General features: G+C 72.8%; 46 protein-coding genes. 14 read left to right on the top strand and 32 right to left on the bottom strand.

Annotated features, from left to right (window positions below; genetic code table 11):
* Window positions 1–117: 117 nt before the first annotated feature.
* The 7 genes from sbnA to AAW13_RS26365 form a co-directional block, all read right to left on the bottom strand.
* Entirely contained in the window at window positions 118–1,176 is a 1,059-nt protein-coding gene (gene sbnA, locus AAW13_RS26395) for a 2,3-diaminopropionate biosynthesis protein SbnA (protein WP_079178980.1), read from the bottom strand.
* Window positions 1,177–1,212: 36 nt separating this feature from the next.
* Entirely contained in the window at window positions 1,213–2,283 is a 1,071-nt protein-coding gene (gene sbnB, locus AAW13_RS26390) for a 2,3-diaminopropionate biosynthesis protein SbnB (RefSeq protein WP_046733565.1), read from the bottom strand.
* On the bottom strand, window positions 2,280–3,287 hold the full coding sequence (locus AAW13_RS26385; protein ID WP_046733564.1) for a TauD/TfdA family dioxygenase: 1,008 nt from the start codon (window positions 3,285–3,287) through the stop codon (window positions 2,280–2,282). The genes sbnB and AAW13_RS26385 overlap by 4 nt, the downstream gene beginning before the upstream one ends.
* A gap of 60 nt (window positions 3,288–3,347) precedes the next feature.
* Window positions 3,348–6,596, bottom strand: coding sequence for a non-ribosomal peptide synthetase (locus tag AAW13_RS26380; protein ID WP_046733563.1), 3,249 nt, complete (start codon window positions 6,594–6,596; stop codon window positions 3,348–3,350).
* Between the two features lie 13 nt (window positions 6,597–6,609).
* Window positions 6,610–9,189 carry a Pls/PosA family non-ribosomal peptide synthetase gene (locus AAW13_RS26375; RefSeq protein WP_046733562.1) on the bottom strand — a complete coding sequence of 860 codons (2,580 nt, stop codon included), beginning with the start codon at window positions 9,187–9,189 and terminating at the stop codon, window positions 6,610–6,612.
* A gap of 212 nt (window positions 9,190–9,401) precedes the next feature.
* Window positions 9,402–9,704, bottom strand: coding sequence for a hypothetical protein (locus tag AAW13_RS26370; protein WP_240528745.1), 303 nt, complete (start codon window positions 9,702–9,704; stop codon window positions 9,402–9,404).
* A 110-nt stretch (window positions 9,705–9,814) separates the two neighbouring features.
* Window positions 9,815–10,255 (bottom strand): ATP-binding protein, encoded by a 441-nt coding sequence (locus tag AAW13_RS26365; RefSeq protein WP_046733560.1) that lies wholly within the window; start codon window positions 10,253–10,255, stop codon window positions 9,815–9,817.
* A gap of 238 nt (window positions 10,256–10,493) precedes the next feature.
* Here AAW13_RS26365 and AAW13_RS26360 point away from each other — a divergent pair, with 238 nt between their 5' ends.
* The 3 genes from AAW13_RS26360 to AAW13_RS26350 are packed head-to-tail and all read left to right on the top strand — an operon-like array spanning window position 10,494 to window position 12,482.
* The gene (locus AAW13_RS26360; RefSeq protein ID WP_046733559.1) at window positions 10,494–11,369 is read left to right on the top strand and encodes a helix-turn-helix domain-containing protein; all 876 of its coding nucleotides are present in this window, start codon (window positions 10,494–10,496) and stop codon (window positions 11,367–11,369) included.
* On the top strand, window positions 11,366–11,626 hold the full coding sequence (locus tag AAW13_RS26355) for a DUF397 domain-containing protein (RefSeq protein WP_046733558.1): 261 nt from the start codon (window positions 11,366–11,368) through the stop codon (window positions 11,624–11,626). Before AAW13_RS26360 ends, AAW13_RS26355 begins: the two co-directional genes overlap by 4 nt.
* A gap of 49 nt (window positions 11,627–11,675) precedes the next feature.
* Window positions 11,676–12,482, top strand: a complete 807-nt coding sequence (locus AAW13_RS26350; protein WP_046733557.1) for an SAM-dependent methyltransferase — start codon at window positions 11,676–11,678, stop codon at window positions 12,480–12,482.
* Window positions 12,483–12,554: 72 nt separating this feature from the next.
* On the opposite strand, the gene AAW13_RS26345 is transcribed toward AAW13_RS26350, so the two are convergent.
* Both AAW13_RS26345 and AAW13_RS26340 read right to left on the bottom strand, forming a co-directional pair.
* On the bottom strand, window positions 12,555–13,403 hold the full coding sequence (locus tag AAW13_RS26345; RefSeq protein WP_046733556.1) for a chitosanase: 849 nt from the start codon (window positions 13,401–13,403) through the stop codon (window positions 12,555–12,557).
* 135 nt (window positions 13,404–13,538) lie between these two features.
* On the bottom strand, window positions 13,539–13,754 hold the full coding sequence (locus AAW13_RS26340) for a hypothetical protein (protein WP_046733555.1): 216 nt from the start codon (window positions 13,752–13,754) through the stop codon (window positions 13,539–13,541).
* 228 nt (window positions 13,755–13,982) lie between these two features.
* Here AAW13_RS26340 and AAW13_RS26335 point away from each other — a divergent pair, with 228 nt between their 5' ends.
* A complete protein-coding gene (locus AAW13_RS26335) occupies window positions 13,983–14,765 on the top strand; it encodes an Fpg/Nei family DNA glycosylase (RefSeq protein WP_046733575.1) in 783 nt (260 codons plus the stop codon).
* A 66-nt stretch (window positions 14,766–14,831) separates the two neighbouring features.
* Here AAW13_RS26335 and AAW13_RS26330 read toward each other — a convergent pair whose 3' ends face one another.
* A complete protein-coding gene (locus AAW13_RS26330; protein ID WP_046733554.1) occupies window positions 14,832–15,404 on the bottom strand; it encodes a dihydrofolate reductase family protein in 573 nt (190 codons plus the stop codon).
* 154 nt (window positions 15,405–15,558) lie between these two features.
* Here AAW13_RS26330 and AAW13_RS26325 point away from each other — a divergent pair, with 154 nt between their 5' ends.
* Both AAW13_RS26325 and AAW13_RS26320 read left to right on the top strand, forming a co-directional pair.
* On the top strand, window positions 15,559–15,843 hold the full coding sequence (locus AAW13_RS26325; RefSeq protein WP_046733553.1) for a hypothetical protein: 285 nt from the start codon (window positions 15,559–15,561) through the stop codon (window positions 15,841–15,843).
* A gap of 136 nt (window positions 15,844–15,979) precedes the next feature.
* Window positions 15,980–16,327 carry a tetratricopeptide repeat protein gene (locus AAW13_RS26320; RefSeq protein WP_046733552.1) on the top strand — a complete coding sequence of 116 codons (348 nt, stop codon included), beginning with the start codon at window positions 15,980–15,982 and terminating at the stop codon, window positions 16,325–16,327.
* 138 nt (window positions 16,328–16,465) lie between these two features.
* Here AAW13_RS26320 and AAW13_RS26315 read toward each other — a convergent pair whose 3' ends face one another.
* Window positions 16,466–16,882 carry a BlaI/MecI/CopY family transcriptional regulator gene (locus AAW13_RS26315; protein ID WP_046733551.1) on the bottom strand — a complete coding sequence of 139 codons (417 nt, stop codon included), beginning with the start codon at window positions 16,880–16,882 and terminating at the stop codon, window positions 16,466–16,468.
* Between the two features lie 38 nt (window positions 16,883–16,920).
* Complete coding sequence (locus AAW13_RS26310) at window positions 16,921–18,369, bottom strand: PepSY-associated TM helix domain-containing protein (protein ID WP_046733550.1); 1,449 nt, start codon at window positions 18,367–18,369, stop codon at window positions 16,921–16,923.
* A 124-nt stretch (window positions 18,370–18,493) separates the two neighbouring features.
* Between AAW13_RS26310 and AAW13_RS26305 the strand changes: the two genes are divergently transcribed.
* Window positions 18,494–19,138 (top strand): peptide deformylase, encoded by a 645-nt coding sequence (locus tag AAW13_RS26305; protein WP_046733549.1) that lies wholly within the window; start codon window positions 18,494–18,496, stop codon window positions 19,136–19,138.
* Between the two features lie 320 nt (window positions 19,139–19,458).
* Here the strand turns inward: AAW13_RS26305 and AAW13_RS26300 are convergent, their stop codons facing one another.
* Window positions 19,459–20,886 carry a dihydrolipoyl dehydrogenase family protein gene (locus AAW13_RS26300; RefSeq protein ID WP_046733574.1) on the bottom strand — a complete coding sequence of 476 codons (1,428 nt, stop codon included), beginning with the start codon at window positions 20,884–20,886 and terminating at the stop codon, window positions 19,459–19,461.
* A gap of 133 nt (window positions 20,887–21,019) precedes the next feature.
* Here AAW13_RS26300 and trxA point away from each other — a divergent pair, with 133 nt between their 5' ends.
* Window positions 21,020–21,400: a thioredoxin gene (gene trxA, locus AAW13_RS26295; protein ID WP_046733548.1), complete on the top strand. Its 381-nt coding sequence runs from the start codon at window positions 21,020–21,022 to the stop codon at window positions 21,398–21,400.
* A 99-nt stretch (window positions 21,401–21,499) separates the two neighbouring features.
* Here the strand turns inward: trxA and AAW13_RS26290 are convergent, their stop codons facing one another.
* Both AAW13_RS26290 and AAW13_RS26285 read right to left on the bottom strand, forming a co-directional pair.
* Window positions 21,500–22,936: an aldehyde dehydrogenase family protein gene (locus tag AAW13_RS26290; RefSeq protein WP_046733547.1), complete on the bottom strand. Its 1,437-nt coding sequence runs from the start codon at window positions 22,934–22,936 to the stop codon at window positions 21,500–21,502.
* Window positions 22,937–23,059: 123 nt separating this feature from the next.
* Window positions 23,060–24,106 carry a LacI family DNA-binding transcriptional regulator gene (locus tag AAW13_RS26285; RefSeq protein ID WP_107483411.1) on the bottom strand — a complete coding sequence of 349 codons (1,047 nt, stop codon included), beginning with the start codon at window positions 24,104–24,106 and terminating at the stop codon, window positions 23,060–23,062.
* Window positions 24,107–24,323: 217 nt separating this feature from the next.
* On the opposite strand from AAW13_RS26285, the gene AAW13_RS26280 reads away from it, so the two are divergent.
* Window positions 24,324–24,995, top strand: coding sequence for a TetR/AcrR family transcriptional regulator (locus AAW13_RS26280; protein WP_046733545.1), 672 nt, complete (start codon window positions 24,324–24,326; stop codon window positions 24,993–24,995).
* Between the two features lie 4 nt (window positions 24,996–24,999).
* Here the strand turns inward: AAW13_RS26280 and AAW13_RS26275 are convergent, their stop codons facing one another.
* Window positions 25,000–25,680, bottom strand: coding sequence for a TetR/AcrR family transcriptional regulator (locus AAW13_RS26275; protein WP_206306282.1), 681 nt, complete (start codon window positions 25,678–25,680; stop codon window positions 25,000–25,002).
* Between the two features lie 102 nt (window positions 25,681–25,782).
* Here AAW13_RS26275 and AAW13_RS26270 point away from each other — a divergent pair, with 102 nt between their 5' ends.
* Window positions 25,783–26,340 (top strand): NADPH-dependent FMN reductase, encoded by a 558-nt coding sequence (locus AAW13_RS26270; RefSeq protein ID WP_046733544.1) that lies wholly within the window; start codon window positions 25,783–25,785, stop codon window positions 26,338–26,340.
* Between the two features lie 178 nt (window positions 26,341–26,518).
* On the opposite strand, the gene AAW13_RS26265 is transcribed toward AAW13_RS26270, so the two are convergent.
* On the bottom strand, window positions 26,519–27,400 hold the full coding sequence (locus AAW13_RS26265; protein ID WP_046733543.1) for an LLM class F420-dependent oxidoreductase: 882 nt from the start codon (window positions 27,398–27,400) through the stop codon (window positions 26,519–26,521).
* Between the two features lie 211 nt (window positions 27,401–27,611).
* Between AAW13_RS26265 and AAW13_RS26260 the strand changes: the two genes are divergently transcribed.
* A complete protein-coding gene (locus tag AAW13_RS26260) occupies window positions 27,612–28,586 on the top strand; it encodes an alpha/beta hydrolase (RefSeq protein ID WP_046733542.1) in 975 nt (324 codons plus the stop codon).
* Between the two features lie 7 nt (window positions 28,587–28,593).
* On the opposite strand, the gene AAW13_RS26255 is transcribed toward AAW13_RS26260, so the two are convergent.
* The 3 genes from AAW13_RS26255 to AAW13_RS26245 form a co-directional block, all read right to left on the bottom strand.
* Window positions 28,594–30,642: a TerD family protein gene (locus tag AAW13_RS26255; protein WP_046733541.1), complete on the bottom strand. Its 2,049-nt coding sequence runs from the start codon at window positions 30,640–30,642 to the stop codon at window positions 28,594–28,596.
* 91 nt (window positions 30,643–30,733) lie between these two features.
* The gene (locus tag AAW13_RS26250; RefSeq protein ID WP_046733540.1) at window positions 30,734–31,198 is read right to left on the bottom strand and encodes a (2Fe-2S)-binding protein; all 465 of its coding nucleotides are present in this window, start codon (window positions 31,196–31,198) and stop codon (window positions 30,734–30,736) included.
* A gap of 95 nt (window positions 31,199–31,293) precedes the next feature.
* Window positions 31,294–33,357, bottom strand: a complete 2,064-nt coding sequence (locus AAW13_RS26245; RefSeq protein ID WP_046733572.1) for a xanthine dehydrogenase family protein molybdopterin-binding subunit — start codon at window positions 33,355–33,357, stop codon at window positions 31,294–31,296.
* 182 nt (window positions 33,358–33,539) lie between these two features.
* On the opposite strand from AAW13_RS26245, the gene AAW13_RS26240 reads away from it, so the two are divergent.
* Window positions 33,540–34,553, top strand: coding sequence for a helix-turn-helix domain-containing protein (locus AAW13_RS26240; RefSeq protein ID WP_046733539.1), 1,014 nt, complete (start codon window positions 33,540–33,542; stop codon window positions 34,551–34,553).
* Here AAW13_RS26240 and AAW13_RS26235 read toward each other — a convergent pair.
* A complete protein-coding gene (locus AAW13_RS26235) occupies window positions 34,547–38,671 on the bottom strand; it encodes a bifunctional nitrate reductase/sulfite reductase flavoprotein subunit alpha (RefSeq protein WP_046733538.1) in 4,125 nt (1,374 codons plus the stop codon). The genes AAW13_RS26240 and AAW13_RS26235 overlap by 7 nt on opposite strands.
* Before the next feature lie 215 nt (window positions 38,672–38,886).
* On the opposite strand from AAW13_RS26235, the gene AAW13_RS26230 reads away from it, so the two are divergent.
* Entirely contained in the window at window positions 38,887–40,725 is a 1,839-nt protein-coding gene (locus AAW13_RS26230) for a SpoIIE family protein phosphatase (protein ID WP_052768733.1), read from the top strand.
* Window positions 40,726–40,794: 69 nt separating this feature from the next.
* On the opposite strand, the gene AAW13_RS26225 is transcribed toward AAW13_RS26230, so the two are convergent.
* The 5 genes from AAW13_RS26225 to AAW13_RS26205 form a co-directional block, all read right to left on the bottom strand.
* Window positions 40,795–41,820 carry an alcohol dehydrogenase gene (locus AAW13_RS26225; protein WP_046733537.1) on the bottom strand — a complete coding sequence of 342 codons (1,026 nt, stop codon included), beginning with the start codon at window positions 41,818–41,820 and terminating at the stop codon, window positions 40,795–40,797.
* Between the two features lie 92 nt (window positions 41,821–41,912).
* A complete protein-coding gene (locus AAW13_RS26220) occupies window positions 41,913–43,028 on the bottom strand; it encodes a hypothetical protein (protein WP_052768732.1) in 1,116 nt (371 codons plus the stop codon).
* 137 nt (window positions 43,029–43,165) lie between these two features.
* Entirely contained in the window at window positions 43,166–44,584 is a 1,419-nt protein-coding gene (locus AAW13_RS26215; RefSeq protein WP_079178977.1) for a lamin tail domain-containing protein, read from the bottom strand.
* Between the two features lie 87 nt (window positions 44,585–44,671).
* Entirely contained in the window at window positions 44,672–44,875 is a 204-nt protein-coding gene (locus tag AAW13_RS26210) for a hypothetical protein (protein WP_046733536.1), read from the bottom strand.
* A 38-nt stretch (window positions 44,876–44,913) separates the two neighbouring features.
* The gene (locus AAW13_RS26205; RefSeq protein WP_240528744.1) at window positions 44,914–46,050 is read right to left on the bottom strand and encodes a DUF3500 domain-containing protein; all 1,137 of its coding nucleotides are present in this window, start codon (window positions 46,048–46,050) and stop codon (window positions 44,914–44,916) included.
* Window positions 46,051–46,380: 330 nt separating this feature from the next.
* Here AAW13_RS26205 and AAW13_RS26200 point away from each other — a divergent pair, with 330 nt between their 5' ends.
* Entirely contained in the window at window positions 46,381–47,604 is a 1,224-nt protein-coding gene (locus AAW13_RS26200; protein WP_107483410.1) for a glycoside hydrolase family protein, read from the top strand.
* 343 nt (window positions 47,605–47,947) lie between these two features.
* On the opposite strand, the gene AAW13_RS47830 is transcribed toward AAW13_RS26200, so the two are convergent.
* The 6 genes from AAW13_RS47830 to AAW13_RS26170 all read right to left on the bottom strand — a co-directional run.
* The gene (locus AAW13_RS47830; protein ID WP_046733535.1) at window positions 47,948–48,148 is read right to left on the bottom strand and encodes a hypothetical protein; all 201 of its coding nucleotides are present in this window, start codon (window positions 48,146–48,148) and stop codon (window positions 47,948–47,950) included.
* A 9-nt stretch (window positions 48,149–48,157) separates the two neighbouring features.
* Window positions 48,158–48,631 (bottom strand): extracellular solute-binding protein, encoded by a 474-nt coding sequence (locus AAW13_RS45065; RefSeq protein ID WP_046733534.1) that lies wholly within the window; start codon window positions 48,629–48,631, stop codon window positions 48,158–48,160.
* A gap of 34 nt (window positions 48,632–48,665) precedes the next feature.
* Entirely contained in the window at window positions 48,666–49,862 is a 1,197-nt protein-coding gene (locus tag AAW13_RS26185; RefSeq protein ID WP_079178976.1) for a substrate-binding domain-containing protein, read from the bottom strand.
* A complete protein-coding gene (locus tag AAW13_RS26180; RefSeq protein WP_046733533.1) occupies window positions 49,859–50,890 on the bottom strand; it encodes an ABC transporter permease in 1,032 nt (343 codons plus the stop codon). The genes AAW13_RS26185 and AAW13_RS26180 overlap by 4 nt, the downstream gene beginning before the upstream one ends.
* Window positions 50,887–52,428, bottom strand: coding sequence for a sugar ABC transporter ATP-binding protein (locus AAW13_RS26175; RefSeq protein WP_240528743.1), 1,542 nt, complete (start codon window positions 52,426–52,428; stop codon window positions 50,887–50,889). Before AAW13_RS26175 ends, AAW13_RS26180 begins: the two co-directional genes overlap by 4 nt.
* 48 nt (window positions 52,429–52,476) lie before the next feature.
* A partial coding sequence (locus AAW13_RS26170) for an ATP-binding SpoIIE family protein phosphatase (protein ID WP_240528742.1) occupies window positions 52,477–54,340 on the bottom strand: 1,864 nt, incomplete at its 5' end.

Raw genomic sequence — 54,340 nt, 5'->3', positions numbered from 1 at the left:
CACCGGCTGACGTGGGCCGGGCCGGGGCCGGGTACGCCGTAGCCCCTCGGGGCGGCCGCGGGGCCGGCTTCGAGGGGCTTCGGGCGGTGGTGCGTGCGCCGGGGCCTGCCGGCCGGGTCAGGGGCTGCGGCGGCGGGCCGGGGCACGTGAGGCGGATTTGGGCTCTCTGGGCAGGGGTTCGGTCTTCGTCCTGGTCTTGGCCTTGGGCTGCGCGGCGTCCCCGGTGTCGAGCACCTGGTCGCCGTACAGGTCCTGTAGCCAGTTGGTCTGGTAGATGGTGTCGAGGTAGCGCTCGCCGAGGTCGGGGGCGACGGCCACCGCGGTGAGGCCGGTGGTGTCGTGGCGGGACAGCCAGTCCGTCGCGCCGCTGACCACCGTTCCGGTGGAGCCGCCGAACAGGAAGCCGTGTCTGGCCATGCGGTGGCACATCCGGATGGTGTCCGGTTCCTCCACCCGGATCACCTCGTCCACGAAGGACTCGTCGAGCAGCGGTGGACGCATGCTCATGCCGAGACCCGGGATCATCCGGCGGCCCGGTTCGCCGCCGAACGCCACCGAGCCGGCGGCGTCCACGGCGACGATCCGCACCGGCCGGTGCCACTCGCGGAAGTAGCGGGCGCAGCCCATCAGGGTTCCGGTGGTGCCGGCCCCGATGAACAGGACGTCCAGTTCCGGGAAGCGGCGGGCGATCTCCGGCGCCGTGGTGCGGTAGTGCGCCGTCCAGTTCCCGGGGTTGGTGTACTGGCTGAGCCAGACGTACCTGTCGTCCGACGCGCACAGGTTGCGGACGTACTCGATGCGCGTGCCCAGGAAGCCGCCATTGGAGTCCTGGTCGGCCACGATGTGCACGTCACTGCCGAGTGCCTCCATGAGGAGCCTGGTCGACAGGTTGCAGCGGGAGTCCGTCACGCACAGGAACCGGTAGCCCTTGCTCGCGGCGATCATGCTGAGCGCGACGCCCAGATTGCCGGAGGAGGACTCGACCAGGACGGAGTCCGCTGTGAGCAGTCCGTCCCGTTCGGCGCTCTCCACCATCTCGTTCGCGGCCTTCAGCTTGATGGATCCGGCGAAGTTGAAGGCCTCGCACTTCAGATAGAGCGCGTGTCCACAGATGGACTCCAGGTCGACGAAGAGATCGCCCTCGTTGAAGGCGTGGGGAGCGGAGATGACAGGCACGGCGGGCCTCCTGGTGCCGGGCCGAGGACGACGGTCTCAGCCGTACCGGCGCAGTTCGTGGAAGAAGTCATCGATGAGACGCAGGTCTCCCGCGCGGGACACCTCGTCGTAGACGTACTTGCCGACGGCGAGGTCGAGGACGCCGAGGCCGAACGGCGAGAAGACCACCGGGCGGTCGGGCGGCGGCGCGGCCCGGCCGGACATGACGTCACCGAGGGTCCCGTTCAGGAAGTCCCGGTCACCGGTGAGCTGTTCGGCCAGGTGGGGTGACGTGTCGGCCTTCAGGCAGTGGTCGACGTCGTCGACGAAGTTGGCCGCGCCGAGCAGGACCTCGGGGGCGAGGTCGCGCAGGGACACGTGCAGGACCAGCGGGTTGTGCGTGAACCAGGCGGGGTCGGTGACATGGGGCCGGCCCGCGATGGTGGCGAAGACCACCAGGTCGCTGCCGCGGACCAGGTCCTCGGGGCTGTCGTGCACGGTGACCCGCGCGGTGCCGCCGCTCTGCCGCAGGTAGCCGCTGAACCCGGCGGCGCTGTCGGCGGCCAGGTCGTGCACGCCCACCTCGTCGAAGTCCCAGCCGGTGCCGGCCAGGAACGTGTGGATGTATCGGGCGATCAGGCCCGTGCCGAAGAAGCCGACCCGGGTGGGGCGGGAGCGGCCGCGGCTGAGCCAGTCGGCGGCCAGCGCCGCGGAGGCGGCCGTCCTGGTGGCGCTGATGATCGAGCTCTCCAGGCAGGCGAACGGGTAGCCGGTGTCGTGCTCGTTGAGGATGAGCACCGCGGAGGCCCGCGGCAGCCCGGCGCTCACGTTCGCAGGGAAGCTGGAGACCCACTTCAGCCCGTCCACCTGGACGTCCCCGCCCAGGGAGGCCGGCAGCGCGATGATCCGCGAGCTGGGCCGGTCGGGGAACCGCAGGAAGTACGACGGCGGGTTGACGGAGTCTCCCGCGTCGTGCAGCCGGTAGACGGCCTCGACCAGCTCCACGAGCTGTTTCTCGCGTCCGCTCAGCGCCCGCTGCACCTGCTCGCCGGTGATCACCGCGAAGGTGGGTGCGGGGGCCCGTCCGGGCTCGGCGGACCGGGTGGTGTTCGACAGGGTGTCGGTCATCGCTCGCTCGCCTCCACGGCCGGGCAGTCCTCGGCCGGCCGCACGGGTTCGGCCATGCCGACCAGGATCTGCCGGTCGCCGCCGAACGCCTCTCTGCTGTGCGCGGTGCGGATGTTGTCCACCAGCAGCAGGTCGCCGGCCTGCCAGGGGTCGCGCCGGGTGTGCGCCTCGTAGGTGGTGTTGATGATCTGGACGACGTCCTCGGTGATCGGGGAGCCGTCGCCGTGGCGGGTGTTGAACGGCAGGCCGTCCGGGCCGTAGACGTCCACCAGGTACTCCCGTACCTCGGGGGCGAGCGTCCACTCGTTGAGGAAGGCGATCTGGTTGAACCAGCAGCGGCGGCCGGTGACCGGGTGCCGGACCACGGCGTTGCGCCGCTGTTCGGTGCGCAGGGTGCCGTCGGGCAGCCAGGTGCAGTCGATGGCGTTCGCCCGGCAGTAGCGCTCGATGTCGGTGCGGTCGGCGGTGCCGAAGGACTCGGTGAGGCTCGCGCCGATCTCGTCGTTGTAGGTGCGGGTGAGCATCCAGCCCTCCCGCTCGAACCGTTCGGTGAGGCCGCTGGGCAGGGCCCGCAGCATCTCCTCGGCGTCGGCGACCGCTGTCGCGCCGCCCTGCTCGGGCGCGGTGAGACAGGCGAACATCAGCAGGCCGGGCACCTGGAACGGGTAGCTCAGCTCGTGGTGCATGCACATCGGCTGGTTGGCCGGCCAGGGCGTGGAGGAGTACAGCCCGGGGCCGTGGACCTCGCGGGGGGCGAAGGCCTCGCGCTCCGTCATGAGTTCGCCGGCCAGTCCCGCGAAGACCGCGCCGGTCCGGCCGGTGTCCCGCAGGCCGAGGCCGCGTACCAGCAGCGCTCCGTGCTCGGTGACCTGGGCGCGCAGCGCGTCCCGGTGCTCGGCCGCCCACCTGGCGGCGTCGTCCGGGGGTTGTTCCACGCGCAGCAGTGCCGGTCTGTCCGGCCGCGGCTCCACGTCGAGTGGTGATGCCAGGGAGGAGAACGGCATCTCGGGTTCCTTTCGGTCGACCGCCTCGGGGGTTGGCGGGTCAGGAAGAGCAGGAGCAGGTCAGGGGGAGGTGAGGGGGCGCACGGCGGTCAGGACCGCGAGGGCCGCCTCGACGGGCCGGGTGCGGGGGAAGTGGTGTCCGCCGTCGGCGAGTTCGTGGAGTTCGACCCGGTCGGCCAGGAGCAGCCAGTCCCGGTGGCGGCGGTCGTGGCCGGCGGTGTACGGGTCGTCGGCGGCGACGACCACCGTGACCGGCGCGGACAGCCTGACCGGCGGTGGCGCCTCCAGGACCGCGTGGAAGTAGCGGTGCGCGCCTGTGCAGTCGTGCCGGTAGGCGGCGGCGATGTGCTCGGCGTGCCGGGTGTTCAGCTCGGCGAGTTCGGCGTGGCCGCCGTCGGCGGCCAGCCGGGCCGCGATCTCGGCATCGTCGCGGGCCGCCAGTTCGGTGCCGGCGGTGTGCCGTTCGGCGGCCGTGCCGAGCAGGTGCGCGCCGAGGAAGACGTGGGTCACGTGGACGCCCCGCTGCTCGAGCCGCCTGGCCGTCTCGACGGCCGGCGCGGCCCCGGACGAGTGGCCCCACAGCATGACCCGGGTCAGGCCGCGCGCCACGATCTCCGCGACGACCCGTTCGGCCACCTCCTCGATCGGGGCGAAGGGCTCGGGCGGGGCGGCCAGGTTGTGGCCGGGCAGTTCCACGGCGAGCACCGCCAGGCCGCTGTCGGCCAGCGCGCTCGCCATCGGCTGGTAGTTGACCGCGTTGCCGCCCGCGTACGGGAAGCACACCAGGGTGTTCTCCGGCGTGCCGCGCCCGCCCGCCAGGGACAGCAGCAGGTCCGGGCGCGGCCGGGCCGCCGTGCCGGCGAGCAGCGCGGCCTGGTCGGCGAGGACGGGGTTCCGGGTGATGTCCTTCAGGGAGACCGCGCGGTCGAGCGCGAGGGAGAGTTTCACCGCGGTCAGGGAGGTGCCACCGGAGTCGAAGAAGTTGTCGGCACGGCCGATCCGTTCCACGGGCACCCCGAGCAGCTCGGCCCAGACGGCCGCCAACCGGCTTTCGGCGGGGCTCAGTTCACCGGCGGCGGGCACGGGCGAGGCGGTCGCGTCCGCCGCCAGTGCTGTCAGGGCCTTCCGGTCGATCTTGCCGTTGGCGGTCAGCGGCAGGCTCTCCCGCCAGTGGAAGGCCGAGGGCACCATGTAGCCGGGCAGCGTGGCGGCGAGTTCCTCGCGCAGCTGCTCCGGCGGCCGCTGTTCGCCGCTGTGGAAGGCGATCAGGTGTGTGCCGCCACCGCCGCGTTCGGCGACGACCACCGCGCCGTCCCGTACGCCGGCCACCCGCAGCAGGGCGTTCTCGATCTCGCCGATCTCGATCCGGAAGCCGCGGATCTTGACCTGGCTGTCCCGGCGGCCGAGGAACTCCAGCTTCCCGCCGGGGTGCCAGCGCCCCCAGTCGCCGCCCAGGTACAGCCGTTCACCGGGCCGGTGGGGGTCGGTCCGGTAGGCCTCGCGGGTGCGTTCCGGGTCGTTGACGTACCCCCGGCCCACGCAGACCCCGGAGAAGGCGATCAGTCCCGGGGCGCCCAGCGGCAGCAGCGCCAGCCGCTCGTCCACGACGTACACCCGGACGTTGCCGACGGGCCGGCCGAGCAGCACCCGCTCGGGCACCTCCCGCAGCAGTTCGTGGTTGGTGTCGTCCGAGGTCTCCGTCAGCCCGTAGGCGTTGAGCAGCGCGATGGACGGCTGCACGGCGAGCCAGCGCTGGACCAGCTCGCGTTTGAGCGCCTCGCCGGTCACCGACACGCACCGCAGGTCCGGCAGCGGGCGCGGGTGCCGTTCCAGGTAGGAGACCACGACCTCCAGGTACGACGGCACCAGCTGTGCCACGCCGACCCGGTCGCGCTCCAGGGTGTCGACGAACCGTGCCACGTCCGTGATCACGTCCTGCTCGACCAGCAGGGTCCGGCCGCCCACCAGCAACGGGGCGAGGAGCTGCCACAGGGAGATGTCGAAGCACTGCGGGGCGGTCTGCGCGACCACGCTGCCCGCGCCGATCGCCAGGTCGTCGATCTTGGCGTGGAGGTGGTTGAGCATGCCCGCGTGCTCGCACATCGCGCCCTTCGGCTCGCCGGTGGAGCCGGACGTGAAGTAGATGTAGGCGAGTTGCCCGGGGCCGACCCGGACGCCGGGGTCGTGGTCGGCGTGCGGTTCGGCGTACGCCGCCTCGACCGGCAGCTTCTCGGTTCCCGGCAGGCCGGCCAGGGCTTGGTCGAGGGTGTCGGTGTCGCCGGTTCCGGTCAGGACGAGCCGGCAGCCGGCCCGGGACAGGGTCGCGGTGATCCGGCCGGCCGGGAAGTGCGGCTCGATCGGCAGGTAGACACCGCCCGCCTTGAGCACCGCGAGCACGGCCGCGGGCCAGTCGAGGGTGCGCTCGGTGACGACGGCGACCACGTCCTCCGGGCCCAGGCCGCGCGCCAGCAGGGCCCGCGCCAGCCGGTTCGCCCGGCGGTTGAGTTCGTCGTACGTCCACTCCTGCCCGGCGTGCACGGCGGCCACCGCTCGCGGGTGCGCCCGTACCCGCTCCTCGAACAGCTCGTGCGCCCGGGCGTCGGGCAGTGGCCGGTGCGGGCCGGCCATGGTCTCCAGCTGCTCGTGCCGTTCCCCTGCGGACAGCAGACTCTGCCGGGTGTGGTCGGCGTCCGGGTCGGCGGTCATCAGGCGCAGGGCCGTCAGGTGGTAGCCGGCGATCCGGGCCGCGGCCGCGGCGTCCAGTACGTCCGTGCGGTGGCGCAGGCGCAGCGTGAGCCGGCCGTCCCGGTCGGACCAGCGCACGTGCAGCGCACCGTCGTCGGCGTGGGCCGCGCCGGCCTCCAGGGGACCGGACACGATCTCGTACGACGGCTCGGTGAGGCCCAGTTCCCGGCGCAGCTTCTCGACGGGGAAGTCCCGGTGCGCCAGCAGCTCCGTCTCGGCCGACCGGGCGGCCGTCAGCAGGGCGTGCCAGGAGCCCGCCGGTACGGACGTCCGGCAGGGCAGTGGTTCGGCGAGGGTGCCGCCGCCGTACCCGGTGACCACCTCCGGCTCGCCGGACAGCACGGCCAGCACCTTGAGCAGGGCGGCCGACACCAGTGTGTCGACGGGCAGTTCGCGGTGCCCGGCCAGGGCCCGCACCGCGGCGGTCACGTCGTCCGGCACCGGTGTCTCGTGCTCGGCCGTGCCCGGTGCCGGCTCGCCGGCCCAGCGGGGCACGGCGGTGACGCCGCCGGCCGTCAGGGTCCGGGTCCAGAACTCCCGGTCCGCCTCCACGCGCGTTCGCATCGAATGGCCTTCCTCAACTCACGGTCGCCGCAGGGGCGTCGACGGTCGGCTCCGCCCGGCCGGGGCCGGCGGCAGCTGTGTCGGTCTCGGGCATGTCCACCGCGGGGTTGCCGCCCCACCGGGCGTCCGGCGGGACTTCCTCGCCCTTCATCAGGAAGGCGTCGGGTGCCAGTACGGAGCGGTCGCCCATGGTCACGCCGTAGTGCACATGGGCGGCGACGCCCAGCGTGCAGCCGGCACCCAGCGTGGTGCCGTCGGACTTGAAGGTGCCGTCCTCCTGCGAGTGGCACTGGATCTTGCTGCCGACGTTCAGGGTGCAGTCGTCGCCGATGGTGGTGAGGGTCCGCTCGGTCAGATAGCAGCCGTCGTCGAACACCCGGCTGCCGATGCGCACGCCCAGCAGCCTCCAGACCAGGCTCTTGAACGGGGTTCCGTTGAAGACGTCGAGGAAGTGGTCGGGCACCTTCCACAGCCGCTCGTGCCACCAGAAGTACGGCTCGTAGATGGAGCACAGCCGGGGGCGCAGCGCGCGGAACGAGGTGAGGCAGCGCTCCACGAGGACGAAGTAGGCGGCGGAGAACGCGAGTGTGAAGGCCAGGTATCCGGCGATCACCACGTGTCCGACCACGCCGTACAGGTCCACTGAGGCCAGGCCGAAGAAGGTCAGCCAGAAGGTGTGCAGCCAGCGCACGAACAGCATGAGCGCCATGGACCGCAGGTTGTAGCGGTTCTTCGCGGCGAGCCGGCGGCGGAGGGTGTCGCCGGTCCTGAGGTGGTCGAAGCGGGTGTCCCGGTCCACCGAGCGGGGGATCTCGAAGCACGGTGAGCCGAGCAGCCCCACGCCTTCCCGGACCTCGCCGTCGAGGGGGATCATCACCTTGGTCGCGAGCAGGCAGTTCTCTCCCGTCCTGCCGCCCGCCGGGTAGGCGATGTTGTTGCCCAGGAAGTTGTGCGGGCCGATCGAGACCCTGGACACCCGGAAGGACGTACCGGAGTAGTCGGCGTTGAGGATCGAGAGGCCGTCGGCCACCATCGTGCCGCTGCCGACGGAGACCAGCAGCGGGGTCTCGTGCTGTACCTCGGTGCCGAAGTTCGACCCCGTCTGCTCGACCCTGGACAGGTCGTAGCCGAGGCCCCGCAGATAGAACACGATGTAGGAGCTGTCGCCGAACAGCCAGGCGAAGAACCTGACGTTCGTCATGCGGGCCGTCGCGCGGTGCAGCGCGTAGTGGAGTCCGTAGAGCGGATAGGTCCGGTCGGGTCTGACGACGAGGCCCAGCAGGCGCGGGAGGGTGCACAGGACCGCCAGGCCCAGGACGACGAACCCGGAGAACGCCACCAGGGACAGCAGCAGCGCGTCGGAGAGCAGTTCGGGCCAGGACAGCGCGGTCGTGGCCGGGTCCAGTCGCTTGCCGATCGCCGGTACCTGGGTGAACAGCATGTAGAGCCCGCCGACGGCCAGCGGTATGTACAGGAAGATCAGCTGCGTCAGGGTGCCGAGGCCGAACCAGGCCCGGCGGACGGTGCCGCAGGGGGCGGGCGGGACCCGGACGTAGTCGGTCCCGGTGGGTTCCGCCGGGGAGCCGTGCCAGTGCTCGCCGTCCGGGACGCTCTGGCCGCGGTGCAGGGCGGACGAGTGGCCCAGCTGGGCTCCGTCGCCCATGGCGGTGTCGATGTCGAGGACGGTCTTCTCGCCGACGAAGACGTCCGCGCCGAGGGTGATCCGGCCGGTCTGGATCTGTCCCGCGTGGGCCCGGTAGCAGAGGAGGAAGGAGTCCTTGCGGATCACCGTGCCCGCGCCGATCGTCAGCAGGTCGGTGCAGACCGGGACGGAGTGGGAGAGGATCGTGACGCCCTTGCCGATCCGGGCGCCGAGGGCCCGCAGGTACAGCACGTACAGCGGGGTTCCGGTGAGGAAGACCATGGGGTTCGCGTGGAGCAGTACCTTGACGAGCCAGAAGCGCAGGTAGGTCAGGCTCCAGACGGGGAACTCGGTGGCTCGCCAGCGGCCGACGAGCAGCCATTTGGCGGCGACCGGGAACGCGCACATCGCCACGAACGCGAGGCCGCCGAAGAGCAGGGACCGCAGGTAGACGTCGGCCAGGCCCTTGCCGGCGGCTATCCACTCGTAGCCGGTGGCGGTGACGAACCCGGAGACGAGGGAGTAGCCGAGGAAGAGCAGCAGCTGGAGCGTGCCGCACAGCACGTGGTTGCCCGGCCCGCGGCGCGGCCCGGGGGCCGGGTCGGTGCCCGGTGCGGGTGCCGGCGGGGTCTGCGGTGCGCAGGCGGGGCCGGGTTCGCCGAGCGCGGCTGCCAGGCTCCGGATCGTGGGGTGCCGGTAGATGTCCTTCATGGTCGGCGACGGCAGATCCGGCTGCTTGCGTATTCGGGCGCAGAACTGGGCCATGACCAGGGAGTTGGCACCGAGGTCGGTGAAGAAGTGGCTGTCTGCGGGGACGTGCTCGGTGTCGAGGAGGCCGGCCAGGGCCTGCGCGAGCCGCTGCTCGGTCCGGGCCCCTCGGGGGCCGGTGTCGGTCAGGGCGACGGCAGGATCGTCCGGCTCCGACACAACCTCGGAGGACTGCTCCACCATGCGATCTCCTGAAGAACGGCAATGTTCCTGATCACGAACCGGCGGATTCAGTTTGTCCGGATAGCGGCGTCGACTGCCACTTTTCGTATGGAATTAACAAGGTGCCACGAATGAGCCGTCAGGCCCGTATTCCACTGCTTTCACGCCCGGACCGGGGGGTGTGCGAATCACTCGAACGGCGGCCCCCCGGCCGGTGCCGACCAGGCGTCGGCTCAGCTGCCGACGGTGTCCCCCGCCGTCGCGCCGGCGGCGGTGTCCCCGGCCGCCGTCTCGGCCGCCGCGATGGCGACGAAACGGCGGATGGCCTCCACGGGCATGTCGAGCCCTTCGGAGGCGGCGCGCTCGTCGCCGAACACCTGCACCGCCTCGGCGACGGCGACGGCGAGTTCGGCCTCCGCCTTGCGGACCTTGACCTCGGCCTTGTCCACGGTGTCCACCACCGTCAGCTGGCGGCGCTGCTTCTCCTGGAGTCGCTGCTTGCGGGAGAGCGTCTTGTCAGAGTTCTGCACAGTCACGACCAAGATCATATGCAGCGGCGCGCGCACCCGTGAAATCGCCAAGTACTCCTCCCCCGCGCGTCGTTCGGAGCACGGCGGGGGCACCGCGTGAGCACGGCGGGCCGGTGTCAGGCCGTCAGCGTCGCCCACACCGCGTGGCCGCTGGTGAGCCGGGACCGGTCGACTCCCCAGGAGTCGGCCAGCTGCTCGACCAACAGCAGCCCCCGGCCGCCCTCGTCGTCGGGGCCGGGATCGCGCCGGGGCAGTCCCCGGCCCGAGTAGTCGTGGTCGTGGACCTCGAGCCGCAGGCAGCCGTCGGACACCAGGCCCATGCCGCACAGGATCCGCACGCTCAGGGTGTGGATCACGGCGTTGGTGGCCAGCTCGGAGACGAGCAGCACCGCGTCCTCGCAGAGCTCGCGGGACAGCCCCCACTCGGTCAGCCGGGTTCTCATGGAGCGGCGGGCGACTCGGACGCTGGAGCGGTGCGAGGGCAGCTCGATCCAGTGCGCCTGGTCGGGAGCTACGACGTCCAACAGGTCACGGGGGGAGGTCGTGTGGGGGGACACGGTGGCTGCCTTCCGTAAGGCGGGGCGCGGCGGGGAGGGGGCAGAGCTGAGCAACGTCCTCACGGGGGCGGGGCGTTTCCCGTGATCGTGGACGCGAATCACTCAAGTAACTATGCGCGCATGCGAGTTCAGGCTGCAACCGACTCCCTGATAATTTCAGGATGCGGCTATCGGTCTGGCCGGTTCAGCAAGTGCCTGTCACACTCGTGGCGATGACAGTCCCTCAGGAGGTAAGGGCGTGAGCGAAGGCCGTTCGAACGCGGGCAGCACCAGTGCGCCCACCGTTCTGCGCATGATCCTGGGCCGCAGGCTCCAGGAGCGGCGCCAGGACGCGGGGGTGTCGCTGGAGGACGCCGCGCGGGCGCTTCGGGTCACCCCGCTGACCATCCGCCGCCTGGAGAAGGCGGAGGTCGCCCTCAAGCCCCTCTACGTCGAGAAGCTGTTGCAGACCTACGGCGCCGACCGGCAGGAGCTGGACGAGTTCGTCGCCTTCGCCGAGCGGGCCAACGAGCCCGGCTGGTGGCACACCTACCGCGACGTGCTGCCGACCTGGTTCAGCGCCTACGTGAGCCTGGAGACCGGGGCGTCCACCCTGCGCACCTACGAGCCGCACTACGTGACGGGTCTGCTCCAGACCCACGCCTACGCGCGCTCGGTGCTCAGCGGCGGCTTCCCCAACGACAGCGACGAGGACCTGGCGCGCCGGGTGAACCTGCGGCTGCGCCGCCAGGCCCTGCTGGAGCGGCCCGACGCGCCCACGCTGTGGGTGGTGATGGAGGAGGCCGTCCTGCACCGGGTGGTCGGCGGCCCCGAGGTGATGCGGGAGCAGATCGAACGGCTCCTGGAGGTCTCCGAGCTGAAGCACGTCAGCGTCGACGTCGTCCCGTTCACGGCCGGCGCCCATGTGGGCGCGTGCGCCCCGTTCACCTACTTCCGCTTCGCCGAGCCGGAGCTGCCGGACGTCGTCTACAGCGAGATCCTCTCCGGCGCGATGTACCTGGACCAGCGCTCCGACGTCGTGGCGCACCTGGAGGCGCACAACCGCATGTCCCTGCTCACTTCCGACGCGCAGAGCAGGGCGCTCCTGAACCGCATGCGCAAGGAGTACTCATGACCATCATCGACGGCAGCGCCCACGACGTGTACAACGGCATGCCCGCGACGGACCTCGGGGAACAGGGCTGGGAGTCGCCGTGGAGCGGCCCCAACGGCGGCCAGTGCGTGCAGACGAAGCAGCTCGCCGACGGCAGGATCGCGCTGCGCCAGTCGACGGACCCCGCGGGCCCCGCGCTGATCTACACCCCGGAGGAGATCGCCGCGTTCGTCGCGGGGGTCAAACGGGGCCTCGCCGACCACCTGACCTCCGGCTGACGCACCTCGCTCACCCCCTCCCCCCTCGCACACCTCTGAAAGGTTCAGGATGACCAACTCGCCCGCGGCGCGGGACATCGACACCAGCAGGCCCCACTCCGCCCGCATGTACGACTACTACCTGGGCGGCAAGGACCACTTCGACGTCGACAAGGTGGCCGCCGAGACCGTGGCCTCCGCCTACCCGGGCATCTTCGTCTGCGCCCGGGAGAACCGTGCCTTCATGCACCGCGCCACCCGGGTCCTCGCGCGCGAGCACGGCATCCGGCAGTGGCTCGACATCGGCACCGGCATCCCGACCGAGCCGAACCTGCACCAGGTCGCCCAGTCCGTGGTGGCCGAGGCGCGGGTGGTGTACGCGGACAACGACCCGCTCGTCCTCAAGTACGCCGAGCGGCTGATGCGCAGTACGACGGAGGGCCGCACCACCTACATAGAGGCGGACGTCAACGACCCGCAGTCGCTTCTCGACGCACCGGAACTGGCCGAGGTACTGGACCTCGGCCGGCCCGTGGCGCTGTCCCTCAACGCCCTGATGCACTTCGTGACGGACGCGCAGGACCCGTACGGCATCGTGAGCCGGCTGCTGGACGTGCTCCCCTCGGGCAGCGCGCTCGCCCTGAGCCACTGCACGCCCGACTTCGACCCGTCGACCTGGCAGAAGGTCACCGACATCTACAACAACGCCGGAACGCCGGTGCAGTTCCGTTCGCGTGCGGACGTGACGCGCTTCTTCGACGGGCTCGAACTGCTCGACCCCGGTGTCTCGGTGGGCCACCGCTGGCGCCCGGACACCGAGCCGTCCGCCACCGACGCGGAGGTCAGCCTGTGGACCGGGGTGGGTATCAAGCCGTAGGGCCACTGCGAGGGGGGAAAGGCCCCTGGGCTGCCGTACCGCATGGGGGTGCGGTGCGGCAGCCCGGGGGTGTCAGCCGATGTGGTAGCTGTCGCCGTACACCTTCCAGTCCAGCGGGGTGTTGAGGCACAGGTTGCCCTTGTTCAGGAAGACCCGCTGCTCGGTGTCGACCCGGGTGGTGTCGCTGTGCGCCTCCTCCTGCCGCATGGCCCAGACCCGGGCGTCGAGGAAGGCGTTCAGGTACGTCGTCTCGTTGCCGCCCTGGGCCGGCGGCTTGGCGTGGCCGAGGGCGCGCTTGCGTATGTTGCGGAAGCTGGTGGGGTCGTCGCCGTCGCCGTGCATGACGATGGCGTCGTAGTAGGTGAACTGGCCGAGCGTGCCCAGCCCGTCCGTCTTGCCCTGCTGCACGGCCGGGTTGAAGTACACGCGGTCCCGCTCGTCGTTCTGCGCCTGCTGGAAGGCGCTGTCCTGGGCCGCCTTGCGCCAGTCGGCGGGGAAGTTCGGGTCCAGGCCGGAGTGCGAGTCGGTGCCGTTGACCCGGCGCAGGGCCGGCAGGTACTTGGCGAGGACGTTGCCGGGCTTGCGGTCGGTGTAGAGCTGGACGAGGTCGAGCATGTCGCCGGTGCCGGAGCAGAATCCGATGATCCCGGCGGTGTAGCCACGGCCGTCGCCGATGTCCTCGATGTACTTGTACTGCGCCTTCCAGTCGAGCGAGGAGTTCTCCGCGCTCGACACCAGCTTCATGGCGATCTCCTTCTTCGCCGGGTCGTCCAGACCCGCACAGCTCGCGGCCGGCGCGGCGGCGGAGGCGGGCGCGGGGCGCAGCAGCACGGCGCCGGCCGCGGAGGCGCCGAGCAGGGCGAGCAGGGAGCGGCGGGAGGTCAGGACGGGATGTGTCGTGGCGTGGTTCGGATGCCTCACGAGGTCTCCTGTGGGGGGTGAGGGGTCGGTCATCGACACTCATCGATAGGAAGGTTTCCTATCAGTCCAGCCCGATGTTGTGTACCCGTCACACAGAAAGTTCGTAGGGTCGAACAAGTCCCCGCGTCGTCCGGCTCAGCCGGCCGCCGTCCAGGCCGCCGGCCCCATGCCCCGCCACTCGATCAGTTCGGGGTCGTCGACGGTCGTACGGGCCTCGGGCAGGCCCGCCCGGCGCAGGAACTCGACCACGTCGAGAAGGTGGTACGCGATGCCGACGTACTCCCCGCGGATGGTGACCCGCCGGCCACCGTCGGGGCCCGGCGGCTGCACGATCACAGGCGCGCCTTCCATAGTCTCCGGATGCCCTCTCCCGGAGCAGATCATGCGGCGACCCCGGCCCGGTAGCGTGCGGCGACCCCGGCCCGGCAGCGGCCGCTTCCCGTCCCGGCTGACGATTGACGTCCGTCCCGGCTGACGATGACGTCCGTCCCGGCTGACGATTGACGTCCGTCCCGGCTGACGATTGGCGTCCGCGGGTCCGGCTACTCGGTGACCGTCACCGGACGCCGGGAGGAGATCATGCCGGAACTGCCGGACGTCGAGGGCTTCCGCGCCGTACTGGACTCCTGCGGCCGGGGCCACCGGGTCCGGCGTGTCGAGGTGCGGGACGCAGGGGTGCTGCGGGGTGTCACCGCGCGGCGCCTGAGGCAGGTGGTCGAGGGGAGCCGGTTCGGCCGGCCGCGCCGCCACGGCAAGCTGCTGGTCGCGCCGGTCGGCGAGGGACCGGCCCTGGTCTGGCACTTCGGCATGACCGGAGAGCTGGTGTCCGCCGCGGCACAGGACCCCCTGGACCGGTACGACCGGATCGTGCTCACCCTCGACGGCGAACGGCAGCTGCGCTATCGCGACCAGCGCAAGCTCCAGGGCGTCCAGCTGGCGGAGGGCCCCGAGGCGGTGGAGCGCATGCTCGCCGGCCTGGGACCCGACGCGCTGGGCGTGGCGCGCCCGGACTTCCTGGCGCTGCTCGCCGGCCGGCGGGGCGCCGTCAAGGGCGTCCTGATGGACCAGTCCGCCATCGCCGGCCTCGGGAACCTGCTCTGCGACGAGATCCTCTGGCGCGGCCGGGTCGTCCCGGCACGGCGGGCCCGGGATCTCGGCGAGGACGAGGCGCGCCGGGTGTTCACGGCGATGCGACGGGTGCTCGACGCGTCCCGGCGCGCCGCACGGGTACCGCCGCGCCGCACCTGGCTGACCGGTCACCGCGACGACCCGGACCCGACATGCCCACGCTGCGGCACCGCCCTTCGCTCCGACCGCACCTCCGGCCGGCGCACGGTGTGGTGCCCGCGGTGCCAGCACTGACGGCCGTGCCGGCACTGACGGCCGCGGTGCGGCGCGCGGCCCGCCCGGACAGCGCCCGGCACCGGGTCAGCGGACGACGTCGAAGACGTTCTTCTGCACGCCGTTGGAGTAGGCCTCGTGCTCGACCAGCCGGAGCTGCTGGGCGTCCTTGTCCGTGGCGCTGAACAGCCGCTTGCCCGCGCCGAGCAGCAGCGGGAAGACGAGCAGGTGGTAGCGGTCGATCAGGCCGGCGTCGGACAGGGCGTGGTTCAGCTCTGCGCTGCCGTGCACGATGACCGGGCCGCCCTCGGTCTCCTTGAGGGCGGCGACCTCGTCGAGCGAGCGCAGGATCGTGGTCTCGCCCCAGTTCGACACCAGGTCGCCCTCGGTGAGGGTGGTGGAGACGACGTACTTGGGCAGCGTCCGGTAGCGAGCGAACTCCGTCATGTCCGGCCAGACGGGGCTGAAGGCCTGGTAGCTGGTCCGGCCCAGCAGCATCGCGGCCGCCTCCTCCTGCTCCCGGCCCTTGATCTCGAAGGCCTCCGGCACGAAGTCGACGTGCTTGAAGGTCCAGCCGGAGTTCCGGTACCCGGGCTCGCCGCCAGGGGCCTCGACGACACCGTCGAGCGACATGAAGGCAGTGCTGATCAGGGTACGCATCCGGGTTTCCTCGCCGTCTCGGGTCAGCTGCGGTGTTCCGCCGTCCCAGCCCCCTACCGACAATAAAATTTGTCAAGGAAACTCAAGTTGTCGGCCAGGTGTGTGAACCGCCGCCCCACAGGTACTCGTCCCGGCAGAACCACTCCCGAAGGAGATGACTGGGATGCTGCTCTTCCTCGGACTCCTCGTGCTCGCGGCGACCGTCGCCTTCACCGTCCTGGCGATCGCCGGCAACCTCTCGGGCGGCCCCGGCTACACGGTCTCCGTGCTCGACCACCACATCGCCACCCTCGGCCCGCTCGCGATCTTCTGTGCCGGCCTGGCGCTGGCGCTGATCTTCTGCCTGGCGCTGGCCGTCATGGCGGGCGGCGCGGCCCACCGTCGCCATCCGCGCGTGGGCCCCACCGCGGGCGGCCGTTTCCCGGGGCCCGTCGCTTAGGTCACTTGGATCACCTGGATCACCTGGATCACCTGGATCACCTGGACCAGGGGATCACTGGGCCACTGGGCCACTGGAATACTTAGTGGAATTTTCAACTACTGCTGTCTGTTGGTGCCCTCGAAGGAGGTCACGAGTGGACACGACGTACTACGACCAGGGAACCGCCGCGGAGCGCTGGGAGCGGGGGCAGCTGTTCTTCGACGCCAAGGACTACGCGGGCGCCGCGCGGGTGCTCGCCGGGGTGGTGGCGGAGGTGCCGGAGCAGACCGGACCCCGGCTGCTGCTGGCGCGTGCCTACTACCACTCGGCCCAACTGCGGCGCGCCGAGAACGAGTTGCGCGAGATCGTCGAGCGGGACCCGGTGGAGCACTACGCCCGGCTGATGCTGGGCCGCACCCTCCAGCGGCAGTCCCGGCACGCGGAGGCGGAGCCGCACCTGCGGATCGCCTCGGCGCTGGCGGGGGACTTCCCGCAGGAGTGAACGGCTGACTGGACAGCTGACTGGACAGTTGACTGGACAGCCGTCGGACCGAAGGGCCCCCGGACTTCCGGGGGCCCTTTCTCCGTCACTGCGGCAGGCGATGCCGGCGTGACGGGTGGGATCGCGCGTGCGGGGTGGTCAGTCGTCCTGGCCGTCGTGGTTCGGGCGGGAGGCGCTTCGCGAGCTCGGCCGGGGCGGTGCCGCTGACTCCAGCAGGGCCCGCAGGACCTGTTCGTCACCGGGCGGCAGGGCGGTGACGAAGCTGGCGAGCACGGCCTCGCGGTCCCGTTCGCCGTCGAGCAGCCGGCGCATCCGCAGGGCGGCCAGCCGGGCCACGTCGGCGGTCGGCGTCCACAGGAAGGACCGGCCCTGCCGTTCACGGGCGACGACGTCCTTGGCGAGCAGCCGGGTCAGGATGGTCACCACGGTGGTGTAGGCGAGGTCGCCGCCGAGCCGCTCCTGCACCCAGGCCGCCGTGACGGGACCGCCGGCCTCCCTGAGCGCGCCGAGGACCTGGCCCTCCAGTTCGCCCTGCCCGCGCCGGACTCGCGCCATGATCGCGTCTCCCTCCGGCGTAGGCGTGTCTCCCCACGCTACTTCACCTGGGACCCCCTCCCGTAGGTGCGCCGGCCGCGACGGTGCGCGACCTCGCCGAGCACGATGTCCACGGCCAGGAAGGCGGCCAGCGGGATCCCGAGCAGCGGCACGAAGTAGCCGAGCACCGCGATCACCGCCATCGCCGGGACGAGGAGGTACGGCGGGACGTCCGCCCAGGCGCCGCGCGGGACCGGCCGGCCGAAGGCGGAGCCCCGGCCGCGCTGCCACCACATGCGGTAGCCCCACAGGATCAGCAGGATCAGGGCGAGGGCGAGCAGCGCGAGGGCCAGTTGGTTGACGATGCCGAAGAGGATCCCGGTGTGCAGGTCGATGCCCCAGCGGGTGAGTTTGGCGAGCACCGGGTAGTCGTCGAAGCGCAGTACGTCGGTCACCTCGCCGGTGCCCGGGTCGACGGCGACCGCGTCCTGCTTCTCCGGCCAGCTGCGCTGGACCTGCCGGACGACGTAGGCGCTGTTCGCGTCGGCGGGCGGCACGATCTCGACGGGGTTGCCCAGTCCCTCGGCGCGGGCCGCGGCCAGCACCTTGTCCACGCCGACACCGTGCTCGGCGGAGCCGCCGGTCATGGACGCCATGTCGTGGCCGGCGTGTTCACCGCCGCTCGCGGCCGCCGAGACGGACGGGGTGGCCTGGCCGAGGGAGGTGCGCAGTTCGTCGATGTTGGCGCCCGCGTAGGCGGACCAGGTCAGACCGGTCGCCGACAGGAAGAAGAAACCGGCCGCGGCCCAGACGCCGACGCTGCCGTGCAGGCCGAGCGTGCGCCGCCGTCCGCCGGTGCCGCGCACCTTGCGCAGGGCCCGTCGGCGCGAGAACCACAGCACGAGCCCGCCGCCCGAGATCACCCACAGCCAGCTCGCCGCGAACTCGCTGTAGAGCCGGCCGGTGTCGCCGAGGTGCAGGTCGCGGTGGAGTTCGTCGATCCAGGTGCGCAGTGGCAGCGCGCCGGTCGAGCCGTACTGTTCGAGAGCGCCGCGCACCTTGCCGGTGTACGGGTCGACGAAGACGGCGAGGGTGTGGTCCGCTCCGACGCCCTTCACCCCCGAGAGCAGCACCCTGGTGGCGGCGCCCGCCTCGGGTGAGGGCCGTATCGCGGAGACGGTGCCCTCGGGGTGGGCCTTGCGGGCGGCGGCGACCTGCCGCGAGATCGGCAGTTCGGTCTTCCCCGCCGGCACGGTCAGTTCATGGGCGTACACCAGCTTCTCGGCCTGGAAGGAGAACGCGTACAGCAGGCCGGTGGTGGCGGCGACCAGCAGGAAGGGGGCGACGAGGACACCGGCGTAGAAGTGCAGGCGCAGGACGAGGGGTCGCAGCGGCGCCCAGCGACTGGGGGCGGCGGCCGGGATCCCGGAGGGCGGGGCACCGTCCGATGGGGGTTCCTGCGAGCGGGCGGAGCCGGGATTGGGGGACGTCGAGGGGGCGGTGGACATCGGCGGGCTTCTCCGGGGACTCGTGGCTGAGCGGTGACGGTCCAGTAGTCGGAGGGTGCGGGAGCCGAGTTCCCGGCAGGCGAAGTGACCCGCGTCACACTCGCGGTCATGGCATGCTGGCGCGATGGCATCTCCCAGTGATCGCGCACCTCTTGCCGAGCGGGTCGAGGAACTCCTCGCCGTCGGCGGCCCGTTGCCCATCGTCGCGGCCGGCGACCCGGTCCTGCGGCGCGGTACGGAGCCGTACGACGGTCAGTTGGGCCCCGAACTGCTGGCCCGGTTCGTCGAGGCGCTGCGCGTCACCATGCACGCGGCGCCGGGCGTGGGTCTGGCCGCGCCGCAGGTCGGCGTCCCGCTGCGGCTCGCCGTCATCGAGGACCCGGCGCCGGTGCCGGCGGAGGTGGCCGCCGCCCGTGGCCGGGTCCCGCAGCCGTTCCGGGTACTGGTCAACCCGGCCTACGAACCCGTCGGCACCGCACGCGCCGCGTTCTTCGAGGGCTGCCTGAGCGTGCCGGGCTGGCAGGCGGTGGTGGCCCGGCCCGCCGAGGTGCGGCTGCGCGGCGAGGACGAGCACGGCAGCCCGGTCGACGAGGTCTTCACGGGCTGGCCGGCCCGTATCGTCCAGCACGAGACCGACCACCTCGACGGCATGCTGTACCTGGACCGCGCGGAGCTGCGCTCCCTGTCGTCCAACGAGGAGCTGACCCGCCGCTGGACCCAGCCGACCCCGACGACGGCGGCCGAGACCCTGGGCTTCGACCTGCCGTAGCCGGGGGTGACATGGCCGATGCACACCCCCGGCCGCCGGAGGGTGTGGCACTGGCCGATGCGCGGACACGGCCGTGGCCGGGCGTGGGGGCCGACGGTGGCTCCCGCTGCCGGCGGCCCGGACTCCCCAGGGGCGCGGGGAACTGCGCGCCCGGCCCCCACCGCCCCGCAGCAGACCGGACAACCGGCCCGCCCCCTTCGGCGGTCGCGGTGGGGCGTGGGGGCCGACGGTGGCTCCCGCTGCCGGCGGCCCGGACTCCCCAGGGGCGCGGGGAACTGCGCGCCCGGCCCCCGCAGCCGACCGGGCCGCCCCCTTCGGCGCTACCCCCGGTACGCCTCCAGCAGCCGCAGCCACACCTCGCTCAGTGTCGGGTACGACGCCACCGCATGCCACAGCCTGCTGACCGGCACCTGTCCGGCCACGGCGACCGTCGCCGAGTGGATCAGCTCGCCCACCCCCGGCCCCACGAACGTGACCCCGCGCAGGGTCTCCGACTCCAGGTCGACGACCATCCGGGCGCGGCCCCGGTAGCCGTCGGCGTACAGCCCCGCGCCGGCCACCGACGAGAACTCGACGTCGACGGCCCGGACCCGGTGCCCCGCCTGCTCGGCCTCCGCGAGGGAGAGCCCGACGGCCGCCGCCTCCGGGTCGGTGAAGACGACCTGCGGTACCGCGTGGTGGTCGGCGGTGGCCGCGTGCGCACCCCAGGGGCCGTCCAGCAGCGGCGTGCCGGAGACCCGCGCGGCGATCGTGTCGCCCGCGATCCGGGCCTGGTACTTGCCCTGGTGGGTGAGGAGCGCCCGGTGGTTGACGTCACCGACGGCGTACAGCCAGTCGGTGCCCTCGACCAGGAGGGTGTCGTCGACCGACAGCCAGGAGCCCGGCTTCAGGCCGACGGTGTCCAGTCCGATGTCGTCGGTGTGCGGCAGCCGCCCGGTGGCGAACAGGATCTCGTCGGCCTCGATGCGGTCACCGGCGCCGGTGACGGCGACGACCATGCCGTTCTCGCGGGTCACCGACTCCACCGAGGTCCCGGTGCGGACGTCGACGCCGGCTTCCGTGAGCGCCTCGGCGACGAGTTCACCGGCGAACGGCTCCATCCGGTTGAGCACACCCTTGCCGCGGACCAGCAGGGTGACCTGGGAGCCCAGTGCCTGCCAGGCGGTCGCCATCTCGGTGGCGACGACACCGCCGCCGACCACGATCAGCCGGCCGGGTGCCTGCTGGGCGCTGGTCGCCTCGCGGCTGGTCCAGGGCTTGACCTCGGCGAGTCCGGGCAGGTCGGGCAGCTGGGCGCGGGTGCCGGTGGCGACGGCCACGGCGTGCCGGGCGGTCAGGGTGGTCACGGTGCCGTCGGCGCCGGTCACGGTGACCGTGCGGGGCCCCGCGAGGCGGCCGTGGCCGCGGTGGAGGTCGGCACTGATGCCGTCCAGCCAGGCGACCTGGCCGTCATCCTTCCAGTTCGAGGTGAAGTAGTTCCGGCGGGCGAGGACCGCGGGGGTGTCGAGGGGGCCCTGGACGGCCTGGGACAGGCCGGGCAGGCGGCGGGCGTCGGCCTGGGCGATGACCGGGCGCAGCAGTGCCTTGCTGGGCATACAGGCCCAGTACGAGCATTCGCCGCCGACGAGTTCGCTCTCCACGACCGCGGTGGAGAGGCCGGCCGCACGGGTGCGGTCGGCCACGTTCTCCCCCACGGGCCCGGCTCCGAGCACCACGACGTCGTAAGCGATGGATTCCGTTTCCGTCATGGGGTAAGTCTCCAGGGTGCCGTGCGCTCGGGCCACACGGGTGCCGGGCGGAATACCCACCCGGCCGGGCACGTTGTCGCGAGCGGTTCCGCCCCGCAGCGGGGCGCCCCGGATCAGGAAGAGGGAAGCACGCATGAGCAGCACCGTGGAGCTCACCAAGGAGAACTTCGACCAGACGGTCACCGAGAACGAGTTCGTCCTGATCGACTTCTGGGCGTCGTGGTGCGGCCCGTGCCGGATGTTCGCCCCGGTCTACGAGAAGGCCGCGCAGGCCAACCCCGACCTGGTGTTCGCGAAGGTCGACACCGAGGCGCAGCCGGAGCTGGCGCAGGCCTTCGCCATCCAGTCGATCCCGACCCTGATGATCGTCCGCGACCAGGTCGCCGTGTTCGCCCAGCCGGGCGCCCTGCCGGAGGCCGCCCTCGCGGACGTCATCGGCCAGGCCCGCAAGCTGGACATGGACGAGGTCCGCAAGAGCATCGCCGCGCAGCAGGGCGCGTCCGAGAGCGAGTGACCAGTCGCCCGTCGGCACCGGCCGGAGCGCAAGCGGCCGACACCAGCCGGGGTAATACCCTCTCATGGCAGTGGGAACGGGTAAGGCGCACCGTCTCCCCTAGAACGGGTAGGGGGCGACGTCTCCGCGCACCGTCGTCCAGCGCACGTCCGTGAACGCCTCCAGATTCGAGTCGCCGCCGAACCGGGCCCCGGTACCGGAGGCGGCGACTCCGCCGAAGGGGGCCACCGCCTCGTCGTTCACGGTCTGGTCGTTGATGTGGACGATGCCGGTCGGGATGCGCTCCGCGAGGTCCAGGCCGCGCGCCGTGTCGCGGGTGACGATGCCGAGGGAGAGCCCGTAGGAGCTGTCGGCCGCGAGCGCGGCGGCCTCCTCCGCGTCGGCGAAGGCGCGGACCGGCGCGACCGGCCCGAAGACCTCCTCGGTGTAGGCGGGCGTGCCGTCGTCGACACCCGCCAGCACGGTGGGCCGGTAGAAGAGCCGCTCGTGGGTGCCGCCGGCCGCGAGGCGCGCGCCGTTCGCGGTGCTGGCCTCCACCAGGCCGTGGATCTTGGCGAGTTGGGCGTCGTCGATGATCGGACCGAGGTGGACCTGTTCGCGGTGCGGGTCACCCACGGCGAGGGAGTCGGCCTTGGCGGCGAGGCGTTCGACGTACTCCTCGACCAGCGAGCTGTGCACCAGGTGGCGTCCGGTGGTCATGCAGATCTGGCCCTGGTGGAAGAAGGACCCCCAGGCGGCCGTGGCGATCACCGCGTCGAGGTCGGCGTCCTCCAGGACGATCAGGGCGGAGTTGCCGCCGAGTTCGAGGTGGGCGCGCTTGAGGTGGCGGCCCGCCGCCTCGCCGACCGCGCGGCCGGCCGCCGTCGAGCCGGTGAAGGAGATGACCGGCACCCGGGGGTCCTCGACCAGCGCCGCGCCCACGTCGGCGCCGCCGGGCAGCACGTGCAGCAGCCCTTCCGGCAGCCCGGCCGCGGCGAACACCGCGGCGAGCGCGAGCCCGCCGCAGACGGCGGTCCGCGGATCGGGCTTCAGGACGACGCCGTTGCCGAGCGCCAGGGCGGGCGCGACGGAGCGGATGGACAGGATCAGTGGCGCGTTGAACGGCGCGATCACCCCGACCACCCCGACCGGGACCCGGCGGGTGTACGACAGGCGCGGTGCCTCGGTGGGCAGCACCTGGCCGGCCGGGCGGGAGGCGAGGGCGGCGGCCTCGTAGCACTCCTGGGCGGCGACGTGCAGTTCGAAGTCGGCCTTGCCCGGTACGGAGCCGGACTCGCGGACGATCCACTCGCGCAGTTCGTCGGCGTGCTCCGTGAACAGGTCGCCCGCCCGGCGCAGGACCTGGGCGCGCACGAAGTGCGGTGCGCGGGCCCAGTCGCGGTGTGCGGCACGGGCGGCCGCGGCGGCCGGGGCCACGTCGGCGGGCGCGGCGAGGGTGACGGCGCCGAGCGGGTCGCCGGTGGCGGGCTCGGTGACTTCGTGCTGCGCGCCGGACAGGGCGCTCGCCTGCCAGGACTTCGGGTCGAGCAACGGCATGACGGCTCTCCGATCGATCACCGGGGTGGCGCGGCCCACGGCACCTGCGGGCCCGTTTGGTTGAGCGCGCAACATCCTAGTCGGGGAGCGCGGAACCGCACCGCCCCCGACCAGGGTGACCCATCAGCTGGACTCGCGCCGCACCACCGAGGCGCCCAGCACCTTGTGCGTCTCCGGCTCGCCGCCGGAGTCGCGGACCACGCGGTCGACCAGTTCGGCGAGTTCACGGCCGGACGGGAGGTCGATGTGGATCGTGGAGAGGCGGGGCCGCAGCAGCCTGCCGAGCATCAGGTCGTCGGCACCGACCACGGCGGTCTCGTCGGGGACGCGCACCCCCACGTCCTGGAGGGCGCGCATGAGCAGCATGGCGTACTCGTCGTTGTAGGCGAACACCGCGTCGAGCTCCGACTCCCGCCACTGTGAGGCGAGTCGGGCTGCCGAGTGCTCGGTGTAGCCGAGCGGCAGCTCGGTCACCGTGGCGTCGGTGCCGCGCAGGGCCTGGCGGACGCCTTCGAGCCGGGGCCGGGAGTAGGTCTCCAGGCCGGCCTCGTCGGGGACGACCACGCCGATCCGCCGCCGGCCGCGGGCATAGAGGTGGCTGCCGGCGCAGTATCCCACCGCGTCGTGGTCCATCAGCAACGCGTGGGCGCCGTCCACGCGCTCGGGACCGAGGGTCACCACGGCGCGGGCGCCGGCCCGCTTGAGGACCGCGACTCCCTCGGGGCCGAGCTCCGAGCCGGGGACGAGTACCGCGACCGGCCTCAACTCGGCCCAGGCGCGGGCGGCTTCGTCGCCGCGGAGGCCCGCGGTGCCGTACTGCACGACCGTGTACTCGAGGCGACTGAGGGCCCACTGGAGGTCGGTGACGAACTGACCGTACAGCGGGCCCATCGGGATGGCCGGGGCGGGCATCAGGACCATCCGGCTGTGCCCGGCGCGCAGGCTGCGGGCGGCCGCGTGGGGGACGTACCCGAGTTCCTTCGCGGCCTGGTGGACCCGGCGGCGGGTGGGCTCGCTGATCCGTACGGCGCTGGTGTTGTTGAGGACGTAGGAGACGGTCGCGCGGGAGACGCCGGCCAGACGGGCCACGTCGGCGCTCGTGGGGACCGAGCGCGGTGTCGGCGACGCCGCCGAGGGCGGTTTCGGTATCTGCACCATGACGTACGGCATCTTGGCAGAAGGCCGGGGAGGGGGGACCGGCGGGGCAAGATGGTTCACCGTTGGACGAATTGGGTGTCACGCACCGGCCCGAAGTCGCCGCGAGCGGCCCGAAGGCGCCGGCCCCGAGCGCCCCGAAGGCGCGACCCCGAGCGGCGTGAAGGCGCGACCCCGAGCGGCGTGAAGGCGCGACCCCGAGCATGACGAACATGTTCGTTAGGGTGAGGGCATGCCAGCGACTCCCCGCTCCCGCCGCGAGCGTCCCGCCAAACCCGCCCTGACCAGGGAGGGCATCGTGACCGCCGCCGTGCGGATCCTGCGCGCCGAGGGCCTTCAGAAGGTCACCATGCGGCGGCTGGCCCAGGAACTCGACACGGGACCGGCCTCGCTCTACGTCTACGTCCGCGACACCGCCGAGCTGCACGCGGCGGTCCTGGACGAACTGCTCGGCACCCTGGACCCGCCGCCGGCGCGGGGCAGTTGGCGGGAGCGGCTGGAGCAGGTGCTCGTCGCCTACACCGGCATGCTGCTGGAGTATCCGAGCCTGGCCCGCTCCGCGCTGACCAGCTGGCCGAGCGGCCCGCACTACCTGGCCCTGATCGAGACCCTGCTGGGCCTGCTCGACGAGGGCGGGGTGGAGCGCGAGCGGGCGGCCTGGGGTGTCGACCTGCTCCTTCAGCGCGCCACCGCGAGCGCCGCCGAGCACGCCGGCCGCGAGTCCCGGGAGGACTGGGACGCCCTCGGCCGGGCGCTGACCCAGGTGTCGGAGCGGACCCACCCGCACATCGCCGCCGCCTCCGGACCGCTCCTGGCCGGCACACCCGAGGAGCGCGTGTCGTGGGCGATCCAGACGCTGGTCAACGGCATCCGGCAGACCGCCGTACCCGCGTCCCGCGAGTAGCCGGTCAGCGGGGCGGGCCGGTGCGGGTGACCCGGGCGACCAGGTCGGTCCAGCCGGCCTCCAGGCGCTCCATCGGCATCCCGCACTGCCCGGTCAGGTAGTGGATCTTGGCGGGGTCGAGGTAGGCGAGCAGCGTGTGGGCGAGCAGTTCGCAGTCGGCGTCCGGCTGGATCTGGCGCAGCAGCATCGTGACGTGGGTACGCAGCGCCCCGAGCGAGGGGTGCGAGTAGCGCCGCGCGGGCTCGGGCTCGGCGGCCAGCCTGAGGTCGAGCTGCTCGGCCGTGCGGTACAGCACGGCGATGCCGAACGCCCGCAGCCGCTCCACCGGCGGGGCGCCGGGACCCAGCGGCGGCGGTCCGCCGAGGAAGTCCGCCTGGAGCTGCCGCGAGGAGTGGTCGAGCAGCGCCATCAGCAGCCCGGTGCGGTCGCCGAACCGCCGGAAGACCGTGCCCTTGCCCACCTCGGCCGCCGCGGCCACCGCCTCCATGGTGACGCCGACCACCCCGTGCTCGGCGATCAGCCGGGCCGCGGCCTCCAGCAGCCGGGCACGGTTGCGGGCCGCGTCGGCGCGCAGGCAGGGTTCGTCGGGGGCTGACCCGACCTCGAGCAACTCAGGGGTGTCGAAGGGCTCCTGGGGCTGCGGGAAGGGCGGCAGGACGCTGGACATGAAGACAGCGTAAAGCATCGGGAACAGAACTGGACCGCGGTCCGTTTGAGGTGTTAGAAATTAACCGGACCCCGGTCCGGATTCGTAACGGCAGTGTTTCAGCCCCTTTGGAGTTCCCCCATGTCTGTCCGCATCCTTGCGCTCGTCGGCAGCCTCCGCGCCGGTTCGCACAACCGCCAGCTCGCCGAGGCGGCCGTGAAGCTCGCTCCCGAGGGTGCCGAGGTCGAGGTCTTCGAGGGCCTCGCCGACATCCCCTTCTACAACGAGGACATCGACGTCGAGGGCAGCGTCCCGGCCCCCGCCGCGAAGCTGCGCGAGGCCGCCCAGGCCGCCGACGCGTTCCTGCTCTTCTCCCCCGAGTACAACGGCACGATCCCGGCCGTCCTCAAGAACGCCATCGACTGGCTGTCCCGCCCGTACGGCGCCAGCACCTTCGGCGGCAAGCCGGTCGCCGTCATCGGCACCGCCTACGGCCAGTACGGCGGCGTGTGGGCGCAGGACGAGACCCGCAAGGCCGTGGGCATCGCCGGCGGCAAGGTGATCGAGGACATCAAGCTCTCCATCCCCGGCTCCGTGGTCCGCTTCGCCGAGACCCACCCGTTCGACGACGCCGAGGTCGCCGCGCAGCTCACCGAGGTCGTCGCGCGCCTGCACGGCAACGTCGGCGTGGCCGCCTGACGCACGTCCCGCACGAAGAGGGCCGGAGCCTCGCTCCGGCCCTCTTCGCGTCACCCCCCGCCCTCTTCGCGTCACCCGCCGCCCTCTTCACGTCACCCGCCGTCATCCCACGGCGCCCCGCGCCATCGCACGGCGCCCCGCGTCGTTCCGCGCTCTCCGCGTTCCGCGCTCTCCGCGACTACTCGATCCCCGCGAGCCGCTCGACGGCCGGCGCCGCGAAGGTCTCCATCCACCCCGAGGTCTCGCCCAGCCGCGGCGACAGGATGACGGTGTCGACGCCCAGCCCGGCGTAGCCCTCGATGTCCCTGGTGAAGGCGTCCAGGTCGCCGGTGGTGGCCGGTTCTGCGCCGTACGCGACGGTCTTGCGGATGGTGTCGTAGTCGCGCCCCACGGTGTCGCAGTGGCCGCGCAGCACGTCGAGCTTGTGCCGCAGCTCCTCGGGCGAACCGGGGATCAGGTTGCAGGCGTCCGCGTACTGGGCGACCAGCCGCAGGGTCTTCTTCTCACCGCCGCCGCCGATCATGATCTCGGGATGCGGCGAGCTGACCGGCGCGGGCACGCAGCGCGTCTCGGCGAGCCGGTAGTGCCTGCCCTCGAAGGGGCCGTTGTTCTCCGGGTCCCACATCTGCAAGCAGATCCGCAGCGTCTCCTCCAGCCGCTCGAAGCGCTCCGCGAGCGGCGGGTAGGGCACGCCGAGGCCGTGGTGCTCACGGTCGTACCAGGCGGCCCCGACACCGAGGGTGGCCCGGCCGCCGGACACCACGTCCAGGGTGGTGGCGATCTTGGCGAGCAGCCCGGGGTGCCGGTAGGTCACGCCGGTCACCAGGGCGCCGAGCCGGACGGTGGAGGTACGGCCGGCCAGGTAGCCGAGGGTGGTGTAGGCCTCCAGCATCGGGTCCTCGGCGCCGCCGTTGAACTCCATCTGGAAGTAGTGGTCCATCACCGAGACCCAGCTGACGCCCGCCGCCTCGGCCGCGGCACCGGCGGCGGCGAGTTCGGCGCCCAGGGCGGGTCCGCCGCCGGAGTGGTTGAACCGGTTGATGTGCACGCCCACGCGCATGGCCGTTCTCCGTCCGCCCGAACCGTCCTCTGCGCCGACGACGCTAGTTCCTGGAGCGCGCTCGAAGTCAAGCCGCCGCGTCCGCCGCCGGCCGCGTCCCGGGGCACCCGCCGGACGGCGGGCAGCTTCCGCCGTCCGGCGGCCCCGCCGCCGGGACGATCGCGCGGATCATGGCGGTACGAGCCGCACCGCACCGTCGCGAGGAGCCGCCATGACGTCCGTACCGCCTCCGTTCGATCCCGAACTCGCCGCCGCCCTGGAGATGATCAGGGATGTGATCTCGCCGTCGATGACCCTGGAGGACATCGCGACGATCCGGCAGGGTGACGGGATCCGGATGCTCGCCGAGGTCGACCTCACCCTGGACGGGGCGTTCGAGGTGACGGACCGCACGGTTCCCGGGCCGGTGGGCGCCCCGGAGATCTCGCTCCTGATCTGCCGTCCGGTCGCCCCTCGGACCCCCGGTCCGCTGCCGGTGATCTACCACGTGCACGGCGGCGGGATGGTGATCGGCGACAACCGGGTGGGCGTGGACGTCCCCCTGGCCTGGGCGGACGAACTGGGCGCGGTGGTGGTGTCGGTGGAGTACCGGCTGGCGCCCGAGCATCCGCATCCGGCGCCGGTCGAGGACGTGTACGCCGGGCTGCTGTGGACGGCGGAGCACGCGCCCGAGTTCGGCGGCGACCCCGACCGGATCGTGATCGCCGGGGCGAGCGCGGGCGGCGGCCTCACCGCCGCCCTGGCGCTCCTCCTCAGGGACCGCCGGGGCCCGGCGGTGATCGGCCAGATGCTGCTGTGCCCCATGCTCGACGACCGCAACGACACGCCCTCCAGCCACCAGATGAAGGGCCTCGGCGTCTGGGACCGCACGGCCAACGAGACCGGCTGGACGGCCCTCGTCGGCACCGCCCGCGGCGGCCCCGACGTCTCCCCCTACGCGGCCCCCGCCCGCGCCACCGACCTCGCGGGCCTCCCGCCCGCCTTCCTCGACGTCGGCTCCGCCGAGACCTTCCGGGACGAGACCGTCACCTACGCCTCCCGCATCTGGCAGGCCGGCGGCATCGCCGAACTCCACGTCTGGCCGGGCGGCTTCCACGGCTTCGACGGCTTCGCCCCGCAGGCCGCCCTCTCCCAGACGGCCCGGGCAGCCCACACGAACTGGCTCCGCCGCCTGCTCGCCGACTGAACGGACATCAGCCGGCCGACGCGGGCCGGCGGGCCGGGGACCGGCGCGGGGCCGCCCGGTCGAGGTGGACCGCCACCGTGCCGTAGAACCGCTGCACCGCGTCGTCGACGCTGCGGATGAACCCGGTCTCGGCGCTGCCCCGACCACTGCCCATGCCCTTGAGCAGGGACAGCCGAAAACCAGTGATCCGGGCGCCGTCCGTCTTCGGCAGCAGGTCGGCGGGTTCGGGCCGGAGCCGCTCCAGCGTGCCGCGCGGCCCAGCCGTGTCCCCCTCGACCAACGTCTCGATGTGCAGATCGGCTGGCGCCTCCGCGAGGGACCGCACCAGCCGCTTGGCCCAGCTCAGCGGGTAGCCCTGCTCGGGGGCCGGGATCTCCATGGCGGTCCGGATCCTGCCGGTGCGCAGGTCGGCGACGACCGCGAGCACGCCGGGCGTGCCCTCGATGCGCAGTTCGGCCTGGAGCCGTCCCTGCGCACACAGCTGGTCGGCGAGCAGGGCCCGGCGCTCCCGGGGGTCCCTGCCGCCCCTGGCGGCCCGCACGGGAAGCACCTTCTGACCCAGTTCACCGCCCAGCCCCAGGCAGACCTGGCGGATCAGCCGCTCCCAGCTCTCCACCACGTCGAGGGCCCGGGAGTCTCCCGGGCACAGAGTCTCGTCGTCGATGCCGTTGCGCACCGGGACCCAGGAGGAACCCATGTTCTGGAATCCGTGGCAACCGGAGTTCTCGTGCTGGAGGTAGTGCAGCAGCTCTTGGAGCAGCCAGGCGTGTGCCTTGTTGCCGACACCCTCGTGCCGGAGCAGCAGCTGCGCCTGGTGGGCGACCTCGGCCCAGGACAGATGTCGTAGGGCCACCTTGTGCTTGCGGCGGCCGTCGACCTTGACGTCGACGAGGGGACTGCCTTCGAGGGCAACGTCGTTCGACAGCGTGATCACGGCCTCGTACCCGCGGCGGGCCGCGATGTCCATGTACGCCTGCACCTGGTCGGACTTCAGGCTGTTGCCGTTGGTCTTCGTCTCGACCAGCGCCGTCCACAGCTTGCCGGCCCGCTCGACGCGGACGACTCCGTCCGGACGCCGGGGCGTGTCCCCGTGCCGAAGAGAGACCTCGGTGAACGTCTCCATGCGTCCGGCCGGGGCTCCGAAGCCCGCGGTGAGCCGCCGGCCGAACTCGGGCACCTGGGCCATCACGGAGAGGAGGACCGAGGTGGCGCGCGTCTCACGGTCCCGGTCGCTCTTCAGGGCCGAGACGGGGAAGAGCCGGGCCGACCGCCAGGACTCGTTCTCCGCCAGCGACTTCCCGGCCGCCTTCGGGAGGGTGACCTTCTTCTTCGCCGTACGCGGCCGGACTGCCGCCGACTGCGGCTGCGCCCCGGTGTCGTCCGCGGGCGGGCGGGGCGCCGGAACGCCGTCCAGGTTCGGTGCCGCATCCTGCTCGACGGAGGGCGCGGGCTCGTCCAGACCGGACGGTTCGTCGTCCGCCGGGACGCCGAGGTCGCCCTGCCCCTCAGCGTCGTCGTCGATGTCCACCCCGAAGTCGCTCGCCAGTCCGGCCAGTCCGTCGGCGTACCCCTGGCCGACGGCCCGGAACTTCCACTCCCCCGCCCTGCGGTACAGCTCCCCGAAGATGACAGCACTCACCGCGTCGGCGTCCCTGATCGTGAACCGGAGCAGTGGATCACCCACCGCGTCGGCGAGCGTGACCGTGAGGTTCTCCAGTTCGCCGAAGCGGGCGTCCCGGTACCGGCTGGCCGCCACGATCATGCGCTCGACGTCTTGCGGTACGGCGGTCAGGTCGAACCCGATCCGGTCCTCGTCCCCCGCCTCCGTGGGCGTCTTGCCGAGCAGCTGGACACTGCCGTCAGCGGCCACCGGGTTGTTGTAGAAGTAGAAGTCGAGGTCGCCGCGCACCTTGCCGTCGTCGCCGACGAGCAGTACGGAGACGTCCGCGTCACCCTCGCCGCTCGGGCTGACCCACCCGAGGCTCACGATCACCGAGCCGACGTCCTCACTCAGGGCCGACAACGTGACGTTGGACCCCTTCATCATCTCCTGCATGAATCCCCCCAGGATCCCCACCGTTCGAGCTCGGGTAACTGTAATGCGCACCGACCTCACTGGTGACTTGAGTCCAGGAACGACCGACTATTTACGAGCTCGACCGGTCGGCGGCCGCTCTCTTGATGGCCTCGCGGATTCGGGTGTAGGTGCCGCAGCGGCAGACGTTCTCGATGCGGTCGATGTCGGCGTCGGTCGGATGCGGGGTGCGTGCGAGGAGGGCCGCGGCCGCCATGATCTGACCGGGCTGGCAGAAGCCGCACTGGGCGACGTCACGGTCCAGCCACGCCTGTTGGACCGGGTGCAGGGTGTCGCCGTCGGCGAGGCCCTCGATGGTGGTGACCGCGCGGTCCGCGCAGTCGGCGACCGGGACCACGCACGGCTGGATCTCCGCGCCGTCGAGGTGACTGGTGCAGGCGCGGCAGACGCCCACCCCGCAGCCGTACTTGGGGCCGGTGACGCCCAGCAGATCGCGCAGCACCCAGAGCAGCGGCATGTCGGCGGGCGCCTCGACGGTGACCGGTTCGCCGTTGAGGACGAAGGAGTACGAACTCATCGGTGCCTTCTGGTGAGTTGTGGGATGCGAGTTGTGGGATGCGAGTTGAGAGTCGTGGGTTGTGGGTTGCGGGTTGTGCGTTTGACGGCGGGGGGTCAGAAGTCGAGGGGGAAGCTGCGGGGTTTGCGGCCGGTGGCGCGGGCGTAGGCGTTGGCGACCGCGCCCGCCGCCGCGGGGACGCCGAGTTCGCCGGCGCCGCCCGGTTCCCCGCCCGAGGGGAGGATGTGCGCCTCGAACTCCAGCGGCGCGTGCCGCTGGCGGGCGTAGTGGAAGTCGGCGAAGCTGCCCTCGCGCACCGCTCCCCGGTCGATGTGCAGCCCGGCCCGCAGCACGGTGGAGATGCCGTCGACCGCGGTGCCCATGAGCTGGGCCTCCAGACCGCGCGGGTTGACGGCCGTACCGACGTCGGCGGCCATCACCATCTTCGTGACCCGGGGGTCGTCCGGGTCGCTCGCGTCGATCTCGGCCAGGCAGGCGACGGCCGATCCGTACTCCTCGTGGACGGCCACGCCCTGGCCGGTACCGGCGGGCAGGGCGCGGCCCCAGTGGCCGGCGGCGGCCACCTTGGCGAGGACGGCGCGGACCGCCTTGCCGCGCAGGGTGGCGCGGCGGAAGGCGACCGGGTCCTGCCGCAGGGCGGCCGCGACCTCGTCCACGACGATCTCCTCGGCCGTGCGCATCGTCCCGGAGTCCACCGAGCGCCAGGCGCCGAGCGGGATCGGCAGCTCGATCCCGCCGGAGTCACCGCTCACGCGACCGAAGTCGTACAGCCCGCTGTCACTGGGCAGCGGGCGTACCCCGCCGGTCTGCGCGGTCAGGCCGGGCTCGTCGGCGGACTCGCCCACCGAGGCCGTCATGTGCTGGAAGGCCACCACCCGGCCGCCGGCCAGGTCGGCGCGGATCCGGTGGTGGCCGGCGGGGCGCATCCTGCCGTGCCGGGTGTCGTCGTTGCGGCTCCACATCAGCTTCACGGGCCGGCGGGCGGCCTTGGAGATCAGGGCCGCCTCGACCGCCGCCTCGAAGGTGAGGCGCCGCCCGAAGGAGCCGCCGCCGCGCACCACATGGACCCGTACGGCGCTCGCCCGCAGACCCAGCAGCCCGGCGATCGTGTCCCGGGCGTCCATCGGCGTCTGCGTGGAGAACCACAGCTCGGCCCGGTCGGAGCGGACGTCGGCGACCGCGGTCAGCACCTCCATCGGAGCGTGGCTGACGAAGGCGAACGCGAACTCGCCCTCGACTCGCGTCGATCCGCGCGGTGCGCTGCCGAGGCGGGGTACGGCGGCCCGCAGCCGGGCGCGGATCTCCTTGTCGGACAGCGGCACGAGCGGACCGGGCGCCCAGGTGATCCGGAGCGCGTCCCGGGCCTGGAAGGCGTGGTGGAAGGTGTCGGCCACGACCGCGACGCCACCGGGGATCCGCACGACCGCGTGCACGCCGGGCAGGGCGCGGGCGGCCGTGTCGTCGAGGGAGACGAGCCCGCCGCGCAGCGTCGGCGGCCGGGCCACCACGGTCGGTTTCGCCCCGGCCACCGCCAGGTCCCCGGTGTACTTCGCGGCTCCGGTGACGATGTCCCGGGCGTCGATCCTGGTCGTCGGTTTCCCGATCACCCGGTGCCGGGAGGCCGGCTTCGGTCTGCTCGGCACGTCCGGGGTGCGGATCCGGGCGGCGCTCGCGGTGAGCGAGCCGAAGGTCGCCGTCCGGCCGTCGCGGGCGACGACCCGGGTGTTCCAGGTGCGCAGGGTGTGCGCGGGCACCCCCCACCGGCGGGCGGCTGCCGTCACCAGGCGGGCGCGCGCGGTGGCGGCCAGCTGCCGGGCCGGCCCGTACAGCGAACTGACCGAGCTGGAACCGCCGGTGTACTGGTTGCCCGTGCGACGGGCGTCCGCGAGCGGGATCCGCACGTCGGTGAGGCGGGCGTCGAGCTCCTCCGCGATCATCATGGCGACGGCGGTGGTGATGCCCTGTCCGACCTCGACGCGGGGCAGTCGTACGACGACCTCGCTGGCGGCGGTGACCTCCAGGACGAGCATCTCCTCGTCGGTGCCGGTGACCAGGAGGTCGCCACCGCCGGAGGTCTCGGGGGCGCCGGAGGCCGGCGGGGCGTCGCAGCCGAGCGGGGCGGCGACCGTGAGGGTGGCCGCGGCCACCGAGTAGACCATGAAGCTCCGGCGGGACGGCCGGGGGGTGCCCGGGGTCTCGGTGGGGTCCAAGCGAGGGCTCCTGTCGGTCGGTGCCTGTGCGGGCGCTGTGTCTCGACAGCTATGAGGGGCACGCGCCCGCGGTGGTTGCCCGCGCGGCTCCGCTCTCCTCGTCGCGGGACCGGATGGCGCATCATGGCCCTGTGAAGGAGCTGGCGGGACGGCTGGCCGCGGTGGACCCGGATGCCGGGGCCGCCGTCTCGGTGATCGCCTACTTCGACCGGCTGGCCGAGTCCCGGGCCGGCCTGGAGGCGCTGGTGCGCGGGGCCGCCGTGCTCGCCGGGTGCCCGGCACGGCTGGTCGACCCGGACCGGCGGGTCCGGCTGCGGGTGGAGCCGGACGGACGGCGCGCGGACGACGGGGGCGACCCCGACCCCGGCTGGCCGGGGGCGCCGCTGACGCCGGGCGGGCCGTCGGCGCTGTGGCTGGAGCGGGCCGCGGGTGACGGGCCGAGCGTCGTGGACGCGGTGATCCTGGAGCGGGCCGCGGCGGCCGTACGATCCGTGCTCGACCGTACCCGGGGGCGGGTCCCGGCGCCGCAGGCGGACGATCCGGCGCTGGTCGAGACCGTCCTGGACGCCGACGCCCCGCTGCCGGCGCGGCTGTACGCGGCCCGCCGGCTCGGTCTGGGCGGCACCGGCCCGGCCGCGCTGGTCCGGGCGGTGGCGGTCGCGGACGGACCACCCCTGATCGTGGCCGACGGGCAGCCGCCACCGGCGACGGGCCGGGCCGGGGTGGGACCGGCGGTGGCGGTCGCGGACCTCCCCCGGTCCTGGGCCGCGGCCCGCACCGCGCTGCGGTTCGCCTCCGACGGGCGGCTGCCGGGACCCGGCGGCCGGACCGTGGTGCACGCCGACGAGCTGGGCGGTGTCGCGCTGCTCGCCGATCTCGTCGTACCCGGTGCTGAACCGGCCCCGGACGTCCGTGCCGTGGAGGCCGCCGCGGCGGACGCGCCCTGGATGCTGCGCACCCTGGAGGCGGTGGCGTCGACGGCGAGCCTGCGGGCGGCGGCCGCCGAGGTCAGCGTCCACCACTCCACCTTGCAGGACCGGTTGACGCACGCCGAGCATCTGCTGGGCTGGCCGGTGCGCACCCCGCAGGGCCGGTTCCGGCTCCAGGTGGCGCTCACCATGCGCCACCTGATGAAGCATCAGTAGACGTCCCGGACGTAACGCTTCTCCGTGGCCAGCTGTTTGACGTACGCCGTCGCCTCGTCCGCGGTGAGTCCGCCGTGCACGGTCGCGATGTCCTTCAGGGCGCGGTCGACGTCCTTGGCCATCCGGGAGGCGTCGCCGCAGACGTAGAAGTGGGCGCCGTCCTGGAGCCAGGACCACAGCAGCGGGCCGTGTTCGCGCATCCGGTCCTGGACGTAGACCTTGGCCCGCTGGTCGCGGGAGAACGCGGTGTCGAGGCGGCTCAGGACGCCCTCGGCGCGCAGCGCGGTGAGCTCCTCCTCGTAGTAGAAGTCGGTGGCCCGGTGCTGTTCTCCGAAGAAGAGCCAGTTGGGGGCGCGGTGGCCGCGGGCCCGGCGCTCCTCCAGGAAGCCGACGAAGGGCGCCACGCCGGTGCCGGGGCCGACCATCACCATGGGGGTGGACGGGTCGGCGGGCGGCCGGAAGTGCGGGGCGCGCTGGACGTGCACCGGGACCGGCGTGCCGGGCTCGGCGTCGGCGAGGAACGGGGAGCAGACGCCCTGCCGGGGTGCGCCGCGCAGGTTCTCGTAGCGGACCACGGAGACGGTGAGCGAGACCTGGTGGGGGTCGGTGAGCGGGCTGGAGGAGATGGAGTACAGGCGCGGTTGCAGCTTCCCGAGGACGCCCGCCCAGTCCGCGGCGGCGGCCCGGATCCCGAACTCGGCGGCGACATCGACTGCTTGCCGGCCCCAGGACCACTTGGCCAGCTCGTCCTTGTTGTCGGGGCGCAGCAGTTTCCGCAGCTCACGAGGGTCACGGGTGCGCTCGGCCATGAAGCGCAGCAGGTCCGGGGTGATCCGGGTGATGTCCAGGTGCCGCAAGAGGGCCTCGGAGAGCGGCACTTCGCCGATCCCGTTGATCTCGACGGCGGTTGACGCGTCCAGGCCGGTGACGTCCAGCCATTCCTCCACCAGGGAGGTGGAGTTGAGGGGCCGCACGCTCAGCGCGTCGCCCGCCTCGTAGACGAGCGGGGTGTCGTCGTCACGGGTGTCGAAGGTGAACCGGCGGACCTCCTTCCCGGCGCCGGGCAGGCTGAGCAGCCGGTTGCCGACGAGACGGGCGGCGACGGGGGCGGGGCGCCGGGACCCGGCGGGCGCGACGGTGGCGGTGGCCGGGGTGGCGGTGGCCGGGGCGGCGAGCGCGGCGGGTGCCGCCGGAGGTCCGTCCTTGAGCGCGGTGAGCACCTGGTCGAGCCAGGCCTCCGCCTGTGGTTCGAAGTCCGGTTCGCAGTCGGTGCGCGGGGCGAGCCGGACCGCGCCGAGTTCGTCCATACGGCTGTCCAGGCGCCGTCCGTGCCCGCAGAAGTCGTCGTAGCTGGAGTCGCCGAAGGCCAGGACGGCGAACCGGCGGCCGGTGAGCCGGCCGGCGTCGAGGCCGGCCAGGCCGTCCCAGAAGCCGGCGCCGTTGTCGGGGGCGTCGCCGTCGCCGAAGGTGCTGGTGATCAGGAGCAGGTCGGCGCCCGCGGGCAGGGCGGCCGGGTCCGCCTCGTCCATGGCGACCAGGGAGGCGGTGTGGCCGCGTGCGCTGAGGCGCTCGGCGGTGGTGGCGGCGAAGTCCTCGGCGTTGCCGGTCTGGGAGGCCCAGAGGATCACCACCTGCCGGGTGGCCGGCGACGGCGCCGGGACGACGGGCGCCGACGAGCGGGAGTACATGCCGGCCAGGGTGCCGTTGACCCACAGGGCGTGCTCGGGGCTGAAGGGCGCGTCGGGCGGCAGCACCGGCACGCCGGGGGCGCCGACCGGGATGCCCGCCAGGAAACCGACCAGGTAGTGCCGTTCGGCTTCGGTGAGGACCGGTGGCGGGGCGGGTTCGAGGCCGAAGACGGCGGCCGCGGCGGGCAGTACGGCGGTGGGGGCGACGACGGCCGCGGAGGCCATGACGGTGGCGGCCGGGGTCTCCTCGGTCCCCGGCGCCTGCACGGTCACCGGGGTGGACACCTTGGTCAGCGCCACCGCGCACACCTTCAGCTCGGGCTGGAAGGAGAGCGGGTCGACCGCGTCGCTGGTCACCGCGTTGACGCTGAGGTACTCGCCGAACAGGTCGTTCCAGTGGAAGGGCGCGAAGCAGGAGCCCGGCAGCACCCGGTCGGTGACGACCGCCGGCAGCACCGCCCGACCGCGCCGCGACGCCACCTCGACGGAGTCTCCGTCGGCGAGGCCGAGGGCGGCCGCGTCCTCGGGGTGTATCTCCACGAACGGGCCCGGGTCGAGCTTGTTGAGCTTCGCGACCTTGGCGGTCTTGGTGAGGGTGTGCCACTGGTGCTGGAGGCGGCCGGTGTTCAGGACGAACGGGTAGTCGTCGTCGGGCATCTCGGCGGGTGCCAGGTGCGGGCGGGCGTGGAAGACGGCGCGGCCGGACGCGGTGGCGAAGGTGAGGGATCCGTCGGCGTCGACGTACCGGACGGGGTTGCGGTCGGGGCCCCCGGGAGCGGCCGGCCACTGGACGGGACGCTCGCGCAGCCGGTCGTAGGTCACGCCCCGCAGGTCGTAGCCGGTCCCCGGGTTGTGGAAGCGTTTGATCTCCTCGAAGACCTCCTCCGCGCTGTCGAAGGTGAAGTCCTCCTCGTACCCCATGGCGCGGGCGACGCCGGCGATCAGCCGCCAGTCGGCGGTGGCCTCGCCGGGCGCGTCGGCGGCGGGGCGGGCGAGGGTGAGGTTGCGTTCGCTGTTGATGAGGACGCCCTCGGTCTCGGTCCACAGGGCGCCGGGCAGGACCACGTCGGCGTAGGCGTTGGTCTCGGTGTCGGCGAACACGTCCTGGGTGACGACGAACTCGGCGGCCTCCAGGCCCTCGATGACGGTGCGGCGGTTGGCGACGGAGGCGACCGGGTTGGTGCAGATGATCCAGCAGGCCTTGATCTCGCCGTCGGCCATCTTCCGGAACATCTCGACGGTCCCCTTGCCGACGCCGTCGGCGCGGATCGTGCCGGGTGCCAGGCCCCACGCCTGCTCGACGAAGGCGCGGTCGGCGTCGACCAGGACCGAGCGCTGGCCGGGCAGCCCCGGGCCCATGTAGCCCATCTCCCGGCCGCCCATGGCGTTGGGCTGCCCGGTGAGCGAGAACGGTCCGCTGCCGGGGCGGCAGATCTTCCCGGTCGCGAGGTGCAGGTTGATCAGCGCGTTGGTGTTCCAGGTGCCGTGGGTGGACTGGTTGAGGCCCATGGTCCAGCAGCTGGTCCACTCCCCCGCCTCGCCGATCAGCCGGGCCGCGGCGCGCAGGTCCGCCTCGGGGATCCCGGTGATCTTTGAGACGGTGGCGGGCGGGTAGTCGGCGAGGAACTCCGGCATCGCCTCCCAGCCCTCGGTGTACGCGGCGACGAAGCCGGGGTCGGTGTGCCCGTTCTCGTGCAGGAGGTGCAGCAGGCCGTTCAGGAGGGCGAGGTCGGTGCCGGACCTGACCTGGAGGAAGAGGTCGGCCTTTGCGGCGGTGGCGGTGCGGCGCGGGTCGACGACGATCAGCTTCGCGCCCGCCTTCACCCGGTCCATCATCCGCAGGAAGAGAATGGGGTGGCAGTCGGCCATGTTGGCGCCGATGACCAGGAACACGTCCGCCTTGTCGAGATCCTCGTAGGAGCCGGGCGGGCCGTCGGCACCGAGGGAGAGCTTGTAGCCGGTGCCGGCGCTGGCCATGCACAGCCGGGAGTTCGACTCGATGTTGTTGGTGCGCAGGTAGCCCTTGGTCAGCTTGTTGGCGAGGTACTGGGCCTCGAGGCTCATCTGGCCGGAGACGTAGAGGGCGACCGCGTCCGGGCCGTGCTCGTCGACGACGGCGCGCAGCCGCCGCGCGGTCTCCGCGACCGCCGTGTCCACGGCCGTCGGGACGGCCTCCTCGCCCCGCTCGGGCCGCAGCAGGGCGGTGGTCAGGCGGCCGGGTGCGGCGAGCATGTCGGCGGTGGTGGCGCCCTTGGTGCACAGCCGCCCGGAGTTCGCGGGGTGCTCCTTGTCCCCGGCGGCCTTCAGGACGGTACGCCGGCCGTCGGGGCCCGTGCCGACGTCCAGGACCATGCCGCAGCCGACCCCGCAGTACGAACAGACGGTCCGCACCTTGTCGGTACCGGTGCTGCGCGAGTCCGGCGCGGCCACGGGCGCCCCCTGTTCCTGCTGGTCAGCCTCTTCCGTTCGGCCTCGACCGTATGTACGGCTGATTACGCCGGCGTCACCGCTCCCGATCAACGGGGGTTAAGCCCGCCGCACAGACCCGCTCCGGGCGATGTGAGCGGACCCGTACGAGATGCGCCGCCCGGCGACCTGTTGCACGATGAGGGCGGCCGTGGGCGGGGGCAGGCGAGGAGGACCGGGTGGACAGGGACACCTCCCCACGACGACCGGCCGCCCCCGCGAAACCGGCCTCCCCGGCCGTCTCAGGCACGCCCGCCTCCACCCCGGCCGCCACCACCCGTGCCGCCTCCGGCACGCCCGCCACCACCCCGGCCGCCTCCGCCATGACCACCTCCGCCGCCGCGTCGACCCCGGGTGCGCCGCCCGGCGCCATCGGCTACGTGGATCTGCTGCGCGGCATCGTGGAGGACTCCGGCGCCGGGTTCGCCGTCCTCGACACCGACCTGCGCTATCTGTACGTGAACCCGCACATGGCCCGGATGACCGGTCTGCCCGCCGCCGCGTACATCGGGCACCGGCTGAACGAGGTGCTGCCGCACATCCAGCGCTCCGAGCAGGTGCTGCGGGACATCCTGCGCGACGGACGCCCGCGCGAGACGGTCGTCACCGGGCGGACCTGGGTGGACTCGCCGTACCAGGTCCGGGAGTGGCGCTGTGTGTACCACCGGCTCGTGGACGGCTCGGGCAAGGTGGTGGGCGTCGCCGGGGTGGGCCTGGAGATCAGTGAGCCGCAGCAGTACGTGTACGAGCTGGAGCGGGCCCACCGGCGGCTGGCGCTGCTGGACGCGGCCGCGTCCCGGATCGGCACCGGCACCGACGTCGCCGGGACCTGCCGGGAGCTGGCCGAGTTCGTGGTACCGGAACTGGCGGACGCGTCCGGGGTGGAGCTCACGCCCCCGGACACCGCGTCGGCGCGGCGGACGCCGACCCGGCTCGTGGCGTACGCCACCCGTCCCGGGCTGGTGTCCGGCCTGGCCGCGCTGGACGCCGGCGGTGAGCTGGTCGGCTGGCCGCGCGGTACCGGTACCCGGCGGAACCTGGCGGCGGGCCGGGTGTGGCGGCGCGACGGGATCACCGAGGCGCAGTGGCGGTCGCTGATCCCGCGCTGGCCGCCGGCCCGGGCGTGTCTGGCCGCAGGGGTGCACTCGGTGCTCCTCGCCCCGCTGGTCTCGGACGGCCGGGTCCTCGGCATCCTGATGCTGGCCCGGGCCGGCGAGTCGGCGCCGTTCTCGGCCGAGGACGCCACGGTGGCCCGCGAACTCGCCGCCCGCGCGGCCCGTGCCCTGGACCGGGCGGTCCGCTTCGAGCGTGAGCACACCATGGCCCTGGAGCTCCAGCGGGCCCTGCTGGCCGAGCCGGGCCAGCTGCAACGGCACGCCGGTGTGGAGACGACCGCGCGCTACCGGCCCGCCGACGACGGTTCGCTGATCGGCGGTGACTGGTACGACGTCCTGACCCTGCCCGACGGCCGGACGATGCTGGTCATCGGGGACGTGATGGGCCACGGCGTGGACGCGGCGGTCGCCATGAGCCACTACCGTTCGACCCTGCGTGCCCTGGCCCTCGCGGGTCTCTCACCGCGCCGGATCCTCCAGCACGCGGACCGGATGGTCGCCGACTCCGGCTTCGAGCGGGTGGCCACCTGCTTCCTGGCGCTCGGCGACTCGGCGGTCGCCACCCTGACCTATGCCAGCGCCGGCCACCTGCCGCCGGTCTGGCTCGCCCCCGGCGGTTCGATGCACCTGGTCCCGGTGCCGGTCGGGCCGCCGCTCGGCAGCGGGCTCGGCCGGTACGAGCAGCGGGTCACCCCGGAGCGCGGCGGGGTGCTGCTGCTGTACACCGACGGGCTGGTGGAGCGGCGCGGCGAGGACATCGACCGTGGTCTGGCGCGGCTGACGGAGCTGTCGCTGTGCCCCACCGACCCGCTGGACAAGATCGTCGACACGGTCCTGGCCCGCCTCGCGACCGGATCCGAGGACGACATCGCGCTGCTCGCGGCCCGGGCCGTGAACTCCTGATCCCGCTGTCAGTTGATCCCGCTGTAGTTGATCCCGCTGTAGTTGATCCCGCTGTAGTTGATCCCGCTGTCAGTCGTAGGTGAGCACCATGCGGAAGCGCGCGGCCCCGGTGAGCATCTTCCGGTAGGCCTCGTCCGCCTGCTCCAGCGGCACGGTCTCGATCGTCGGACGGATCCCGTGCAGGGCGCTGAACTCCATGGTGTCCTGCACGTCCCGCGCCGTGCCGGAGGGGTGGCCGCGGACCACCCGGGCGCCCATGATCAGCTGGAACGGGGTGATCCCGAGGGGCTCGGGGTCGGCGCCGATCACCACCAGTTCGCCGCGGGGTGCCAGCCCGTCCACGGCTGCCGAGATGGCCTTGGAGTTGCCCGCGGTGGCGAGGACGACCTTGGCGGCGCCGAGCGACCGGAGGGCCTCGGCGACGGGGGTGCCGGCCGTGGAGTCGACGTAGTGGTGGGCGCCGAGCTGCTTGGCGAAGTCCGCCTTCTCGGGGCCGCGGGCGACGGCCACCGTCTCGAAGCCCATGGCCACCGCGTACTTGACGCCGAGGTGGCCGAGCCCGCCGAGACCGACGACGGCGACCAGGTCGCCGGGTTCGGCGGTGCTGCGCCTGAGCCCGTTGAAGGTGGTCACGCCCGCGCAGGCCAGGGGGCCGGCGTCGGCCGCGGTCAGCGCGTCCGGGATCCGGGCCAGGGCGTCGACCGGCGCGATCACCTTCGTGCCGAAGCCGCCGTCGTAGGCCCAGCCGGGCGTCTTCATGGTGTCGCACACGATGAAGTCGCCTTGCCGGCAGGGCTTGCAGTGGCCGCAGCTGCCGCCGAACCAGCCGACCGCCACCCGGTCGCCGACGGCCCACCCCCAGTCCTCGATGCCGTCGCCGATCTCCTCGATCCGCCCGGCGATCTCGTGTCCGGGCACCACGGGGAACGTGATGCCCGGTACGCCTGCGTCCACGAAGAGGGTGTCGCTGTGGCAGATGCCGCAGGCCTCCACCGCGATCCGCACATGACGCGGTCCCGGCCGGGGCACCTCCCGCTCGACGATCTCGAACGACCCGCCCGCGGCGGACACCTGCGCGACTCGGTAGGTACTCATGACGTCTCTCCCGGAGCGGGTACGACGGAAACGGCCTGAACCCCTTCCCCCAGCACACCAGCTCCGGACCGATCACGCGCGCCGAGCCCTGATCACGAGGTGATGCCGTTGTACTGGTCCCAGGTGTAGGAGAGGTCGGGTGCGGCGGGCTTGCCCGGCCAGGCGAAGTAGTCCCAGACGAGTTCGGCGGGGTTGGTGGCGAGGTAGCCACGGCCGGGCAGGTCGTCGGCGTCGTCCCAGGCCCAGGGCGGGTTGGCCGCGTCGGTGTCACAGGCGCCGTTGGCCGGGCCGAGGACCCCGCCCGCGCCGCACTTGGCGCCGTAGGGGTTGGAGCTGTCGTCGCCGGCGAAGTTGTCCGGCGTCGCGAACAGCGTGGTGAGGGTGCGGTTCGCCCACATGCCGTTCGCGGCGAAGACGTCGGTCAGCGTGTACTGCACGTCCCGGTCGTTCGAGCCGGACGGCACCTCGGCGGTGGAGCCGGGGTAGTAGACGATGCCGTCGCCGCTCGCGTACTGGCTGCGCTCCTGGGACAGGTAGCCCTCGGCCCAGGCGGCGTGCGTGTTGGGCTGCTGGGTGGTGAACGGGCGGCCGTGGCCGTCGTCGTGCGGGTCGCCCTGGAGCTTCAGGGTGCCGTCGACGCTCTCCTGGCCGCTGGTGAAGTCGCTGCCGGCGGGCACCCAGGAGTAGAAGTTGCTGTGCGCGACCGTGATGGCGGCCTTCAACTGGCCGTGCGCGGAACCGTCGTTGGCGACGACGACCAGGACGCCCTCGGAGTCGTTCTCGTGCTCGGTGAGGTCCTCCTGGTAGTTGTCGAGGACGCCGTCCGACCAGTCCCGGGGGTGGAAGTACGTGTACAGCAGGTAGGAGAAGGACGGGGTCTGGACGACCGAGTAGTAGACGTGGGCGGCGAGCGGGAACTGGCTGGTGTTCTCCCAGTTGTCGCGCCCGTTGAGGTCGCCGTCGTAGTCGTACGACGTGATGTAGTCGGACTTGCCGCCGAGCGCGGTCTCGCCGGTGGAGTCGACGTCCTGGAAGTTGACCGGGGCCCACCACTGGGCGAGGGCGGCGCGGTCGGCGGCGGCGTCCGCGCGGGCCGGTGCGGGCTGGGTGAGGGCGACACCGCACAGCGCGGCGAGGGCGGCCGTCAGGGCGAGGGATCTGCGTCGGGTCAGAGGCGTCCGAGAACGGTGCGGGCGGCTGGTTGCCACGGTTCCTCCGGGAGCGGCGAAGGGAACCGGCGCGCCGGTGAACTCGACGTACCGGTAAGGGAGTTGGCGCTACGTTCCGGTGGTGCGGGTGGTGCCGCGCGTACGATACAGCGCGTCGTCCGCGCGGCGGCAGGTGCTCAGCAGGTGAGGGTGCCCCGGCGCAGCGCGTGTCCGTTGTCGTTGCTGTCGTCGGACCACCAGACGGGCTTGGTCCCGCCGCTGCACGCGTCGGAGCCGGAGACGGCGAAGCCCTCGTTGTTGAAGTCGTCCATGCCGGTGGGGCGGTTGTGGATCGCCGTGGTGGCGAACACGCCGGACGAGTCGATCCCCAGGGTCCGGTGCTGGCCGGAGCAGGTGTCGTCGCAGACCGCCCACAGCCGGGAGGCCTGCGGTTCCCACTGGAGTTCCATCACGCCGGCCATGCCGCTGCCGACGGACGCGACGCGGGTGAAGGTGCCGCCGTCCTCGAGGACGTAGCCGTAGATCATGCCGGTGCCCTCGACGCCGACGAAGAACACCCCGCCGGCGTGGGAGCCGTAGGTGTTCGGGTCGTAGGCCGTGCCGGTGGAGGCGTCCTTGAACCCGGCGGCGGTCAGGGTGGCGTCCGGGACCCAGGTGATGCCTTCGAGGCCCAGGTTGGCGCCGACGGCCGGCAGGTCGGAGGTCAGGTTCCATTCGGCGGAGGCGCTGATGGTGGTGGCGGTGCCGCTCACGTCGTACTTCAGGACGGACAGGCGGCTGGTGCCGGAGGAGTCCGCGTTGCGCTCGCTGCTGACGTAGACGCCCCCGGCGGAGCCGGCGCCGGTCAGGGTGACGCCCTCGTCGTCGGGCGTGCCGGAGCCGCCCGGGAAGCGGAGGGCCTTGCCGGAGGTCCAGCCGTTCGCGGTGTCGGCCTTCCAGGCGGTGGAGCCGTTCGGCACCAGTCGCCAGAGCCTGCCGCTGTTCTGTGCCGCCCACATCACGCTCCCCTCCTGGTAGAGGCCGCTCATGTCGGAGCCGAACGCGTTCTTGGTGTCGGCGGTCGCGACGGCGCTGCCGCCCGGCCACGCGGTCGCCGAGACGCCGCCGGAGCCGCAGGCGTTGGCGGCGCCGAGGGTCACCGCGGCCTGCCCGAACGAGCCGCTGCCGTCGGGGCAGCGCGACCAGGAGGGGTCGGAGTGCTGGGTCCAGCCGAAGCTGTCGACCAGGGTGGTGCCGTCCGCGAGGTAGAGGCGTGCCTCGTCGTCGGAGCCCAGACCGAAGGAGCTGTGCACGTCGAAGGCCGCGAAGCCGCCGGGTGCGAGCGTGGTGCCGGAGGCTATCGCGTACTTCGAGCTGTCGTTGTCGTCCTTGAGGATCCATCCGGAGATGTCGACGGTGGCCGTGCCCTGGTTGTAGAGCTCCACCGAGTCGTTGACGCTCCCGGTGGTCACCACTTCGTTGATCCGGATGCCGTCGGCCGCCGCCGCCCGGGCCGGAGCCGCGGTCAGGGCGCCGACGACGAGCGTCGGACCGGCGGCGGCGACGAGCAGAACACGGAGGCTGCGACGCCACCGGCGAGCGCGTGATTCGGTCACGGGTTCCGTCCTGGGGGTTCCGTTGTGACAGGCCGCCAGGACCCTTCCTACGTGGCTCGAACGCCCGCCTTCGCGCAGGTGAGGACGTTATGAACGGTGGGCGAACCACCAAGATCGGCGCGCCGGGCGGGTGGTGGCCGTCCAGAGGGTGGCGAGCAGGTCGAGTTCGGCGGCCACCGGCGTCTCGTGCACGTCCAGCAGGAGCACGGGGTGCGGCATGGGATGCGCGGCGGCGGGCGGCGCCGCCATGAGCAGCGCCGCCGTCACCATCGTGGCGATCCCGGCCGGCATGCGCAGCGCATGCGACAGTGAGATCGGCAGGCGGTTCGTCAGAACGCGAACTCTCCGCCGTAGTCGGTGGCGTGGTCGCGGTAGACGGTGTGGTGGTGGATCTTGCTCGTGTAGACCACGCCGTCCTGGCAGACGAACTCGATCCAGACTCCCGGGCCGTCGATGCGGACGTAGTCGCCCTGGGCGCTCAGGTCGGTGCTGCCGGAGTAGGAGATGTAGGTGTCGTCCAGCTCCGACTCGTAGGTGCTCAGCACCGAGGCGGCGGTGGTGTCGTCGGCCACGTCGACCCACGGCTTCATGGCGTCGAGGACCAGTTCCCGTTGTTCGTCGGTGAGTTCGCTGACCTTGAGTCCTTCCTTGGTGGTCGGGAAGCCGCCGTCGTCGTCCGGGCCGAGCAGCACGTCGCTGAACGACTCGGAGAGTTTCGCCTCCGTCAGCTCGTCGTCGCTCAGGCTGTCGACCATGGCCTTCATCCCGTCGTACATCCCCGACAGGGGCGCGTACGACGTGCCGTCGTCGTCGGTCCAGCTGGTCGGCTCCACTCCGACGAAGTAGGGGGTGGTGCCCTCGACCTCGCCGTCCTTGTAGGTGAGGTTCAGAGCGAGGTGGTGGCCGCCGAAGTGCAGCTGCCAGGTGCCGCTGGTGCCCGGGGTGCCGAGGAACGCCAGGTAGTAGTTGCCGCTGCCGTAGCCACTGGCGGTCTCGCCCAGGTAGTCGTCGGCCTTCAGGATCTGGGTGATCTGGTCGTACCCGCTGTCGCTGCCGGTGCCGGCCGCCGCCTCGATCACCGCCTTGGCCGCGGTGAGCTGTTCGTCGCTGAGGGAGCCGAGCTCGATGCCGACCCGGCAGGTCGAACCGCACGGGAGGTTCGACCAGGCGGTGGCGTTGGCCTCGGTGAAGTCGAGGAGCACGGCCGACTGCTGGTCGCTGTCGAGCGTGTCCAGGAAGGCGTCGGCCGCGTCGACCACGTCGGAGACGGACGAGGAGGCGTCGGACGCGGCGTCGGACGTGGCGTCGGACGTGGCACCCGCCGTCGCGCCGGAGGATGAGTCACCGGTCGCCGCGTTCGCGTTCACGTAGACGGCCCCGAAAAGCAGTGCCGTGCCTGCCGCGAAGGCCACACCTGCGCGCTTCCACTTGCTCTTCGTCCTGCGGTGAGTGTTGATCTCTGGCACTTTGACGACCCTTTCGAAGGAGGGTGTGCGGGAATTCCGGAAATGGTTCCGGTGAATGGGGGCGGCGGCCGATCGGCCCGATTTCCTCGCCCGCTGTCTGGACGACGTAAAGAACACCAGCCGCCGCTATGGGTGCCATCGACCGGCTCTCGGACCTGCCTATGGTTTCCTGTGGCGGGCGCCGGACAATTTCAGTTTTCCCGTCTCGGCTTCACCGTCGGCGGGTTCACATACACGAACTTCGCGCACATGTATGTTCGGGGCCCCGCCAGACATGCAAGACTCCCCCAACTTCCCTGCACATCGGTCCAGTTGGAGAGGAAGCCCCCCATGCGCATGTCCCGAAGAGCCGTACTGGCCACCGCAGGCGGCGCCGTGGCGTACGCGGCGGCGCCGCAGTCCGCGCAGGCGTGCGACGATCCGGTGCCGGCGGCCACCGGACAGGAGCTGCGCGCGGCCGCCGACTACGCGGTGGAGAAGGTGCGTTCGGTCGCCCCCGGGGTGAGCGCGTTCCCGGTCGGGACCAGATTCGAGAAGTGGGTGTACTCCCAGAACGGCGACTGGGTAGGCGGTTTCTGGCCCGGTGTCCTGTGGATGAGCTGGCTGCACAGCGGGGACGACACCCTGCGCGCCCTCGCCCTCGACTCCGCGGCGCGGCTCGCCCCCCGCCGCCACGACACCGGCACCCACGACCTGGGCTTCCTGTTCACGCCCTCCTGGGTCACCGCCTGGCGGCTGACCGGCGACACCTCCTGGCGGGACGGCGCCGTGCAGGCCGCCCGCTCGCTGCTCCAGCGCTACAACCCGCGCGGCCGCTACCTGCGCGCCTGGGGCGCGCTCGGCACCCCCGACAACGCGGGCCGCATGATCATCGACACGATGATGAACCTCGACCTGCTCGTCTTCGCCGCCCGGGAGACCGGCGAGAGCGCCTTCCTGGACGCGGCCGTGGGACACGCGCGGACCACCCGGCGCCTCTTCCCGCGCCCCGACGGGTCCATCCCGCACGTCTACGACCTCGACCCGGCCACCGGCACCCCCATCGGTCCGAACACGGTCCAGGGCTACAGCCCCACCTCGGCCTGGGCCCGCGGCCAGGCCTGGGGCGTCTACGGCTTCACCACCATGTACCGGCGCACCGGCGACCACGAGTTCCTCGACACCGCGCGCAGGCTCGCCGACTACGCCGTCCAGGCCCTCGGCGCGGACCACGTGCCCGTCTGGGACTACCGCGCCCCGCAGCAGCCGTACGACATCAAGGACGCCTCCGCCGGGGCCGTGACGGCCTGCGGGCTGCTCGACCTGGCCGCCGCCACCGGCCACCGCCCCTACCGCGCCACGGCCCTCCGGATACTGGGCGCGCTGTGCCGGACCTGCCTGACCACCCGGTCGGCCCGTGCCGAGGCCGTGGTCGCCCGCTGCACCCGCAACCGCCCCGCCGAGGACGGCATCGAGATCTCCCTCCCCTACGCCGACTACTACCTTCTGGAGGCGATCCTGCGCGTCCTGCACCCCCGTGAGCTGGACCGGGCGATCGATCTGTCGACGGTCTGACGGCCCGGCCGGCGCCGGCGTCAACACCCGGTGCCGGCCGGGCTGCGAAAGAGTTTCGGAAACGTGCCGGTGACATGACGGTATCGCGTCCCAATACTGACTCCAGCCGACTCAGGACTCTCTTCGATCCGCATTCGCATTCCCCTGAGACGGCGGGGCGCGAAAGGGTTTCGGATTTCATGAAGACATGGGCGAGAAAGGCTCTCGCGGCTGCGTCAGCCACAGCCATGGGCGTGGCACTGGCCATCGCCTCCACGACCACGGCCTCGGCGTACCAGCCGAGCCCGGCCAGCCTGTACACGGCGACCGACGCCGCCGCCTGCAACAAGAGCCCGTGCGTGCTCTACCCGAAGTCGGCGCAGCTGCCGAGCGGGCGCATCGTGGCCACGTTCGAGGACAGCGAGACCGCTCCGGTGGGGCAGACGCTGCCCGTGTACAGGAGCGACGACGACGGCACCACGTGGGCGAAGCTCTCCGACGTGAAGGCTCCGGCGTACCTCTCCGGCGACTCCAGGTACGCGAAGTACACGAGCAACTGGACCAACCCGTACCTCTACGTCCTCCCGCAGGCCGTGGGCGGCCTGAGCGCGGGCACGCTGCTGCTCGCGAGCGCCCACATCGTCAGTCCCTTGGACGACGAGGTGGCGGAAGGGCCGGAGCTCCCGCAGGCGGCGAGGCCGAGAGCCGCCATCACGGTGACCGCTGCCACGGCCGCACGTCGGCGTCTCGGCGCCCACGGGGTGCCGAGCGACAGGAAGTTCGACGGGTTGCCGACGATGTCCTTCGCGTCGCCCTTGCCGCCGGACAGCGCCGGGAAGGCGAGGTAGCCGAGGTCCTTCTTCGCGAAGTCCGGCGCGGCCTTGACGATGTTGGCGTACTCCCAGGTGCCCATCAGCTCCATGCCGGCCTTGCCGGTGTAGAGCAGCGCGGTGGCGGCGCCCTGGTCGTAGGTGACGGAGGAGGCGTTGTCGCCGAAGGCCCCCGCCCTGGCGAGCTCCTGGAGGCAGGGACAAGAAGGGGAAATCACTCGGTTACGAAAGTCTTTCGCACCGGAGTCCGCGTCATCTGCGCCAGATCTTCCGGTACGCCTCCTGGTACCCCGTCGGTTCCCAGGTGTGGGCGCCGTGGGAGTTCTCGGCGGTGGAGACGTGGACGGGGGCCGCGTATCCGCTGGCCGGGGCGTGCGAGAAGGCGCGGTTGAACTCGTCGACGATCTGCCAGCCCTGCTGGCTCAGCGGCTCGGGGACGGTGGCGGACTGGTACTGGCGGCTGTTGATCCGCTGGAAGGCGGAGGGGTCGCCGTCACCCGCGCCGATGTTGTACGGCGGCCCCGCACCGGGCGCGCCGGCCGCGCGGAAGGCGGGCGCCGCGTCGGCGAAGTAGAGGTCGTTGATGGCGACGGAGTGGGTCCAGCGGCCGCCGAAGCGGGACATCAGCGCGGCGGTCTCGCGCGGGGTGCGGGCGCTCGCGTCGGGGATCGGGATGTTCTCGTACGCCAGGACGCGCACGCCCCGGCAGGTGGCGAGTTCCGCCGTGATCAGCCGGGACTTGGTGCGGGCGAACGGGATCGAGTCGTCGGTGAAGACCACGGCCCCGGCCCGCCCGCGCGCGTCGGCGATGATCCAGCGGGCGCTGACGCGGGCGACGTCCCGGACGTGCGTGGTGACGTTGCTGAACAGCGGCGGCCGCCGGCTGGGTCCCGGCGCGGCGACCGCGTGCCAGCCGACCAGCGGGATGTGCAGGGCGGTGGCGCGGGCGACCTGCTGCGAGGTGGTGCCGGGGTCGAAGCCGGCGACGACGACACCGGCGGGTCTGAGCGCGACCGCCTGGCCCATCGCCGCCTGGATGCCGGCCGGGGTGCCGCCGCCGTCGATCACCCGGACGTTCCAGCCGACGACCCGCGCCGCCTGGCGCACGCCTTGCAGGGCGCCGGCGACACCGGGGTTGGTCATGGTCTGGGCCACGTAGACGAGGGACTTGCCGGACACCGCGGGCGGGCCGGTGGTGGGTCCGTTCCAGGGCACGTCGGTGCGCTCCGCGCGCGCGACGGCGGTGCGGGCGGTGTCGTAGGCGGCGGGGCAGCCGCTCGGGCCGGACGCCGGCTCCCCGGGGACGTGCCGCGCGGAACCGCGTTCGCAGCCCGCCAGCACGCTCACCGTGGCCAGGAGGGCGGCCGCGCACCGGGCGAACCGGCCGGGCCGGGGCCCGGGGTGCCGCCTCGGCGCCCCGGTCGCGGGGCGCGCCGTACCGGGGTTCATCCGGCGCCGCCTTCCGCCGGTTCGGCGGGTTCCGGCAGGTCGGGCGGGCGGCCGGCGCCGGTGCGCAGCCGCCGGGCCGCGTAGCCCGACAGGCCCACGGCGATCAGCAGGGTGCCGCCGTAGAAGAGCGGCACGGTCCAGAAGTCGGCGCCGAGCTGGCCGATGCCGGTGAGGCCCACGGCGAGGACCGCGACGGCGACGACCGTACCGAGGACGTTGGGGCGGCCGGGCCGGACCGCCGTCGAACCGAGGAGGGCACCGGTGAAGGCGGGCAGCAGGTAGTCGAGGCCGACGCTGGGGTTGCCCTGTTGCTGCTGGGCGGCGAGCAGTACCCCGGCCAGTCCGACGACGAGCCCCGCCGCGGTGAACGCGTACACCGTGCAGGCGCGGGTCCGGATGCCGACCAGTTCGGCCGCGCGCGGGTTGGAGCCGACGACGTACAGGTACCGGCCGAGCGGCAGCCGCTCCAGCACGAGCCAGAGGACGGCGGCGAGGGCGACGACGTAGCAGGCGGGCACCGGCAGGCCGAGGAACGTGGAGTCGTACAGGTCGGTGAAGGCGGGTGGCAGGCCTCCGGGGCCCGGCACGATCCGGCCGCCGCCGGTGACCCAGCCGGTGACCGCGTACATCATGCTGCCGGTGCCCAGGGTGGCGATGAAGGAGTCGATCCGGCCGAACTCCACGACGATCCCGTTGAGGACCCCGGCGACGCCGCCGCCCACCACCACGGCGAGGCAGGCGGACGGCCAGGGCCAGCCCTCGTCCACGATCAGCTTCATCACCATGACGTGGGCGAGGCCCAGGCCGTAGCCGAGGGACAGGTCGAACGCGCCGGTGACGATGGGGACCGTCGCGGCGAGAGCGAGGACGGCCGGGATCGCCTGGGTGGACAGGATCGCGTCGACGGTGTCGAGAGTGGGGAAGGTCCGGGGCAGCGCGAGCGAGAAGACCAGCACGAGGAGGCAGGTGAGCGCCGACAGGCCGTAGGAGCCGACCAGATGCCCGCCGCGGGGTGTGCGGCCGGTCATGCGCGGTGGCCGGTGCCGGGCGGGGGCGTCGCCGAGGCGGCCCGGGTGAGTCCCGCGGCGGTCAGCGTGGCGCCGCTCAGCTCGGCCGCCACCGTTCCGCGGACGAGGACGAGGGCGCGCCGGCAGAAGGCCGCGACCTCCTCGACGTCGGTGGAGACGAGCAGGACCGCGAGCCCCCGGGCGAGGGCGTCGTCGAGCAGGCGGTGGATCGCGTCCTTCGCGCCGACGTCGACGCCGGCGGTGGGCTCCTCCAGGATCAGCAGCCGGGGGCCGGTGCGCAGCCAGCGGCCGAGCACGACCTTCTGCTGGTTGCCGCCGGACAGGGTGGCGACGGGTGCCTCGGTGTCGCGGGGGCGCACCGCGAGTCTCCCGATCAGTGCGGCGGCCTCGGCCCGTTCCCGGCGCGGGCTGATCCGGCGCAGGGCCGGGACCCCGTCGGCGCGGGGGTTGGCGAGGAGGTTCTCCCGCACGGTCAGCCGGGGCAGGCAGCCCTCCCTGAGCCGGTCGCCGGGGACCAGGCCGACACCGCGGGCGACGGCGTCGGCGACCGTGCGGGGTCGGTAGGGCCGGCCGGCGAGGGTGGCGGCGCCGCCGAGGACGGGCAGGGCGCCGGCGACGGCCCGGCCGAGTTCGACGTGCCCGGCTCCGGAGAGGCCGACGAGGCCGACGCACTCGCCGGACCGCAGGGTCAGGCCCACCGCGTGGGTGCCGGCGGTGCGGAAGCCGTCGAGGGCGAGGACGACCGGTCCTGCCGGGCGGGCGGGGGCGGGCCGGCCGGCCGGGGGCTGCCCGCCGGTGATGTCGTGGACGAGACGGGCGGGCCCGTGACCGGCCAGCGCGCCGTGGCTGACCAGCCGTCCGTCACGCAGGACGGCGAACATGTCGGCGACCTCGTGGACCTCGTCGAGGCGGTGGCTGACGTAGAGGACCGCGTGACCCCGGTCGCGCAGGCCGTGCAGGACGGCGAAGAGCCGGGCGCGGTCGGCGGCCGGCAGGCGGGCGGTGGGCTCGTCCAGGACGAGGAGGCGCGCGTCGACCGCGAGGGCGCGGGCGAGGGCGACCAGGGTGCGCTCGGCGGGGGCGAGCCGGGCAACGGACTCGTCGGGGTCGAGGTGCGCGGCGACGGTCCGCAGCGCCCCGGCACAGCGCTCCCGGGTGCGGCGCCAGGAGATCAGTCCGGCACGGCGCGGATATCCGCAGCCGAGGGCGATGTTCTCGGCGACCGTCATCCAGTCCACGAGTCCCAGGTCCTGGTGGATGAAGGACATCGCCCGGCCGGCGGCGCGGCTGCCGAGCGGCTGCCCGGTGACGGTGACGCGGCCCGCGTCGGGGCGGTGGACGCCGGCGAGCACCTTGATGAGCGTGGACTTCCCGGCGCCGTTGGGTCCGAGCAGGGCCAGCACGCTGCCGGGATGCACGTCGAGGTCGACCCCGGCCAGTGCGAGGGTCCCGCCGAACCGCTTGACGAGCCCGCGGATGCGGACCACGGGTTCCGCCGCGACGGGGGGAGCCGTGTCCTGACCGGCAGCGTCACACACGATAAGAAATTACATCAATTCATACGACTCAGGACGCCTGTCGGGATCTCACACGCCGTCGACGCCGCATTCGGCCCAGATGACCTTGCCCTCGGGCAGGTGCCTGGTGCCCCAGGCCCTGGCCAGCTGGGCGACCAGGAAGAGGCCCCGGCCGCCCTCGTCGGTGCTGGCCGCCCGGCGCAGGTGGGGGGCGGTGTTGCTGCTGTCGAGGACCTCGCAGATCAGGGTGCGGTGGTGCAGGAGCCGTACCCGGACGGGCCCGGAGCCGTGCCGGATGGCGTTGGTGACCAGTTCGCTCAGGATCAGCTCCATGGCGAACGCGGCCTCGTCGAGGCCCCATTCGGCTAGTTTGGCGAGGGCGGCGGCACGGACCTCGCCGACCACGGCCGGGTCGGGGTCGAGCTCCCAGACGGCCATCCGGCCGGGGCCGAGGGCGTGGGTGCGGACCACCAGCAGGGCGATGTCGTCGCAGGGGTGGGCGGGCGCCACCCGGTCCAGGATGGCCCGGCAGGTCTCCTCGGGGGTGCGCTCGGGGCGGTCGGCCACGGCGTCGCGCAGCTGTCCGAGTACGGCGTCCACGTCACGGTGGCGGTCCTCGATCAGTCCGTCGGTGTACAGGATCAGCTGGCTGTCCTCCGGCAGGTCGACCTCGACGGCGTCGAAGGGCAGTCCGCCGAGGCCGAGCGGGGGGCCGGCGGGCAGGTCGGGGTAGGAGACGCTGCCGTCGGGGCGGACCAGCGCGGGCGGCGGGTGACCGGCGCGGGCCATCGCGCAGCGTTGCGTGGTGGGGTCGTAGACGGCGTACAGGCAGGTGGCGCCGATGATGCCGGACCCCTCGCCGTCGGGGTCGTCGCGGTCCAGCCGGCCGACCAGGTTGTCCAGGTGGGTGAGCACCTCGTCGGGCGGGAAGTCGAGTTCGGCGAAGCTGCGGGCGGCGGTGCGCAGCCGGCCCATGGTGGCGGCGGACAGCATGCCGTGGCCCACGACGTCGCCGACGAGCAGGCCGACCCGGGTGCCGGAGAGCGGGATGACGTCGTACCAGTCACCGCCCACGTCCGACTCGGCGGGCAGGTAGCGGTGGGCGATCTCGACCGCGTCCTGCTCGGGCAGCCCGTGCGGCAGCAGCCTGCGCTGGAGGGCCAGGACCATCGAGCGTTCATGGGTGTACCGGCGGGCGTTGTCGATGGAGAGGGCGGCACGGGTGGCCAGCTCCTGCGCCAGCGAGCGGTCGTCGTCGCCGAAGGGGGCGGAACCCTGGCCGCGGTAGAAACTGGCGATGCCCAGCACGACCCCGCGGGCCACCAGCGGTACGGCGACGAGCGAGTGCACGTGGGCCAGCAGCCGCTCGGTGTGCTCGGGATCCTGCGCGAGCCAGCCGGCGGCGACCTGGAGGTCCGGCTCCAGCTCCGCCCGGCCGTGGGTGAGACAGCGCAGCTGCGGGGTGGCGGGGCCGAAGTCGATGCGCTTGCCGACCGGGGTGAAGGGCAGGCCGTCCCGGACTCCGTGCACCACCGTCCGGCGCAGGTCGGCGAGCGGGTCGTCGGCCTCCTCGCCGCGCAGCACGGCGTCGGGCAGGTCGACGGTGACGAAGTCGGCCAGGTTCGGTACGGCCGTCAGCGCCAGTTCCTCGGCGGTCCGGCGGACATCGAGCGTGGTGCCGATCCGGGTGCTGGCCTCGGACAGCAACTCCAGCCTGCGCCGGGCCGCCAGGGCATAGGCCCCGACCTCGGGCTCCCCGAACAGCACGAGCCGCCTGGGCCCGTCGGGGGGCCCGGGAACCGCGGGCGGAGCCAGGGGGCCGGCAGCGACGGGCCTACGAGGGCCGGACGCGACCGGCGGACGAGGGCCGGGCGCGGTGGTGGGTGAAGAGCCGGACGCGGGGGTGGGCGGAGAGCCGGACGCGGGGGTGGGC

Origin of the sequence: Streptomyces humi (assembly GCF_001005085.2) — a bacterium.
GTDB lineage: Bacteria > Actinomycetota > Actinomycetes > Streptomycetales > Streptomycetaceae > Streptomyces > Streptomyces humi.
The sequence above is the reverse complement of the archived record's forward strand: the minus strand, read 5'-3'. Positions and strand labels throughout refer to the sequence as shown.

Excerpts from the sequence above, each read along its gene's own strand:
- sbnB (WP_046733565.1), bottom strand. The coding sequence starts at position 2,283 with ATGACCGACACCCTGTCGAACACCACCCGGTCCGCCGAGCCCGGACGG.
- AAW13_RS26385 (WP_046733564.1), bottom strand. The coding sequence starts at position 3,287 with ATGCCGTTCTCCTCCCTGGCATCACCACTCGACGTGGAGCCGCGGCCG.
- AAW13_RS26380 (WP_046733563.1), bottom strand. The coding sequence starts at position 6,596 with ATGCGAACGCGCGTGGAGGCGGACCGGGAGTTCTGGACCCGGACCCTG.
- AAW13_RS26375 (WP_046733562.1), bottom strand. The coding sequence starts at position 9,189 with ATGGTGGAGCAGTCCTCCGAGGTTGTGTCGGAGCCGGACGATCCTGCC.
- AAW13_RS26355 (WP_046733558.1), top strand. The coding sequence starts at position 11,366 with ATGACCATCATCGACGGCAGCGCCCACGACGTGTACAACGGCATGCCC.
- AAW13_RS26350 (WP_046733557.1), top strand. The coding sequence starts at position 11,676 with ATGACCAACTCGCCCGCGGCGCGGGACATCGACACCAGCAGGCCCCAC.
- AAW13_RS26340 (WP_046733555.1), bottom strand. The coding sequence starts at position 13,754 with ATGGAAGGCGCGCCTGTGATCGTGCAGCCGCCGGGCCCCGACGGTGGC.
- AAW13_RS26335 (WP_046733575.1), top strand. The coding sequence starts at position 13,983 with ATGCCGGAACTGCCGGACGTCGAGGGCTTCCGCGCCGTACTGGACTCC.
- AAW13_RS26330 (WP_046733554.1), bottom strand. The coding sequence starts at position 15,404 with ATGCGTACCCTGATCAGCACTGCCTTCATGTCGCTCGACGGTGTCGTC.
- AAW13_RS26325 (WP_046733553.1), top strand. The coding sequence starts at position 15,559 with ATGACTGGGATGCTGCTCTTCCTCGGACTCCTCGTGCTCGCGGCGACC.
- AAW13_RS26315 (WP_046733551.1), bottom strand. The coding sequence starts at position 16,882 with ATGGCGCGAGTCCGGCGCGGGCAGGGCGAACTGGAGGGCCAGGTCCTC.
- AAW13_RS26310 (WP_046733550.1), bottom strand. The coding sequence starts at position 18,369 with ATGTCCACCGCCCCCTCGACGTCCCCCAATCCCGGCTCCGCCCGCTCG.
- AAW13_RS26305 (WP_046733549.1), top strand. The coding sequence starts at position 18,494 with ATGGCATCTCCCAGTGATCGCGCACCTCTTGCCGAGCGGGTCGAGGAA.
- AAW13_RS26300 (WP_046733574.1), bottom strand. The coding sequence starts at position 20,886 with ATGACGGAAACGGAATCCATCGCTTACGACGTCGTGGTGCTCGGAGCC.
- trxA (WP_046733548.1), top strand. The coding sequence starts at position 21,020 with ATGAGCAGCACCGTGGAGCTCACCAAGGAGAACTTCGACCAGACGGTC.
- AAW13_RS26290 (WP_046733547.1), bottom strand. The coding sequence starts at position 22,936 with ATGCCGTTGCTCGACCCGAAGTCCTGGCAGGCGAGCGCCCTGTCCGGC.
- AAW13_RS26285 (WP_107483411.1), bottom strand. The coding sequence starts at position 24,106 with ATGCCGTACGTCATGGTGCAGATACCGAAACCGCCCTCGGCGGCGTCG.
- AAW13_RS26280 (WP_046733545.1), top strand. The coding sequence starts at position 24,324 with ATGCCAGCGACTCCCCGCTCCCGCCGCGAGCGTCCCGCCAAACCCGCC.
- AAW13_RS26275 (WP_206306282.1), bottom strand. The coding sequence starts at position 25,680 with ATGCTTTACGCTGTCTTCATGTCCAGCGTCCTGCCGCCCTTCCCGCAG.
- AAW13_RS26270 (WP_046733544.1), top strand. The coding sequence starts at position 25,783 with ATGTCTGTCCGCATCCTTGCGCTCGTCGGCAGCCTCCGCGCCGGTTCG.
- AAW13_RS26265 (WP_046733543.1), bottom strand. The coding sequence starts at position 27,400 with ATGCGCGTGGGCGTGCACATCAACCGGTTCAACCACTCCGGCGGCGGA.
- AAW13_RS26260 (WP_046733542.1), top strand. The coding sequence starts at position 27,612 with ATGACGTCCGTACCGCCTCCGTTCGATCCCGAACTCGCCGCCGCCCTG.
- AAW13_RS26255 (WP_046733541.1), bottom strand. The coding sequence starts at position 30,642 with ATGCAGGAGATGATGAAGGGGTCCAACGTCACGTTGTCGGCCCTGAGT.
- AAW13_RS26250 (WP_046733540.1), bottom strand. The coding sequence starts at position 31,198 with ATGAGTTCGTACTCCTTCGTCCTCAACGGCGAACCGGTCACCGTCGAG.
- AAW13_RS26245 (WP_046733572.1), bottom strand. The coding sequence starts at position 33,357 with ATGGTCTACTCGGTGGCCGCGGCCACCCTCACGGTCGCCGCCCCGCTC.
- AAW13_RS26225 (WP_046733537.1), bottom strand. The coding sequence starts at position 41,820 with ATGAGTACCTACCGAGTCGCGCAGGTGTCCGCCGCGGGCGGGTCGTTC.
- AAW13_RS26210 (WP_046733536.1), bottom strand. The coding sequence starts at position 44,875 with ATGCCGGCCGGGATCGCCACGATGGTGACGGCGGCGCTGCTCATGGCG.
- AAW13_RS26200 (WP_107483410.1), top strand. The coding sequence starts at position 46,381 with ATGCGCATGTCCCGAAGAGCCGTACTGGCCACCGCAGGCGGCGCCGTG.
- AAW13_RS26185 (WP_079178976.1), bottom strand. The coding sequence starts at position 49,862 with ATGAACCCCGGTACGGCGCGCCCCGCGACCGGGGCGCCGAGGCGGCAC.
- AAW13_RS26180 (WP_046733533.1), bottom strand. The coding sequence starts at position 50,890 with ATGACCGGCCGCACACCCCGCGGCGGGCATCTGGTCGGCTCCTACGGC.